Source organism: Lactobacillus sp. ESL0246 (assembly GCF_003692965.1).
Lineage (GTDB): Bacteria > Bacillota > Bacilli > Lactobacillales > Lactobacillaceae > Lactobacillus.
The window spans coordinates 170,553-228,223 of sequence record NZ_REHC01000008.1 but is presented as its reverse complement, the minus strand read 5'-3'; the positions used below and the strand labels follow the sequence as shown (position 1 = coordinate 228,223).

Genomic DNA, 57,671 nt, shown 5'->3' with positions numbered 1-57,671 from the left:
TTCTGTAATTCCAGTCGAAGAAGAAGCTAAGTAAGTTAGTTCTTAATAAGAAGACGAAAAGCATGTGCTTCTCGTCTTTTTTATGCGTTTAAAGATTTATTATAAAAATACTTAAATAGTAGTTTTTAACAAAACCTTAGCGGTAAAATAAACTCAGGTATTTACTAATTAGGGGAGTTTATGATGGATCAAACAGATAAATTATTGACACTTTTAGGTCGACGTATTTCAGAAGTGACTAAGTTGATTAAAGACCGTGGAGCTGATAGTCTTCTTATTTTTAATCAAGCAAATTATCGCTACTTGACAAATTTTACCGGTGAAGAGGCGCAACTCATTTTAACTGCACGAGGAGACAGAATCCTATTGTCTGACTCGCGCTTTAAAGACCAAATTAAGGCTCAAGCGCCAGGCAAATTAAAAGTGGTTATGAAGCGAAATGATCAAATTCAAGAGATTAGTAATCAGCTCAAAGCAGCCGGTTTAACAAAGGTTTTGGTTGAGGGAGAAGCTATTTCAGCTGTTGAATTTGCTAATTTACAAAAATTTAACCCACAAATTGACTTTGAACTCTGTGAAGAGCTAGTTGAACAAGTTCGAAATATTAAAGATGAAATTGAACTTGCAGCCTTAAAGCAAGCGATCGAAATTTCAATGATTAGTTTCAAAGAAATTCTACCGATGATTAAACCTGGGGTAAGTGAACGTGAAATTGGTGCTAAATTAGATTATTTATTTAAGATTCATGGCGGAGACGGACCAAGTTTTGAAACCATTATTGCTTCAGGCGTTCGTTCTGCTTGGGCTCATGGTGTTGCCAGCGATAAAAAAATCGCAAAAGGTGATTTGGTTGTAATTGATTTCGGTGCCTTTTACCATGGTTATGCAGCCGATATTACGCGCACCGTTGCAGTTGGTCAGGTTGATTCTGAGTTACAAAAAATTTACGGTATCGTTCATGAAGCCCAAAAACGGGGAATTGCAGCTGCAGTTGTCGGTAATTGCGGTAGTGATGTTGATAAAGCAGCTCGTGACTACATTAAAGAGCAAGGCTATGGTCAGTATTTTGGTCATGGTATCGGTCATGGTATTGGTTTAGAAATTCACGAATTATGCCAACCTGCACTACCTTTTGGTAAGCAAAAATTAATTAATAAGATGGTTCACACGGTTGAACCAGGCATTTATTTGCCGAATAAAGGTGGGGTTAGAATTGAGGATGACATTTTGATTAATGATCAATCGCCGCAATTATTGTCAACTTTGCCTAAGGATGAATTAATTTCTTTATAAAAGTTAAAGATTATTTATAGTAAAATCACGTATGAATTGGTAAGATATTATTATGGAGATGAGGTAGTTAATATGACAATGATTTCAGTTAACGAGTTTAAGAATGGTTTGACCATTAAATACAACAATGATTTATGGCGAATCGTTGAATTTCAGCATGTTAAGCCCGGAAAAGGAAGTGCCTTTGTTCGTTCAAAGCTTAAGAGCTTAAATACTGGTGCTGTTCAAGAATATACTTTCCGTTCAACAGCAAAAGTTGAGACCGCCGAAATTGAAACTAAGAGTATGCAATATTTATACAATGATGGTTCAAACTATGTTTTCATGGATACAACCACTTATGATCAATTGGCAATCCCGGATACTCAAGTTGAAGAAGAGGCCAAATTTTTGAAAGAAAATATGGACGTAAGTGTTATTATGCATGAAGGAAAGACTTTGGGAATCCAATTGCCTAACACTGTTGAATTAACAGTTGCTAAAACTGAGCCAAATATTAAAGGTGATACTTCCTCTGGCGGTGGTAAACCTGCAACAATGGAAACAGGCTTGGTTGTTAACGTACCTTTCTTTATTAACGAAGGCGATGCATTAATAATTAATACTGTCGACGGGACATACGTATCTCGCGCAAATAAGTAGTTTTTCGAGGTAAATAAAATGGCAGATAGTTCAAAAATTGTCTTAGATGATAAAAATAACGGCGAAGAAATCGAAATAGATTCAAGTGTTCTTGAAGTTATCATGGGCATTGCTGCCGAAAAAGTTGAAGGAATTGCTGGGCTTCATGGCAGTGTAAAATCAGGCATTAATCGTGTTTTGGGACGTGAAAATCATGGTAAGGGAATTACGGTTAAGCTTGATGATGAACATAACTTGATTGCTGATGTTTATGTTAGCGTTGTTGCCGGTAGTTATGTTCCCAAAGTTGCTATGGATTTGCAAAATTCACTGAGACAGCAAGTGTTGCAAATGACTGACTTAAATCTTAAAGAAATTAATGTTCATGTTGTAGGCTTGGTATTTCCAGATGAAGAGCATGATGAAAGCGGAACGTCCCAGTTGTTCTCTGACATTGATGAAAAGAGTAAAAATGAATCAACACCAGAGTCGTAGAATTGCAATGCAGGCAGTATACTTGGCGAATCAAGATCTTGAGTCTACTCCTGCTGAAGTTGAAATTAAAACTGTTAAGATGCTTAATCTGAAAGAACTTTCTGCTTATTCAAAAACTATTATTGAAGGCGTGATTGAAAAGCGGGATGAATTAAAGGGATCGTTAGCCATTTATCTTAAACAGAACTGGCGAATTGATCGAATTAATCAAATATTGCTTGCAATTTTGGAAGTTGCTTTGTTTGAAATTAAGTATAGCACTGAAATTGAACCCAAAGCAGCGGTCAACGAAGCACTAAATTTATGCGATGAATTTGCAGATCCAAAAGATAAACCTTTTATCAATGGTATGTTGGCAAACTTTATCCCAAAATAACTAATAGTCGGCCGTAGAGCCGACTATTTTTGTAGAAAAGGAATTAGTTATAAGCTATGGGGCAAATCCTAGACGGGAAAGCATTAGCAGACCTGCGTAGTATCAAGCTTAAAGAAAAAGTTGCTATTTTAAAACAAAATGGAATAAATCCGCTATTTTGCGTAATTAATATTGGTAATGATTTAAGTAGTAAAATATACTTGCGCTCAAAGAAAAAGCGTGCAACTGAGATTGGTATTAAGCAAAATATCTATCAACTATCTGAAAATGTAACACAAGAAAACTTATTGGCATTAATTGATCGTTTAAATTTAGATGATCGCGTTAATGGGATAATGATTCAATTACCTGTTCCCGATCAGATTAACTTGAATGAAGCACTTGCAAAGATTAGTCCATCAAAAGATGTTGATTGTCTAACTCCTGCCAATATTGGCAGGTTATGGCGAGGGGATCATTTTGTAGAGCCCGCAACAGCACATGGCATTTTAGCCCTATTAAATTATTATCGAATTGAGTTAAGGGGCAAGAATGTAGTTATTATTGGTAGAAGCAGTATTGTCGGCAAACCGCTAGCGGCTTTAATGCTTGAACAAGATGCAACTGTATCAATATTGCATCAGAAAACTAAAAATCTTGAGCAATATACCAAGAGAGCAGATATTCTTGTATCAGCAGCTGGTCAAGCAAACTTAGTTACAGCCGAAATGGTAAAAAAGGGTGCTGTTGTAATTGATGTTGGGATTAATCAAGTTAATGGTAAAACTGTTGGGGATGTTGATTTTGACAATGTAGCACCTAAAACCAGTTTTATCACCCCAGTTCCGGGCGGAATCGGTCCTTTAACAGTCGAATCGCTAATGGAACAAGTCGTTAGATTAACAAGGAGGGAAAATGTCAGATAATAAATATTTAACTGTTACAGATTTAAACTACTATATTACCCAAAAGTTTAAAAATGACCCGTATCTACATAAGGTTTTTCTTCAAGGTGAACTCTCTAATTTTCGCTATCGTCGAAATTCGCATCAGTATTTTTCATTAAAAGATGAAAAGTCAAAAATAAATGTTGTGATGTTTCGCTCACATTTTGATAAGGTTAAATTTAAACCTGAGGAGGGAATGAAGGTTTATATAACTGGATATGTCAATGTTTATGGTCCACAAGGCTCGTATCAATTTTATGCTGAATCGATGGAACCTGCCGGTTTGGGAGCTTTATATGAGCAACTTAGACAGTTACAACAAAAATTAGCTGATGAGGGTTTATTTGATCAAAGTCATAAGCGCCCCATTCCTCATTTTCCGGATCGAATTGCGGTAATTACTAGCGCATCTGGAGCAGTAATTCATGATATATTAGTTACTGTCAATCGACGTTTTCCTCATGCACAAGTTGATCTTTTCCCAGCACAGGTTCAAGGAGAGCGAGCAGCAGATTCACTTGTTGATGCAATGAATCAAATTAACTCTAGCGGTGATAAGTATGATGTTTTAATTATTGGACGTGGGGGCGGTTCGCTTGAGGACTTATGGCCTTTTAATGAAGAAAAAGTCGTTCGTCAAGTTTATGCAATGGCAATGCCCGTCATTTCTTCAGTAGGTCATGAAACCGATACTACACTCTGTGATTTAGTAGCTGATGTTCGGGCAGCTACACCAACTGCCGCAGCAGAATACGCTACGCCAAATTTACCAACTGAGCTAGCAAATATTCATCAAATGCAGAGCAGTCTATTAGCAAGTATTCAGAATATGATTCGGCTTAGGCGAGAAGCATTAACTCGAATCACTAATTCTGTAGTTATGCGTGAACCAACTAGGCTTTATGATGAGCAAGTTCAAACTTTAGACCTTTTGCGTAGCAGACTTCATAGCAGTATGACACATCATTTAGAACATGATCGACAAGAATATGAGTTGTTACAACAACGGTTATTGACTAATAAACCAGATCAAAAAGCAGAAAAATTACTTCAACAGGAAACTTTCTATTATCAAAAATTAATAGCAAATATGCAAAATCTTTTGCAAGAAAAACATCATCAGCTTGCTCAAACTGGACAACAGCTAGATGACTATAGTCCGCTTAAAACATTGGATCGTGGTTATGCTTATGTAGTTAATAATCAAAAACAAGCAGTTAGTTCAATTGAACAACTCAAGAAAAACGATGAGGTTAAACTGCACCTAAAAAATGGAGTCGCAACTGCAATTATTAAATCGACTAGGAGAATAAAAAATGCCAACAAAGAAGAATAATTTTGAAGAAGAATTACAACAATTGCAAGAAATTGTTAGTAATTTGGAAAATGGAAACGTCGCATTAGAAGATGCGCTTAAAGAATTTCAGACAGGAGTGAAGCTAAGTCAAGATTTAAACCAAAGATTAACTGATGCTGAAGAAACTGTGGCAAAGTTAATTGAAAGTGATGGTACAGAACATAAGTTGGATCCAAATAATGCAGCAGCACCGGAAGAATAAAATGATATTTAAGGAATTTAGAACAAAATGGACTCCAGAGATAGATAATTTTCTAAAAAAACATTTGGAGCAGGAAATTAACAATAAAACAATGAGTCAAATTATGTCTTATTCAGTAATGGCTGGGGGTAAGCGCCTGCGTCCCTTGTTATTTTTGGCAACTGTAGATGCCTTGGATAAACGGATTAGCGAAAAAGAGATTCGATTAGCTTGTGGAATAGAATTGATTCATACCTATTCGTTAATTCACGATGACCTGCCAGCAATGGATAATGATGATTATCGGCGTGGCAAGTTAACCAGTCATAAAAAGTGGGGTGAGGCAGAAGCAGTTTTAGCAGGTGATGCTTTATTGCCGTTAGGCATACAATGGATTGCTCAAGCAAGTAATTCAGCTGAAATAGTTGAAATTATTACAAAAGCAGTCGGAGTAAATGGAATGGTTGGTGGTCAATATTTAGATATTGATTCAACAAATAATGCAAGCGTTGCAGATGATACCGATTTGATTAATGAAATGGAATGGCTGAAAACGGGGTGCCTTATAAAAGCCTGCGTTGAAATGGCAATTGTTTATTCTAATGTTGATGATTTACGAAAAGATGCCCTGCTTAAATTTGCACAAGATTTTGGTCGTTCATATCAGATATATGATGATTTGGTTGATATTGTTGAAACACCTGAAGAAGCTGGGAAAATGACACATAAAGATCAGAAAAATGGCAAAAATAATACATTAACCATGCTAGGAGTTAAGCACAGCAAGCAAAAATTACGACAACTGATGGAGCATGCACAAAAGAGCTTAAAAATTTTAGATAGTTCGGTTTTATCCGGTTTTCTCAACTTATATCAAAAGGTATTATAATGGATAAAGAAAGAGCAGATGTTTTATTAACAAAACAAGGCTTGTTTAATTCCCGTACGCAAGCACAACGAGCAATTATGGCCGGACTTGTTTGCGATCATAACCATCAAAGAATTGATAAGAGTGGTACAAGTTTTCCTATCAATGAACAATTTTTTATTAAAGATTTAGGAAAAAAGTATGTTTCTAGAGGCGGATTTAAACTTGAAAAAGCTTTAGAATCATTTGAAATTAATTTGTCTGATAAAATTTGCCTTGATATTGGCGCTTCTACTGGTGGTTTTACTGATGTTGCCTTACAAAATAAAGCTAAATTGGTTTATGCTTTGGATGTTGGTTATAATCAACTCGCATGGCAGTTGCGGGATGATCCACGTGTTGTTGTCATGGAAAAACAAAATTTTCGTTACAGTATGCCGAAAGATTTTACAAAAGGGTTACCTGATTTTGCTATGACTGATGTTTCATTCATTTCACTTGATTTAATCATGCCACCAATGTACGAAATTTTAAAAGATCATTGTGATGCCGTATGTTTGATTAAGCCCCAGTTTGAAGCAGGTCCTGAAAAAGTTGGTAAACACGGAATTGTGACAGATCATCAAGTTCATTGTGCTGTGATTGAACATACAATTAAACAGGCTTTAGAAATTGGTTTTAATGTCCTTGATGTTGATTATTCGCCAATTAAAGGTGGTAAAGGCAACATTGAGTTTTTAATTCATTTACAAAAAGATTTGGCAACTGGTGGGAGACTGCTTTGGTCGCAAACTCCAGCAGAAATCGTTGAAAAAGCAGTTGCAGGGCTATAGGAGAAAGCTATGTTGGTTGAACTGGATATTAAGAACTTTGCAATTATCAAGGCATTGAAGGTTCGCTTTCAAGAAAACATGACCGTTTTAATTGGTGAAACTGGCGCAGGCAAGTCGATCATCATTGATGCAGTTTCATTATTAATGGGTGGTCGTGGTCAAAAAGAAATGGTGCGAAGTGGTGAAAAGAAAGCTGTAATAACTGGGTTGTTTGAAGTTGATGAACAAGCACCCAAAATTGCTGAAATTTGTGAACAATATGGTTTACCTGAAGCAGATAATCAGTTAATTATTAGTCGCGAATTAGCAGTTAAAGGTCGCAGTGTTGTTCGAATTAATGGTCAGTTGACTACGATTAATGTTCTTCGTGAATTAGGAAATTATCTGGTTGATATTCATGGCCAAAATGATCAACAAGTTTTAATGGATCAAGAACGACAAATTGACTTAGTTGATAATTATGCTCCAGCTGAATTCAAGAAGAAGTTAGGGGAATATCAATCTGATTTTAGAACATGGCATGACCTGTCGGATAGGTTAACTCATTTACGTAATGATGCGCAAGAGCTTGCCCAAAAGCAGGATATTTTAACTTTTCAAAACGATGAATTAATGGCTGCCAACTTAACAGATCCAGATGAAGATGAACAACTTGAAGAAGAATATAATGAGCTAAATAATTATCAAAAGATTGTTGATACGGCGTCGTATTTAATGCAACTTTATGATGATGAAGATCATGGGATTGAATCTCTTGTGGGGAACGCACAAACTGCAGCAAATGAACTCTCTGAATACGGGACAAAGTTTAAAGATATTGCTAAAACTATTGATGATGGTGTTTTTGCATTAAGTGATGCACGAGGCGAATTATCTAATGTGATGGATGAATTAGATTTTGATGAAGAGCGATTTCAATATGTTTCTAGTAGACTTGATTTACTTAATTCACTTAAGAAAAAATATGGACCAACCTTAAACGATGTTTTTGTGTTTTATGAAAAAGTTCAAAAAGAACTAAGTCAATTTGAAACTGGGGGACTAGATGAAGAAAAATTGCGAAAACGGCTTAAAGATGTAGAGACACGGTTAACACATGAAGCTGGTTACTTACATCAAGTCAGAAAAGAGATAGCACAGAAACTAGAAGCAAAAATCAAATTAGAATTGTCTGATTTATACATGGCTAAGTCACGGTTTGTGATTGTTTTATCGCCAACCACTACTTTTACCAAAAAAGGAACTGATCGAGTAATTTTCTTGATTTCTCCTAATCCTGGTGAAAATTTGATGCCATTAGTCAAAGTTGTTTCAGGTGGTGAACAATCACGTTTGATTTTAGCCTTAAAAACGATTTTCAGTAGAGTTGAACCAGTTGGTACAATGATTTTTGATGAAATTGATACAGGGGTTTCTGGACGTGTTTCCGCAGCAATTGGCAAAAAATTACATTCAATTGGTAAAAATAAGCAAGTAATTGCAATTACACATTCTCCTCAAGTGGCTGCAGCAAGTGATCAGAAATATCTTGTTGCTAAAAAAGTTGAAGATGGTGCTACTTATACGCAGATTGGACCACTTACTCAAGAAGAAACAGTTACCGCGATTGCAGAAATGATGGCAGGAAGCGACGTAACACAGGCAGCAAAACAAAATGCTGAAGACTTAATGAGAAGTTTTAAAGAGGAGTAATCAAAGTGCAGATTACGGAAAAGATAACATTAAATTCACAAGAATTGGTAAACTGTCAAAAACTGATTGAAAAGGTTCATCGATTTGATCAGACATATTCTGATCCGTATTTAAGTAATGCTTATAATTATTTTGAGCAAATGCCGACTTTTGTTTTAGCATATGTTGGTCAAAAATTAGTTGGCTTAGTAATGTTATATGCTGATGAAAAGCCTAATGATTTGGTTGATGTGTATGTATTAGTGGATCCGGACTTTCGAAGACAACAAATTGCTAGCAAAATGATTGATGATGCCCAAAAAATTTTAAATAAATATGGCTATACTAATTTTTGTTTTCCATGTGAAGAAAATTTTCTCAACCGAAATCCTCAATTTTTGGCTAAAACCCATTTAAACTTAATCAATGATGCTGAATATAATATGGCAACAAAACAGCCAACTAAAATTAAGCAAACAGACCATTTGAATCAAGTATTAACAATTGCCAATCTTAGAAAACGGGACATTGAGCAAGTTGCTCAATTGCAGAGTAGAGCATTTGGTGAGAGTTTATCTTCTTCAACTAAATATATTGCGCAAAGTTTAGCTAATGATCAAATCAAAAGTTTCATTTTACTTTTTAATGATGAAATTGTAGGTTATTGTGCTGTAGATAGAGGAAAAGTTGATTATCTCTTTGGTTTTTTTATTGCTGATAAGTGGCAGAAACAAGGTTTTGGTAGCTACTTTATCAAAAAAATAATGGAGCTTTTACAAGAACAAGGCTCACAAAAGTTTGTACTTGATGTTGAAGTAGATAATCATTGTGCAATCCAAGCCTATAAAAATGCTGGATTTAAGATAAGAAGTAAAAATATTTATTTAAAACAGTAACAACCCTTTTCTAAGTACGGAAAAAATAAAAATGCGGAAATATTTTCGCATTTTTAGTTAACAGTAAAGTTAAATTTAATTCAAGCTAAATCGACTCTAAAAATAGTGTCAAGATCTATTATTCTAAGCAGTTTTTTATTCATTGAAGATAAAACGAATTTTCCAGGTGAAATTTGTTTAGTAATTTGACCAATTTCACTTGATCCGTCTTGGTAACTTAATAAGACAAAAGCATGGTGAAGTAAAGCAAATTCAAGTGTTGAAAGAATCTCACTGTAATATTGATTATAGATGCTTAGTTTGTCGTTGTCATATTCAAATAGGTAATGATAAACTTTTTTAAATGAATTCTTCATTAATTCCGCCTCAATTTTCGAACGCATGTTTGTTTAAAGTTATTATACGAACATTTGTTCAAGAAAACAAGTTTTTTGTTAAAAAACTTCTTAACTTGAAAATATCTTTCTTTTAGTGCAAACTAGATGTAATAGCTTTTTATAGGGGAGTATGGCATGACAGAAAAAGGTTTGTTACTTGTCCTTTCGGGTCCTTCTGGAGTAGGAAAAGGAACCGTTAAAAGTGCAATCGTTGAGAATCAGGTTTTTCCATTTGAGTATTCAGTTTCAATGACAACTAGAAAACCTAGACCTGGCGAAGTTGATGGCGAAGATTATTTTTTTGTGAGTAAAGAACGATTTAAGCAAGCTATTAATCAGGGAGAGCTTTTAGAATATAATCGTTATGTCAATAATTATTATGGCACACCCCTTGCTCCAGTGAGAAAAATGTTGGATGAGGGTAAGGATGTTTTACTAGAAATTGATGTCAATGGTGCGCAAAAAGTACGTAAGCAAATGCCTGACGGCGTGTTTATTTTTCTAACACCACCTGATTTACATACTTTACATCTACGGCTGGAAAATCGCGGTACAGAGTCAGAGGATGTGATCATGGGTCGCATTAAACAAGCACGTCAAGAAATTCTAGTAATGCAAGACTATGATTATGCAGTTGTTAATGATACTGTTGCTAATGCTGTTGATCACATTAAGGCAATTGTCGATGCCGAACATGTTAGTGTTAACCGTGTAATTGACACATATCGTAAAATGGTCAGAGAGGATTAAAAATGAGAGTTACATATCCATCAATTGATAAATTGTTAGATCGCGTTGATTCGCGTTATTCGTTGTCGGTACTTGCTGCTAAAAGAGCACATGAACTAGAAGCGGGTGAGCCTGAAGCATTGAAAAAGTATAAGGCACTTAAACCTGTTGGAAGAGCTTTAGAGGAAATTGAGGCTGGTAAGGTTACAGTTGATTCAAATCACTCAGCCCAATAATAATTGTCCAAAGTTATGACCTTCATCCGAAAAGATGAAGGTTATTTTTTAAGGGTGAGTAATATGATAGCGCAAATTATTGTTGACATTGCAGCTAAACAGACAGATCGCATTTTTGAATACCATGTTCCCGATGAATTAATCGATGTGGCAATTGGGTCACGAGTTTTTGTTCCATTTGGTTCTCGAAAATTACAGGGCTTTGTTATAGGACTCAGTAAGACAAGTAATTTTCAAGGAAAACTTAAGGACTTATTACTAGTGGTTGATGAGTTGCCTCCTTTAACACCAGAATTAGTTTCATTATCGAAAACACTAGCTAATGAAATTTTTTCTTATCGGATTTCAATTTTAAAAACAATGCTCCCTAGAGTCATGCGTGCCAATTATCGTAAAATTCTAATTCCAATTTCGGATCAGGCGAAAAAAGATCCTTTTTTTAAAGGAAAAATAGTTGACTTAAATCAAATTAAGTCTAGTCATGAGGTTGCCTATATACACCAGTTAATAAAAAAGCAAGATGCCAAAATTGAATACATTGTTGAAAATCAAGCAAAAACTAAAAAGGAAAATTTATATTCCTTAGAATTAACTAAAGATAAATATTTACAAGTTTATGAATCGCTTAGGCAAAATGCGGTAAAACAAAAGCAGTTACTGCAATATTTAATTACAAATTATTCCGCTTTTCCTAAGATGCAATCAGTTATTGAAAAAGATACGGGAATTAAGACTGCCACACTGACTAGTGCTGTTGCCAAAGGGTGGTTAAAAAAAGAAACAACTGAAATTTATCGTGATCCATTAGTTGACTATAAACAATCTGCTCATTCTTCTAAAATTATTTTAAATGATGAACAAGCAGCTGCTTTGAATCAAATTTCTAATGCAATTCAAAATTGTACTCCACAAACGTTTTTGCTTGAAGGCGTTACTGGTAGTGGAAAAACAGAGGTCTATTTACAAGCGATTAGTCAAACTTTGTTAATTGATAAAAATGCATTGATGTTAGTGCCTGAAATTTCTTTAACTCCTCAAATGGTCGCGCAAGTTAAGTCTCGCTTTGGTCAGCAAGTTGCAGTTTTACATAGTGGATTATCAGAAGGTGAATTATATGATGAATGGCGTAGAATTCGTCGTGGGGAGGTTCGCGTAGTAGTTGGTGCCCGCAGTGCTGTTTTTGCACCCTTAACAAATATCGGACTGATTGTAATCGATGAAGAGCATGAAGCATCATATAAGCAGGAAGATAATCCTCGTTATCATGCACGCGATGTGGCCAGGTGGCGTAGTCAATATAATTCTTGTCCGCTGATATTAGGAAGTGCAACACCATCGTTAATGAGTCGCGCAAGAGCACAAAAGGGAGTTTACCAACTGCTTAAGCTCTCTCAAAGAGCTAATAAGCAAAAGTTGCCTGAAGTTAAATTAATTGATTTAAAAGATGCAAATTTTGCTGGAAACCAATTTGATGTAAGTGAACAATTATTGTTAGCTATTAAAGAGCGCTTAGCCAAAAAAGAACAAGTAATTTTAATGCTCAATAGGCGTGGCTATGCAAATTTCATGTTATGTCGTGAATGTGGTTATGTGATGGAATGTCCTAACTGTGATCTTTCTTTAACCATGCATAAAGATGTCCAACAAATGCAGTGCCATTACTGTGGATTCACAACCACAATACCGAAGAGATGTCCTAAGTGTCAGAGCCAGCAAATTCGTTTTCTAGGAACAGGGACACAAAAAGTAATGCAAGAATTGCAGGATTTGATACCCAATATTCGAATCTTACGGATGGACGTCGATACAACTAGACGTAAAGGTGAATTTAAGAGGATCCTTGACGATTTTGCAAATTATCAAGCCGATGTATTATTAGGAACACAAATGATTGCCAAGGGGTTAGACTTTCCTAATGTAACGCTTGTAGGTGTGGTGAACGCTGATACTGGTTTGTGGCTTCCAGATTATAATGCTTCTGAACGAACATTTGAATTGCTAACTCAAGTTTCTGGTAGAGCAGGTAGAGCCAAGAAAAAGGGTGAGGTAATTATTCAAACTTTTAATCCTGATCATTATGCGATAAAATTTGCTCAAACACAGGATTATGAACGCTTTTATGTTTATGAAATGCGTGTTCGTCATGCTGGAAATTATCCACCATATTTTTATACTGTTTTAATTTCAGTAGCTGCAAAAAAAGAGCAGAATGCAGCTCGTGCAGCATTTAAAATTAAGAATTATCTTCAACAACAATTAAAACAAACGACAATTATTTTGGGCCCGACACCAAGTGCAATTTCTCGTTTAAAAAACAAATTTTATTATCAAATACTGGTAAAATATAAAAAAGAAGAGAATCTAAATCAATTATTGCATCAAATTCAAGATTCTGCACAGAAGGCAAAGAAATATGGCTTGAGTATTTATATTGATAATGAGCCAGAACGAATTATGTAAAGGGGATATGTTTAATGACATCAGTAATATTTATGGGAACACCTAACTTTGCAGTACCAATTTTAAAGGGACTAGTCGAATCCAATTATGAAATTAAAGCAGTAGTGACTCAGCCAGATAAAAAAGTTGGCAGAAAACAGAAGATTACTAAGACGCCTGTCAAAATAGCAGCAGAAAAGCTGAACTTGCCGATTGTCCAACCAGTAAAGTTGTCTGTATCTTCTGAATTACTCGAATTAATTGATTTGCATGCAGATTTAATTGTAACTGCCGCATATGGTCAATTTCTACCAACTAAGTTTTTAAAATCTGTCAAAATAGCAGCAGTAAATGTACACGGATCACTACTACCGAAGTATCGTGGTGGGGCTCCAATTCAATATTCACTGATTAACGGAGAAGCCGAAACCGGCATTACTATTATGGAAATGGTAAAGCAAATGGATGCCGGAGATATTTATGCCCAAAAAGCGATTAATATTGAACCTGATGATACTACGGGAAGTCTATTTGATAAATTAGCAATTATTGGTCGTGACTTACTATTAGAAACTTTGCCCAAAATAATTGCAGATCCACAGGCTAAAGTCGCACAAGATCAATCTAAAGTTGTGTTTTCACCTAACATTAGTAAAACTCAGGAACAAATTAGATTAAAAATGACTGCAAAAGAGGCAAATAATTTAATTAGAGCCTTAAACCCTGCTCCTGGTGCTTATTTATTGGTAAAGGGAAAGCGAATTAAGGTATGGCGCGCAAAAGTTAGCTCAGAAAAGACCACATTACCGGCAGGTAGTTTAGTTGCCAGTGCAGATCGTTTTGCGATTAGTTTTGCTCAAGGCACTGTTTTAGATTTATTAGAGGTGCAACCAGCAGGCAAAAAAACATTAGAAATAAAAAATTTTCTTAATGGTCAAGGCAGTAAATTTAAAGTGGGAGAAAAAATTGTTGACAATTAAAAGTGCTCGTGCTGTTGCTTTAGATACACTGATGCGTGTTTTTCGCAATAATTCTTATTCTAATCTTAGTTTAAATAATGCTTTAAAAAGAGCAGATTTATCACAAACTGATTGTAAATTTGCTACAAGGTTGGTTTATGGAACAATTCAATACAAAATTTACTTAAAGTTTCAGCTTCAAGACTTAATTAAAACCAAATTAAAGGAAGGGTATATTGAGCCCTTGCTGTTGATGTCGGCATATCAAATCTTGTTTTTGGATAAAGTACCTAATAGGGCTGTTTTGAATGAAGCAAATATTTTAGCGAAAGAATTTGGTCGTTTGCATTCTACAGGTTTTAAAGTTGTTAACGGCGTTTTACGTTCACTTATTCGTCGTGGACCGATTTTACCTAAAACCACTGATAAAGTAACTTATCTGAGTATAAAAGAGAGCACGCCAGAATGGTTAGTTCAATATTTAATTGATCATTGGGGGAGCAAAAGAGTATCAAAAGTGCTTGCAAGTATTAATGAACCAGCTAAAAATACTGTTCGTATTTCACGCTTAGCAAATGTAAACGATGTAAAAAAAGAATTAATTAATTTAGGTTTTTCTTATCAGGAATCTGAATTAACTAGTGATGAATTGATTTTAAATCATGGTGGAATTAGTTCAACGAAACTTTTTCAAAATGGTTTATTGACAATTCAAGATGAAGCTGCTAGCTTGGCGGTAAATGCCTTTGATTTTGATGGAAATGAACAGGTTTTAGATGCTTGTAGTGCCCCAGGTGGTAAAACGGAACAGATTGCTGAGCAAATTCCTTTAGGAAATGTAATGGCATTAGATATACATCAAAAAAAACTAAACTTAGTTGAACAAAACTGTTCTAGGATGGGCGTTAAAAAGCTCATTAATACAAAAGCACTGGATGCGCGCCAAGCTGACCATTTATTTGAAAAAGGTCAATTTGATAAAATTTTAGTAGATGCGCCATGTTCAGGTTTGGGTCTTCTTAGGCGTAAACCTGAGATTCGCTACAACAAGAGTTTATCTGATTTAACTAATTTACAAAAAATCCAATTAGCGATTCTTGAGCATGTTAGTTCATTACTGCGGGTAAATGGAGAACTGATTTATTCTACATGCTCAATTGCTCAAGAAGAAGATGAAGATGTGGTCAATATTTTTTTAGAAAAGCATCCTGAATTTGAATTGAAGCCATTTAAAACTGGTAAAATCACTGTACCAACAGGGATGCTTAAAATTATGCCAGATAGTTATCATAGTGACGGATTCTTTATTTCTAAATTTGTAGTACGAGGTTAAGGTTTTGATAAAAACAGCTTTTGCTTCAAGTATCGGTAGGATACGAGAAAGCAATCAAGATTTTGTCCAGGTTTATAAAAATAAAAATGGAGTAACAATGGCAACAGTATGCGACGGAATGGGTGGCCATCAAGGTGGTGACGTTGCGTCAACAATGGCTGTTAGTCATTTGGGCCATAATTTTAGTATGACTGATTTTACTGATTGTGAAAGTGCACATAAATGGCTAGACGTTCAATTAAGTGTTGAAAATGAAACAATTTTAAAAACTGCTGACCGTTTTCCTGATTTAAATGGAATGGGCACAACCATAGTTTTAGCAATTGTATTTGCTCAAGAAGCTCTGATTGCACATTTAGGTGATTCACGTGCATATGAGTATACTGAGGGAAAATTCATTCAACTAGTAGAAGACCATTCTTTAGTTAATGAGCTTATTAAAATGGGGCAAATTACTAAGCAACAAGCTCAAAATCATCCCCAAAAGAATATTATTACTCAGTCATTAGGTGTCTCCAGCACCATTGATCCTGAATTTCGGCAAATTGAGCTGAAGGAAAATGATCTTATTCTGCTATGTACTGACGGATTAACTAATTCACTAAGTGACCCACAAATACAACAAATTTTGGCGACACGTGGTTTATCTCTTAAACAACGTTGTCATAAATTGATTAATGAAGCTAATCGCTTGGGTGGTGGTGACAATATTACGGTCTGCTTGATTCTAAAAGAAGGTGGTGATGAGCGGTGATTGATAGGGGCTATTTATTAGGCGATCGCTATCGCATTATAGATACACTAGGTGAAGGTGGTATGGCCAATGTTTATCTAGCTGAAGATATTATCTTGCAACGTAAAGTTGCCGTTAAAATCTTACGGCTTGATTTACAAAAAGAACCGCAAACATTAGCCCGATTTCAACGTGAAGCATTAGCAACCAGTGAACTTAGCCATCCTAATATAGTGATGGTATTAGATGTTGGTACTGATCAAGGGTTGCCGTATATGGTTATGGAATATGTTGATGGCCCAGATTTAAAAGACTATATTAGACTTAATGCCCCGTTAGATTTACATGATGTTATCCGTATAATGGACCAAATATTAAGTGCAATGGAGTTAGCACATAAGCACAATGTGATTCATCGTGATTTAAAGCCACAAAATATTTTGATGGATAAGCGTGGCAATATTAAAATTGCTGATTTTGGTATTGCAGTAGCATTAAATCAGAATTCAGTTACACAAACTAATTCCGCAGTTGGTTCGGTTCATTATATGTCACCAGAACAAACTCGGGGTGGACTTGTTACTAAACAGTCAGATATTTATTCACTTGGTATAATTTTATATGAATTAATCACAGGTTCTGTTCCATTCAATGGTGATTCAGCAGTTGCGATTGCGCTTAAGCATGCCCAAGAAGCAATCCCGTCTATTAAAGAGAAGGATGATCAGGTTCCTCAGTCTTTAGAAAATGTTGTCTTAAAAGCAACAGCCAAGGATCCAAGAAATCGGTATGCTTCAGTACATGAAATGCAGAGTGACTTGGATACAAGCTTAAATCCTGAACGTGCTAATGAGCCGGCATATGCAGATGGACGAGGAATTAATAATGATGAAACCATTGTTTTACCCAATTTCAAGCCGGCAAAAATACCTAAGGATAGTTCAGAAAAAAAGGTGAATGCAATTTCACATTCTGGAAATGATGATCAAGTTAAAAGAACAGCTTTTTTTCAAAATTTACGTAAATATAAATGGTGGTGGCTGTTTGTTGGTGTTGCCGCTATCTTAGTCATTTTTTTGATGGCTTTTGTTCTATCTGGTAGAAATAATCATGAAGTTCGCATTCCAGATGTCACTAATTTAACTGAACAAAGTGCGCGTGATAAGTTAGAAAATGTTGGTCTCAAAGTTGGTCGAATTAAGCATAAGAGTTCGGATAATATTGCTCAAGGAAAGGTAATTAAAAGCTCTCCTGGAGCAGGACGCAATATTAAACGGGGACGATTTATTGACCTTTATATTTCTGACGGAGCAGGAATGGTTAAAGTTCCCGATGTAACGGGTGAAGATTACCAGAGTGCAGTAGTTAAATTGGAAAAATTAGGATTTGAGGTTATTCGCGAAAATCAGTATTCTTCTAATGTCCCATTTGGAGCAGTTATCTCTCAAAGCATTGCTGCGGATGTCGAAGTCAAGCCAGCACAAACAACAATTACGCTGAGTGTTTCTAAAGGAAATGATGATCGCTTTAAAAATGATTCTGTCAAATTACCAGACTTACGTAATAAGTCACTTAAAACTGCTCAGAAATTTGCACATCGCCATGGCTTGACCTTGCAAGTAAATCCAACTTACTCTAGCAAAGTTAAAAAAGGAATGGTCATATCAATGAGTCCTGCATCCGATACTGAAGTTTCTCATGGTAGTACGATTACGGTAAGTGTTTCTGAAGGACCAAAAAAGGAAAAAGATTCTACTGCAATTAAAACGTTTACCGTTACGTATGAAAAAAATGATGAGGATACAGAAAGTCGTGGTAATCATATTCAAATATATATTTCTGATGACAATCATTCTCTGAATAATATTTATCGTGATTTGTACATTAAGCGCGACGTAAACTTTTCAATTCCATTTTTGCTTAAGCAAGGTGCTGGTGCTTTAAGAGTCGTTCGTGATGGACAAATAATATTAAATGAGAAGGTCAAGCAATGATAAAGCAAACTGAGGGAATTGTAATTGGCTTAATTGCTGGATTTTATGATGTCAAAACCGTTAGTGGCGTTGTTAGAACTAGGGCTCGCGGGGTTTTTCGAAAGAACAAATTAAAGCCTACAGTTGGGGATCATGTTCGCATTCAACTCGATGAACAAGGAACTAACTATTTAGTGGAAGTCTTACCAAGATCTAATTTAATTGGGAGACCGGCAGTAGCAAATGTTGACCACGTTTTATTAGTTATTTCGGCGGTTGAACCGGACTTTTCATTGCAGTTGTTAGATCGTTTCTTAACCTTTTTTTCTTGGCAAAATGTAGCTGTAAGTATCTATTTATCGAAAACTGATATCGCTTCAAACGTTCAATTAGAAAAAATAAGGCAAGATTTAGTATATTACGAAAAAATTGGGTATCCAATTTTTGATAACTGGCAAAAATTAGCTAATGAATTATCAACAATGATTGCTAATGGTCAGGTTTGGACTTTAGCAGGACAATCAGGAGCTGGTAAATCAACCCTGATTAATCATTTAAGACAAGATTTGAATCAAGCGACCCAAGCTATTTCCACTAGCTTAAATCGAGGTAAACACACGACTAGAACTGTGCAGTTATTTCAATTAGGTCAAGGTTTTTTGGCCGACACTCCTGGCTTTTCTGCTATTGATCTTACTCCAATTAAAATAAATGAGTTGTGTGAATATTTAGTTGAATTCAAAAAAGCTAGTGTACATTGCAAATTTCGTGGTTGCCAGCATCTTAAAGAACCACAGTGTGCGGTCAAGTGTTTAGTTGAAAATGAAAAAATCAAACGGAGTCGGTATGATGATTATCTCCTTATGAGAGCAGAAATTGCTAATGGCCGTCTTCCTGAGTATTTGAAGTGAGGAAAGATATGTTAATTGCACCTTCAATTTTAAATATTGATAATTTGAAATTAAGTGAAAGTATTAAAATAGCTGCGGAAGCTGGAATTACCCGTTTTCATATTGATATTATGGATGGTCATTTTGTACCTAATCTGTCTTTTGGCCCGCAATTGGTAGCAGATTTCAAACGTGACTTCCCACAACTTGAAGCAGAAGTACATTTGATGAGTAATAATCCAGATGATATGGTACCAGCATTTGTTAAAGAGGGAGCGGATGTGATGCTTCTTCATTATGAATCTATGCCTGAGGATAAGCTCAATTACTGGTTAGATTACTTGAAACACCACCAAGTTAAGACTGGAATGGTACTCAATCCAGATACTCCAATTGAAGTTCTGACTAAGTATATGTCTATGCTTGATCAGGTATTGTTAATGACGGTTTATCCTGGTTTTGGAGGACAAAAGTTTATCCCGGAATCAACTCAAAGAATTAATCAAGCAGTTAATTTGTTGCAAAATAAAATTCCAGTTGAAGTTGATGGTGGAATCAATGCTGAAACAGCCAAGATTGCTCGAAAAGCTGGTGCAAGTATTTTTGTTGCTGGTTCGTATATCTTTTGTCAAAATAATATTGCTGGACAAATTAATGAACTAAATGGTGTTTTACGATGAAAGGACTTGCACTTTTAGGGGCTCCAAAAGCTCAATGGCCCTGCGATATTAAAAAACAAATTGTAGCTGTTCAACAAATGGCTGGATTATTAATTGGGGTTGATCGTGGTAGCTTGTTATTGGAAGAGCTGGGGTTTGTTCCTGATTTAGCAGTTGGTGATTTTGATTCGTTACAAAAATTTGAATTAGCCAAGATTCAAAAAAATGTAGCTGACATTCGTTATTCAGTCCCGGAAAAAGATTTGACCGATACCGAGTTAATGCTTAGATATGCGTTTGAAAATTATCATCTTGACCATTTAACTGCAATTGGGGCAACAGGTGGTCGACTTGACCATTTTTTGACTAATTTATTTATGCTGTTGAAGCCGGAATTTAACGGGTACGCGGAAAAAATTGAGTTTTTGGATTTACAAAATTCTTTTAAATTTTATAATTCTGGTACACATATAATCCGAAAAAAGAAAGATTATACATATTTTGGAGTAGTTCCACTAACCGTAGTGCAGGATTTAAGCATTGTTGGAGCTAAATACGATTTGCAAAGTTATTCTACAAAAATACCAGTTTCACTAAGTTCTAATGAATTTTTATCAGAAAAAGATTATTTCAAATTATCATTTACAACGGGTACGGTAGCAGTTATACAGTCAAAAGATGTTGATCGCTATCAAAATTTTGATTTTAGATAAAACAAAAAGCTGACAGAAAAAATTCTGTCAGCTTTTTGTTTGCAATTAGGCACGGGTAACTTTACCAGATTTTAAAGTCTTAGTTGAAACCCATACACGTTTTGGTTTACCATCAACAAGAATACGAACTTTTTGAAGGTTTGGCTTCCACGCACGACGTGATGAATTCAAAGCGTGTGAACGTGTATTACCAAAAGTGGTCTTTTTACCAGTTATATAATCTTTTGCCATTTGCTAAACCTCCTTTATTGTGTTTTCATACTAAATAAAGATAGCATAATTTAAAAATCATTGCAACCGCAAAACTATTTTTTGTAAATGGAATTTTGACTTAATATTTGATTACTATGATAAAATAGATTCATAATATCGAGAACAATGATATGGAGGATAAAGATGGCTGTTAAAATCAAAACAAAAAATGGTTTGATTGATATTTCAAACGGGGTAATTGCTATTGTCGTTGGTAGCGCAGCTACATCCAATTACGGCGTTGTTGGAATGGCATCAAAGAATGCTATTCGTGATGGATTCGATGGAATTCTGAATCGCGCAAATTATAAGCGTGGTGTTGTAGTCAAATCAGATGATAATAAGATTACAATTGATGTCTATATTATCGTAGGTTACGGTTTAAAGATTTCAGAAGTTAGCCGTAATGTACAGGATAGTGTTAAATTTAATTTGAAAAATCAACTGGGGATTGACACACAAGCTGTCAATGTCATCGTTCAGAGTGTTAAATTGCTTGACGAATAGCTCAAGCGGAGGTTTAGAATATTGGTTTTAAAGGAAATAGATAGCAAAAAATTTAGAGATATGGTTCGAGTGGCCACTCATCGTTTAGGTCGAAATGCGGAGTTTATCAACTCTTTGAACGTCTTTCCCGTTCCAGATGGTGATACCGGAACAAATATGAATTTGACTATTGAAAGTGGCGCCAGGGCAGTTAGTGAGAATCCTAGCTCAAAGGTTGGAGATTTAACTGAAAGTCTTGCAAAGGGAATGCTAATGGGTGCACGTGGTAATAGTGGTGTTATTTCTTCACAATTATTTAGAGGCGTGTATAAAGCCACACAGGGCATGAATACTCTAAATGCCCAAGAACTAGCAAATGCTTTTTCAAATGGAGTTGCAACAGCATATAAGGCAGTGATGAAACCGGTTGAAGGTACTATTCTGACAGTTGCTAGAATTGCTGCTCAAGAAGGTGCAAATAAAGCTAATGAAACTGATGATATCGAAGAAGTGATGAAGGCCATAGTTGAAGGGGCAAAAAGAGCCCTTAAAACAACCCCAGATTTATTGCCAGTGCTTAAACAAGTGGGTGTGGTTGACTCGGGTGGACAAGGATTATTATTTATCTATGAAGGCTTTTTAGAAGGACTATTAGGAGAAAGCTTTGCTGATCGCTATCAACCAGATGAAGGCGAAATGGATGAAATGATTAATGCCATGCATCATCAATCAGTACAAAGTCAGTTATCAACTCAAGACATTGATCATGGATATTGTACAGAGATAATGGTAGATTTAACTGCCGATATTCCTGATAAAAAGACCTTCAATCTTGAAGAATTTCGGGCTCATCTTTCTGAACTAGGCGACTCCTTATTAGCTGTTTCAGATAATGAAGTTGCCAAGGTTCATATTCATACTGAACATCCAGGTGAAATTTTCACTTATGGTAGCCAATTTGGTCAACTAGGTAAGATAAAAATAGATAATATGCGGATTCAGCATGAAACAATTGTTAATAACAATGAAGAAAATCAAGAAAGTGTTGATTTTGCTGTGATTGCAGTTGCTTCTGGAAATGGTATTCGCAAATTATTCGAAAGTGAAGGCGTGAATAGGATTATCTCTGGCGGTCAAACGATGAATCCGTCAACTCAAGATATCATTGATGCCATTAAGAAATCAGGAGCTAAGCAAGCGATTGTGTTACCTAATAACGGTAACATTGTAATGGCCGCTAAACAGGCTGGTGAAGTTAGTGATATTCCAGTTGGTATTGTTCCATCGAAAACAATATCACAAGGGTTAACGGCAATGTTATCATTTGATCCCGATGATAGTCTTGAAGCCAATATCCAAAATATGTCTAATGCGCTTGAAACAGTGGTTTCAGGTGAAGTTACGCAAGCCAATCGTGACACATCAATTAATGATATTGATATTCATAAGGATGACTATCTTGGCATTATTGATGGTGAGATTCAAGTTGCTACAACTGATTTAATTAAGTCAACTACGACAATGATTGAAAAAATGCTAGATGAAGATTCAGAAATTATCACAATTATGTTCGGTCGTGATTCTAATCAGCAACAAGCTCAACAGATTGTCAGTGCACTAGAAGAAAAGCATGATGACCTTGAGTTCGAAGTTCATAATGGCGGTCAACCAGTTTATAATTTCTTGATTTCTGTTGAATAGAAAATGAATACGGAAAAGGTATTTGCCCCTGTAACAAATTTAAAGGGAGTAGGAATAAAAACTGCCGCAGCATTAGGAAGTCTCGGCATTTACAGCATTTATGATTTACTTTTCTATTTTCCTTTTCGCTACGATGAGCTTCAGACGATTCCTCTTGATCAGATCATGGATGGTCAAAAGGTAATGTTGAAAGGAATTGTTGCAACTGAAGCCTTTATTAGCCGTTTTGGTTCCAAAAAAAATCGTCTCAGCTTTAAGATGCAAATTGACCATGAAGTTATCATGGTCAATTTTTTTAATCAGCCCTGGTTAAAAGATAGAATTGTGATTGGCAAGGAAATTGCTGTTTATGGTAAGTATAATGCTGCTAGACAAAGTCTTTCGGGTTTTAAATTTGTAGCTGCTAAAGAAAATGATAGTGGGATGGCCCCGATTTATTCAGTTAACCGAAATATAAGACAAAAAAAGTTAGTTGAATTAATTAATCTGGCTTTAAATGATTACTTATCAGACATAGAAGATATTGTACCTCAAGAAATACGGCAGAAATATCGCTTGCTCACTGAGCAAGAAATCATTATACAAATGCACCATCCTCATAATTCTTATGAAGCTGAATTGGCCAAAAGAAGTGCGATTTTTAGAGAGTTTTTCTTGTTTCAGACGGAACTTGCTCAGTTAAGTGAATACGGTAATCAAACTAAGGGTATTGCCAAACAATATGATTTGGTTGAAATTGCTAAGTTGACTAAGGAGTTGCCCTTTGAATTATCGGATGATCAAAAGAAAGTTATCAATGAAATCTACGCTGATATTCATTCTGAAAAGCAAATGAATAGACTTTTACAAGGGGATGTTGGATCCGGAAAAACAATTGTGGCAATTTATGTGCTTTTTGCTGCAGTAACAGCTGGCTTTCAAGCTGCGCTAATGGTTCCTACAGAGATTTTGGCTACGCAACATTTTAAAAAGGTTGAGGAACTATTGAACCCGTTAGGCGTTAGAGTAGCACTTCTGACTGGATCAACCAAAGCTTTAGAAAGACGTGAAATTTATCGAGAGTTAATTGACGGTACCATTAATGTGGTTATTGGTACTCACGCATTGATTCAGCCCAAGGTAATCTTTAAAAATTTGGGAATTGTAATTATTGATGAACAGCACCGTTTTGGTGTAAGTCAAAGGCAGGCATTAAGCAATAAAGGGTGTGTGCCCGACATTTTGACGATGACTGCAACACCAATCCCCCGAACTCTAGCTTTGACTGTTTATGGAGAAACAACAATCTCGGAAATTCATCACTTACCAGCTGGACGCAAGCAAATTATTTCTACTTGGAAAACAACTGGTCAAATGGCTCAAGTTTATCAATTAATGCAGCAACAACTGGCACAAGGATATCAAATCTATGCTGTAACTCCTTTAATTACCGAATCTGAGGCTCTTGATTTAAAAAACGCTGAAGAACTTTGGGTGAAATTATGTCATGATTTTCCTAAACAAAAAGTTGTTTTACTTCATGGACAGATGTCGGGAGCCAAAAAAGATGAGATAATGACGGATTTTGCAGATGGTCAAATTGATATTCTGGTTGCAACAAGTGTTATTGAAGTGGGTGTTGATGTAGCTAATGCCAACATGATGATTATTTATAATGCTGACCGTTTTGGTATTAGTCAGCTGCATCAATTGCGTGGTAGAATTGGGCGAGGCAACACCCAAAGCTATTGTGTGTTTTTAGCTGATCCTAAAACTGAAGCTGGGAAAGCAAGAATGAGAGCGGTCGCTGGAACAACTGATGGCTTCAAGCTAGCTAAAGAAGATCTGAAATTACGTGGTGAAGGTGATTTGTTTGGTAAGGCACAGTCTGGGCTGCCAGAATTTCAGGTTGGAAATGTAATAAATAATTATGAAACACTAGCAGTTGCACACCAGGTAGCATTTGACTTAATAAAAGAAGATCCCAAACTAAAAGAGCCGGCACATAAGACTTTAAAGCAAGTGCTAAAATATAAAGAAATACAGCATGAACGAACATAGGAAAGATTGTGGTAATAAATGAGAACAATTGCAATAGATGCAATGGGCGGCGAAAATGCTCCGAAGGCAATTGTCCAAGCCGTTTTGCAAGCAAAAGCCGAATTAACGCAAACCAAATTTATTTTATTTGGTGATCTAAACAAAATAAAGAACTTAGTCGGTAATGATACCGATCGAGTTGAAATTGTTGCGACAACACAAGTCATTAATGATGAAGATGAGCCTGTTAAGGCAATTCGAGCCAAAAAAGATTCTTCACTAGTTGTTGCAGCGCAATACGTGAAGCAGGGTAAAGCAGACGCTTTGCTTTCATTAAGCAATACAGGCGCGATTTTAGCATGTGGTATTTTTATTATTGGTCGAATTAGTGGCGTAGCTCGGCCAGGATTGATGCCTACTTTACCTGTTAAAAATTCAGATAATGGCTTCAATATGATTGATGTTGGCGCTAATGCTAAATCCAAGCCTGAATATATATTGGATTGGGCTAAAATGGCTTCATATTATGCAGAAAAGGTCAGGGGAATTAAAAATCCTAAAGTGGCATTGTTAAATAATGGAGCTGAAAGCGATAAAGGAGACGAACTACATCAAAAAGCCTATAAATTGTTACTTGATAGTCAACTCAATTTTATTGGTAATATTGAAGGAAATGAGTTACTTGATGGTAAGGCTGATATTGTCGCCACAGATGGTTTTACTGGTAATGCTGTATTAAAAAACATTGAGGGGACAGCAAGTGTTTTAATACATTTATTGAAGGATAGCTTACTTAATAACGGCTTTTTTGTTAAGCTGGGAGCTGGATTAATTAAAGGTGCACTTAAAAAGTTAGTGTCAAAATTTGATGTCGATAAGTACGGTGGTGCAGTTTTGTTAGGAGTAAATGCCCCAATAGTTAAAACACATGGTCGTTCAGGCAAAAGGGCAATCTATTATACAATTAAGCAAGTTGACAAAATCTTGTCTGAAAAAATCATTGCTGATTTTAAGGCAGAATTTACTCATCATAAATAACTTATAAAGGAGAACTATAATGACTGAAAATGAAATTTTTTCAAAAATACGTGATATTTTAGCAGATAATTTTGAGGTAAATAAGGATGAAATAACCAAAAACACTAATTTTACTAGTGATTTGGACGCTGATTCCATTGATTTAGTTGAATTTATTTTGCAACTAGAAGATGAATTTGGCGCCGAGATTCCTGATGAAGATGCCGAAAAAATCAAAACGGTTGGTGATGCAGTGAGTTATATCTTAGCGCATCAAAAATAATTTATAGAAAATCGCTATGAAATTTGCATCTAAGCGATTTAATGTATATAATTAGAAATTAAATAAATTTATTAATTATCTTTAATAAATTCGTTGAAGATTGAGAGGGGAAATGACCTTTGGAAAAACAAAGTGATCTCTTGCTAGATATCCAGCATTTGCATACTGCATACCGTTTACAAGGAAAATTTTATGATGCTGCGGATGATATCAATATCACATTGAAGCGTGATGAAATTTTATCAGTTGTTGGTGAGTCTGGGTGTGGTAAGAGTACAATTGCTGCAAGTATTATTGGTCTTTATGATCACAAAAATACGAAAGTAACCGGTGATATTTTATACAATGAATTAAATCTAGTAGGGTTAAATGAGGCCTTATTCGATAAGATTCGTGGTAATAAGATTGGGATGATTTTTCAAGATCCACTTGCAAGTTTAAATCCATTAATGCGCGTGGGTGATCAAGTTGCGGAAACACTTTATTACCATACTGATATGAATGAAAAAGAGCGTCATTCCCGTGTAATTGAATTATTTAATCAGGTTGGGATGCCTAAACCTGAAGAAACATATGCCATGTATCCGTTTGAACTTTCAGGTGGGTTACGCCAAAGAATCGTGATTGCGATGGCTATTGCCTGCAAACCTGAAATAATTATTGCTGATGAACCAACTACTGCTTTGGATGTTACCATTCAAGCTCAAATTTTAGATTTACTTGAAGATATTCAGAGACAATCACATTCGGGAATTATATTAATTACTCATGACTTGGGGGTTGTTGCTGAAACCGCTGATCAAGTTGCTGTAATGTATGCAGGTCAAATCGTTGAAAAAGCTGATGTAAAAACGATTTTTGAGCATCCACTTCACCCGTATACTCGTTCGCTTTTGAATTCAATGCCACAATCTGAAGATGAAGAAGAGGATTTGCATGTTATTCAAGGAACGGTTCCATCATTGCAAAATATGCCACATGAAGGTGATCGCTTTGCTGCAAGAATTCCGTGGATTCCTGAAAGTGCTCATGAAAAAGAGCCTGTAATGCATGAAGTTGAACCTAATCATTGGGTAAGATGTACTTGCTGGAAGACGTTCCACTTTCAAGATAAGGTAAGTGGGGATTAAATTATGGCTAAAGAAATTATTCAAGTAAAAAATTTAAAGGTCCACTATCCAATTAGATCCGGTTTTTGGAATCGGATTACGGATTATGTGCGGGCTGTTGATGATGTTAGCATTACAATTAATGAAGGTGAAACATACGGCTTAATTGGCGAATCAGGTTCAGGAAAATCCACAACCGGTAAAGCAATTGTTGGTGTTGAGCAAGTTACCAGTGGGCAAATTATTTATAAGGGCGTTGATATTACTAAGGCTAAAAATAGACGCAGACTAAATTATAATAAAGATGTCCAAATGATTTTTCAAGATTCAATGTCTAGTTTGAATCCACGAAAGAGAATAGAAGATATTATCGCTGAACCAATTCGCAATTTTGAGAATCTAACTACTGATCAAGAACGTGATCGAGTTCAAGAATTGCTTGATATTGTGGGGATGCCTAGTGATGCAATATATAAGTTTCCACATGAATTTTCAGGAGGTCAAAGGCAGAGAATTGGTGTTGCTCGTGCAGTTGCTACAAAGCCAAGATTAATTGTTGCAGATGAGCCAACTAGTGCTTTGGATTTATCTGTTCAAGCTCAAGTTTTGAATTTCATGAAGCATATTCAGCAACAGTATAATATAGCTTATTTATTTATTTCTCATGATCTAGGTGTTGTCAAGCATATGTCAGAAAATCTAGCAATCATGCACAGAGGTCGTTTGGTTGAAATTGGAAGTCGAAAAGATATTTATAAGCATCCAATGCATATTTATACTAAACGGCTATTGTCTGCTATTCCTGTTGTTGATGTTGAACATCGAGAAGAAAATAAAAAGCATCGTCAGGAAGTCGAACAGGAATTTCGAAATGATCAGGGCAAATGGTATGACAAGTCTGGAAGAGTATTTCCGCTACAACAAGTTTCAGGTGATCATTGGGTAGCACTTCCAAAGGATGAGGTTGAACAAGAAGAGCTTAAGGAAAAGGGGCGCGACTAATAATGTGGAAAACAGTCTTAAGACGTATATTAATCATGATCCCACAATTAATTATTTTGAGTATTTTGGTTTTCTTCTTAGCTAAAATGATGCCTGGAGATCCATTTAGTGGGCAAATTAATCCAAATACGGATCCTAAGCAAATAGCCGCTTTGAAGCAAGCAGCTGGATTGAATGATCCAGCACCGGTCCAATATGCTCGTTGGGTGGGCAATGTCTTTAAAGGTGATTTAGGTACTAGTTATATCCAGCATGTTCCTGTAACTTCTTTGATTGCTGATCGTGCTATAAATACATTTTGGTTATCTCTATTAACGACAATTATTACTTATGCTATCTCGATACCTTTAGGTGTTGTTGCTGGACGTCATCAAGATGAGTGGCAAGACCAAGCAGTTCAAATTTTTAATTATGTTACCTTTGCTGTTCCAGCATTTGTTTTCTTTATTTTAGGAATTTGGTTATTTGCTTTTACACTTGGGTGGTTCCCAATTAGTGGATCTGTTTCCCCTAATGCATCTGGATTCTGGGGCACATTAGGAAGTCAAATTTATCATATTTTATTACCAGCTATTTTAACTGCTGTAATAACTACAACTACAATTGTGCAATATTTAAGAACCGGAATTGTTGATAATAAAGTCGAAGACTATGTTCGTACAGCCCATAGTAAAGGGGTACCGGAAAATGTGGTATTTAACAAGCATATTTTACGTAATTCATTACTGCCAATTGCATCTTCATTTGGTACGGTAATTACTGGGTTACTCAGTGGTTCAATGGTTGTTGAAATGGTCTTTAGTTATCCAGGCATGGGTAAATTATTCTTAGACTCAATTGGTCAACGTGATTACACTACGCTAACGGCACTGATTTTAATCTTTGGGACTTTAACTTTACTAGGTAATTTATTATCAGATATTATTATGAGTATTGTTGACCCAAGAATCAGAATTAAGTAAGGAGGAAGAGAAATGTCTGAAAAAAAAGGAACTACTTCAACAACAGAAGCCAAAAAGTCTAAAGTATCTTCTCCTGAATCAACCTTTAAAGTAGTTGTACGAGAAATTGTAAGAGATAAAGTTGCTTTAACTGCTTTTATCATAATTGTTTTGATTTTACTATTTACCTTTGGAGGATCATTATTCTTAAATGCAGGTAAGGTTACAGAAGCAAATATTATTGATGCCTATTATGGTTGGGGCGTCAATGGTCATATTTTAGGTACCGATGATGGTGGACGTGATATTTTTAACCTCTTAATCATGGGTGGGCGAAACTCAATTTTAATTGGTTTAGGTGTTACAGCAATTTGTGAAATAGTCGGACTAATTGTTGGGCTAGTATCTGGCTACTATGGTGGCTATATCGATGCAATCATCATGAGAATTGTTGACTTTATCCAAGTCTTACCAAGAATGCCAATTGAGATTGTGTTGGTTACTGTTATTCCAAATTACAGTCCTTTAAGTTTAGTTTGGATAATTTCGATGTTTGGTTGGACAAGTACTGCTAGATATTTCCGGGCATTTGTTCTATCACAGCGTGATCGAGACTATGTTTTAGCTTCCAAAACTTCAGGTTCATCAGATTTGAAAATTATGTTTCGAGAAGTCTTACCAAATATTACTTCAATGTTAATTATCGATGTTGTATTAACAATTGCTGGCAATATTGGTATTGAAACAACTCTTTCTTTCATTGGTTACGGTTTGCCACCAACAGTACCTTCTCTAGGTACATTGATTGGTTTTGCTAATGATCCCGTTAACGTTGTTAGTCGGCCATGGCTATGGTTACCAGCGACGATCTTATTACTCGCAATTTCATTAAGTATTAATTATGTTGGTCGAGCTTTGCAACGTGCAGGTGATGCTAGACAACGTGAAAATTAATTTTAAAACAGTTTTGCAAAAGCAAAGCTGTTTTTATTTACTAAAAATAATTGCTAAGTCATAAAATGAAATCATTTTACTTACTAAATAAATCATTAAAAAATTTAAATAAATTTAACAAATTGTATAATAATTGAAAATCAAACAATTTGAAAGCTAAATTAAGGTAATAAATAAAAATGTTGAATGTGCCAATCATTGAAGTGCATTAATTAACTAAGAAATATAAAGTAATTAATCGAAAAAGTAATATCCGCTCATTAGTAAGTTCAATCTTTAATCCAAAAAATATTTCAGTTAAAGCTGTATATCATATAAATGAAAGGGTATTCAATTGTTCGGTAAAAATAATTTCAAAAATTTTACATATAAAAGCTAAATTAGGTATACAACCTCATAAGCTTTCTCTTGGTGAACGAATGAAAATTTAATTTTTATCAGTAGTTTCAATTAAACACCAAGCTATTTTTAGATGAACTTACCATTGGACTTGGTGTGATTGCAAAACGAGATATTCGCAAGTTTTTAATTAATTTAAATGGTAAATTGTAAAAAAATTTTGAGATTTAACTTTTGCTAACTGGTAAAATTATATATGATCTATATAAGGGATTTACTTAGCGTTATTGACATAATGGACTATAGAACTATCCTTCTTTAAATCATTTTGTTTCTTAGTTATTTTTAAATCTATATTTATATATTATATAAATATTAATTTAAACTTGTTAAAATATTGATTTTTAATTAAATCGTGTTATTATAAAATTATTAACTTGTTTTAAAAAACTTTAATTGCTACATTTAATCACTTTATATAGTAAGGAGACAATTATAACATGAAGAAAACAAAATTATTGAGTTCACTCGGTTTGGTGAGTACTGCGGCTCTTGCCTTAGTAGCTTGTGGTAAAAACAATACAGCTAATACTAATGAAGCTAAAAAGGCTAGTAAGTTTCCGCAGGAAATGCCAGTTAAAGATGTTAAGCAGGGAGGAACGGTCAAATATGCAATTGAAGCAGATTCGCCGTTTACTGGTATTTTTTCAAATGAACTAGAAACTACTGCTATAGATTCTAATGTGATGGCACCAGGTAATGAATCCTTATTTGATACTGATGATAATTATCGTATTAATGATAAAGGACCAGCTAGTTTAAAGATTGATCTTAAAACTAAGACTGTCACCATTAACGTGAAAAAAGGAGTTAAGTGGTCTGATGGTAAGCAAGTAACTGCAAAGGATATCGAATATCCGTACGAAATTATTGCTAATAAAGCAACTAAGTCACAGAGATATTCGAGTAAATTTGAATTTATCAAAGGATTTAAGGAGTATCATGAGGGTAAATCTAAGTCAATTTCTGGAATTGAAATGCCAGATGGTGAAAATGGTAGAACAGTTATTCTGCATTATACTGAATTAAAACCAGGGATGTATAATAGTGGTAACGGATACATCTGGGAGTGCGCAGCACCTTATCATTATTTAAAGGATATTCCATTCAGCAAGTTAGAATCTTCTGATAAAATAAGAAAAAATCCAATGTTTTTTGGTCCGTATCAGGTGCAAAAGGTCATTCGTGGTCAATCAGTTACTTGGGTACCTAATAAATATTATTGGCGTGGCAAGCCAAAATTAGATAAGATTGTTGCTCAAGTTGTTTCAACTAATTCTACTTCCCAAGCAATTAAGAGTCACAAGTTTGATATAGCAGATGTAATTAATACCCAATGGAAAGAAATTAAAGATACTAAAGATGTAAAATTTATAGCTAAGGTGCCACTATCTTATAGTTATTTAGGCTTTAAAGTTGGTAAGTGGGACGCAAAGACTAGTAAAAATGTTATGAATCCAAAGAGCAAAATGAATAACAAAGCTTTGCGGCAAGCAATTGGTTATGCCATGAACATTGAGGCTGTTAATAAGCGCTATACAAGTGGTTTAACATTTCAAATTCCAACAGTAATTCCGGAACAATTTGGTGACTACTTTAATAAAGATGTTAAGGGCTTTTCCTATAACTTAAAGAAAGCGAATGAAATTCTTGATAAAGCCGGTTATAAAAAGGAAGGTAAGTGGCGTGTTCAACCAAATGGTAAGCCATTGAAAATTCAACTATTGGCCGCTCAAGGTGATTCATCTAGAGAACCGATTATTCAAAACTATATTCAACAGTGGCATAAAATTGGCTTAAATGTAAGCTTAGTTGGTGGACGTCTAGCTGAAGCAAACTCATTTTTTGACAAGATTCAAAATGATGATCCAGCAATTGACATGTACATGGCTGGTTGGTCACTTGCAAGTGAGCCATCTCCAGCAAATTTATATGCCGAGGGATCACCACTAAACTACGAACGATTTGTTACGCCTGAAAACACCAAGTTCTTAAAGGAAATTGACTCGGAAAAGTCATTTGATCGTAAGTATCGAGTTCAAAAATTCCATGAATGGCAAAAATACATGTTTGATCAAGCATATGTCATTCCAACTAATAACTCTTATGCTATTACTGCAGTTAATAGTAAATTGACAGGTTATTCATTAAAGCCCTCAAAAGGAAATTCAGTTTGGTATGATCTAGGTTATGCAAAATAAGTAATTATAATAAAATTTTGAATTGATGCCTCGTCACAAAATTATGATTTTTATGAAAATAGTTATTAGTAAGAAGTAGTTTAAAACAGTTTTGCAAAAGCAAAGCTGTTTTTTCTATGCAATACGCCGCTAATGAATCTTATTTTTTTCTATGCTAGAATATAATTATTAGCTTATTCCGAAAACTTAATAATGATTACTCATTAAATAGATTGGAGTATTTTTATATATGAAAAAAACTAGAATTCTTCGTTCTGTAGGAATTGTAACCGCTGCGGCACTAACTTTGGTTGCTTGCGGTAAAAGTAGTAACAATTCGGCAAATAACGAGAATGCGAAGACGGCAAGTAAATTTCCACAAGCTGTCCCTGTTAAAAAGGCTAAACAGGGGGGAGCAATAAAATATGCGGTAAAAACTGACACGCCGTTTACTGGTATTTTTTCGGATGAACTATCTACGACTGCTATTGATAGTAATGTCGCTGCACCTGGTGAAGAAGAATTATTTGATACCGACGATAATTACAAGATAACCAATAAAGGTCCAGCTACTATGAAGCTTGATCAAAAAGCAAAAACGATTACGATTACAGTTAAAGATGGCGTTAAGTGGTCCGATGGTAAACAAGTAACTGCTAAAGATATCGAATATCCATATGAAATTTTGGCTAACAAAAAGACAAAGGCACAGCGCTATAGTAGTCAGCTTGAAGAAATTGTTGGTATGAAAGAATACCATGAGGGTAAAGCTAAAACCATCTCTGGGATTGAATTACCAGATGGTGAAAACGGCCGCACGGTTATTTTGCATTTTAAAGAAATGAAGCCGGGGATGTTATACAGTGGTAATGGTTATTTTTGGGAGTATGCATCCCCGTATCATTATTTAAAGGATGTACCATTTGAAAAATTACAATCTTCTGATCAAATTAGAAAGAAGCCAATCTTTTTTGGTCCGTTTAAAGTCAAGAGTATTGTGCGTGGTCAATCTGTAACTTGGGTTCCCAACAAGTATTACTGGCGTGGTAGACCAAAATTAGACAAGATTACTGCGCAAGTAATTTCACCAAATTCGACTTCACAGGCGATTAAGAGTCATAAATTTGATATAGCAGAAGTAGTTAATGATCAATGGAATCAAGTTAAAAATACTAATGGAGTCAACTTTATAGCTCAAATTCCATTATCTTATAATTATCTTGGCTTTAAAGTTGGTAAATGGGATGCCAAACAAGGCAAGAATGTGATGGATTCAAAGTCAAAGATGAATAATAAGGCATTGCGGCAGGCAATGGGTTACGCAATGAACGTTGATGCGGTTGATAAGCGTTATACTTCGGGGTTAAGTTTTAAGATACCAACTTTAATACCCGCTCAGTTTGGGGATTACTATGATAAAACTGCTAAGGGCTATGATTATAATCTCAAGAAAGCTAATGAACTTTTAGATAAAGCTGGCTACAAGAAAAAAGGCAAATGGCGCGTTCAACCTAATGGTAAACCGTTAACAATTAATTTTATGGCAAAAACTGGTAGTTCAGTTCAAGAACCAACTATTCAAAATTACATCCAACAATGGAATAAGATTGGCTTAAACGTTAAATTAGTTGGTGGGCGTTTGACAGAATACAATTCATTTTTAGATAAAATTCAAAATGACGATCCAACAGTAGATGTCTTTCTAGCTGGTTGGAGCTTAGCCAGTGAACCATCACCGGCCTCTCTTTATGGTGAAGGCGCACCAATGAACTATACTAGATTTGTAACCTCGGAAAACACTCGGCTTTTAAATGAAATCGATTCACCAAAATCTTTCGACCATTCATACCGACTACAAAAATTCCATGAATGGCAAAAGTATATGAATGAGGAAGCTTATGTTATTCCTACGGATAATTCATATAAGGTTACAGCAGTTAATAAGAAGCTGACTGGTTATTCGACAAAGCCATCAGATAATTCAAATGGTCACCAGTTATGGGGCGAAGTTGGCTTCGCTAAATAAGTAGTATTAATAATCAGAAAATCTCGAGTAAGCTCGAGGTTTTTTTATAAGCAAAAAAGCATAAATTAAAAGATGATAATACAAATTTAACAAATTATGTTGCAAAATTAAATTTTAGTGATAATATTTAATTATTAACTTATTCCAAAACAGCTATAAACATTATAAAGAAGGAGAAATCCATTTATGAAGAAAAATAAATTAATTGGCTCAATTGGAGTTGTAACTGCTGCGGCATTAACTTTAGTTGCCTGTGGCAAAAGTAATAATGCTGGCGGTAATGAGGGCGCTAAAACTGCCAGCAAATTTCCGATGCAGACAGCCGTCAAACCCGCTAAACAGGGCGGAACTTTAAAAGTTGCTGAAGAAACCGATACCCCATTTACTGGAATTTTCAATGAAGAATTATATATGGGCGTACCTGATGGCGATGTCATGAGTCCGGGACAAGAATCACTGTTTGATACCGATGATCATTATAAAATTACTGACAAAGGACCAGCTACCTTAAAACTTGATCGCAAGGCCAAGACTGTTACTATTACCGTGAAAAAGGGGGTTAAATGGTCTGATGGCAAGCAGGTAACGGCTAAGGATATTGAATATGCCTATGAAATTATTGCCAATAAGGCTACCAAATCACAGCGTTATGCAGATCAGTTTAACATTATTAACGGCATGGCTGAATACCATGAAGGCAAAGCCAAAACCATTTCTGGGATCGAAATGCCTGATGGTGAAAATGGTCGCGTGGTAGTTATCCACTGCAAAGAACTAAAGCCTGGTATGACCAATAGTGGTAACGGTTATATTTCGGAAAATGCGGCTCCCTACCACTATTTAAAAAATATTCCGTTTGCTAAATTAGAAGCTTCTGATCAAATCAGAAAGAAACCGCTTTTCTTTGGCCCGTATCAATTGCAAAAACTTGTGCGGGGACAATCAGTAACTTGGGTACCAAATAAGTACTACTGGCGTGGTAAACCAAAACTAGATAAGATTGTTTATCAAGTAGTTTCACCAAATTCAGCTTCACAGGCAATTAAGAGTCATAAATTTGATGTTGCTAGGGTTGTAAATAGCCAATGGAAACAGGTCAAAGACACTAAAGATACAACTTTTGTGGCACAGATTCCATTAGCATACTACTATATTGCCTTTAAGGTCGGTAAATGGGATGCTAAAAAATCAAAGAACGTAATGGATCCACATGCCAAGATGGGTGATAAGAATTTGCGCCAAGCCATGGCCTATGCAATGAATACCGACGCTGTCTATAAACATTATACTGATGGCTTAAGTTTCCAAATTCCAACCTTGATCCCGGCACAGTTTGGTGATTACTTTGACAAGAGTAATAAAGGCTATACGTATAACTTAAAGAAAGCTAATGAAATTTTGGATAAGGCTGGCTATAAGAAGAAAGGGAAATGGCGCACTACTCCGGATGGCAAGCCATTGACGATTAACTTCATGGCTATGTCTGGAAATAGCATTCAGGAACCAATTGTCCAAAATTATATTCAGCAATGGAACAAGATTGGTTTGAATGTTAAGTTGTTCGGAGGACGTTTAACCGAATTTAATTCTTTCTATGATAAAGTACAACATGATGCTCCGGGCGTAGACATGTTCATGGCCGGTTGGAGCATGTCTAGTGAACCGTCCCAAACTCAATTATACAGTGAAGGGACAATGTCCAATTATTCACGGTTTGTGACCCCAGAAAATAATAAGTTAATTGATGAAATGGATTCACAAAAGGCCTTTGATCATAATTACCGGGTACAAAAATTCCATGAATGGCAAAAGTATATGAATGATGAAGCTTATGTAATTCCGACTTATAATTTATATCAAATAGATGCGGTTAATAGTAAATTAACTGGCTATTCATTGAAGCCATCACAAACTAATAATGGTCATCAACTTTGGTACAAAGTTGCGTATGCTAAATAGTTATGTTGACTAGATTTCCGTATAGAAATTTTGATTTACCTGCTTTAATAAATAAAATCATAAAATAATTTTTAGAAAAACTATTGCAGTTTATTATGCAATAGTTTTCTTTTTTCAGTTTTGCTCCTAAAAACTGGTATAATTTTAGGGAAAGAAAGGAACTGATAAAATGGTTAGTTCAAAATTTATTAATCAATTAGAAACAAAATATCACATTAAATTCAATAATTTAAAATTACTTGAAGAGGCATTCACTCATTCCTCATATGCTAATGAGCATCCTGAAAGTGGAATTAGGAACTATGAAAAGTTGGAATTTTTGGGAGATGCAGTGCTTGAATTGGCAATTTCCAATTATTTATATTGCAACTTTACCGAATTAAATGAAGGTGAATTGACGCGAATGCGCTCCAATATTGTTGATACGGAAGGTTTTGCTGAGTTTTCACAAAAATTTGGTTTTCCAGCAGAAATAAATCTGGGTCATGGTGAAGAAAAAGCGGGTGCGCGTTCACGCAAAACATTGTTAGAAGATGTTTTTGAAGCTTTTAATGGTGCGCTTTTTCTTGATCAAGGCATGGATGCAGTAGAACACTTTTTAAGCTTAACTGTTTATCCGATCATTGATGCTGGTAAATTTGATGCGTCCAGAGATTATAAAACTGACTTACAAGAGCTATTACAAAAAGACGGTCCTGTAAAGATTGAATATACGGTTTTAAAAGAGGAACAAACGCCGTTAAGGTTTACAGTTCAACTAGTTGTCGACGGTAAGGTTTTGTCACAAGGTAAGGGGCACAATAAAAAAGCTGCTGAACAAGAAGCGGCTAAAGTAGCTTTGACAAAACTTAATTAGGAGGATAAGTTTGTGCCATTAACTGAACTAATTATTGATGGTTTTAAATCATTTGCAGATAAAACAAAAATTGAATTTAATAACGGAATTACTGGTATTGTTGGACCCAATGGTAGTGGTAAAAGTAACATTACTGAAGCTATTCGCTGGGTAATGGGAGAAGCCAGTGCGAAATCGTTACGTGGGTCTAACATGAAAGACGTAATTTTTGCTGGTAGTGAATTTAGGCAACCAACAAATCATGCCGAAGTGTCAATGATCTTTGATAACCATAATCATGAATTGAATTTAGATGCAGAAATGGTTACTATTACGCGACGTATATTACGCTCAGGTGAAAACGAATATCTTATTAATAAGCAAAGCGTTCGTCAGCGCGATGTTAAATCATTATTTCTTGATTCGGGAATTTCACAAAATAGCTTGTCTATTATCTCGCAAGGACGTGTTGATCAAATTTTGAATTCTCGTCCTGAAGAGCGTCGTAGTCTGTTTGAAGAAGCGGCAGGAGTTCTTTCGTTTAAAAAGCAAAAGGAAGAGGCAAATGCCCAACTTGAACAGACTACTGATAATTTGGTTCGTATTAATGATTTGGTTAAAGAGTTGCAGCAGCGTCTTGAACCACTGCATGAACAAAGCTCATTGGCTAAAGAGTATCAATTTCAGAAAAAAGGGCTTGATCAGGATTTAAAAACTTTGCTAGCATTTGAAATTGAAACAATTGATGGGCAAAAAAAAGCAGTCCAAGAAAAGGCAGAGCAAAATCAAGTTCTTTTGTCAAAGCTTGATCGCGAAGTGAAGGAATCACAAAATGCCGTTGCTTCTAAAAGAGCAGAATATAAAAAAATCAGTACGCAACGCGAACAAATTCAGCAGGATTTACTAGCTTTGACAAAGAAACTTTCAGAAATTAATACTGATTTACAGGTAGCTGAGCAAAGTAAACAATACAATGAAGCGACTAAAAACGAATATCAAACAGAATTAACAGACTTAAATGGTCAGGTAAAAGAATTAGAACATGAATGTGCTGAACTCACTTTTAAAGAGCAAAAGTTAAAGGCGGAGAAGCAGCAGTTAAAAGGTCAAAGAGAAAAGTTGACTGTGCAACTTGATGCAAATCCTGACCAATTAAATCAAAATTTGGATGATTTGCGAGCAGAATATATCCAATTATTACAGGACCAAACATCAAATAATAATGAGATCGTCTATTTAAATTCAGAATTAAAAAGAACTGTCGATGATCATTCTAATCAAAATAATGACGTAACAATGCAGTTAGACCATGGCTCAGTGGAATTGAAACGATTGGGTGAACAGGGCAAGATTTTAAGGCAAAAATCCCAAAATGAACAAGTTACGCTAACGAAATTAATTAATCAAAAAAATGATAATCAAAGTAAGTTATCTAATGTTCAGCAAATATTATCAGACAACAGCCAGCGCTACCGGGAAATAAAGGCACGTTTTGAAGCACTTGAAAATATTCGTAAACGGCATGAAGGATATTATTATGGTGTAAAAACTGTTTTAAATAACTTAGATAATTATCCAGGAGTGATTGGAGTTGTAGGTGAACTTATTTCATTTCCAATCGAATTGGAAGCCGCAATGACAACAGCGCTTGGTGGTGGTGTTCAAGATTTAGTTACTAGTTCTAAATTAAGTGCACGCGATGCAATAAATCGGTTAAAGAGTAACCATGCTGGTCGGGCAACTTTTTTGCCACTTGATGGGTTGAATGAATATACAATCCCAACTTCGACCAAAAAGATCCTTGATTCTTATACAGGTTACCAGGGAGTAGCTAGTGAATTAGTTAAAACCACTGTTGTACAAGATATTAGGCCTGCAATTAATTATTTGCTTGGCAGTACAATTATCGTTGATACCATTGATAACGCATTAAAAATGCATCAACGAATTGTTCGCTATCGAATTGTAACACTTGACGGAGATGTGGTTTCTCCTGGTGGCTCAATGACAGGGGGTGCTCGTAATCAAAAAAATAATTCTCCTTTGCAGACTGTTGCTGAGCTCAATCAATTAAAAGCAACGCTTAGTAAACTGGAAAGACAGTTAAAAAAAGATCAAGTTAGCTATAAAGAGTTGGCTTCTGTTGACCAAAAGCTAAACCGAGAAATTACTGAAGTTCAAGAAAAATACCAAAATTACAAACAAGAATTAACTGAAGTTACGCTATCTTATCAAAACCAAGAAAAAGAGGTTAAAAGATTAGAGAAAGCAAATAAGTTGTTTAAAATAACTCAAAAACAGCATCAACAACAATTAAAAGAGCTTCAAGAAAAAATCCACATTACGAAAAAGAAAAAAGAAACTTTTGTTGAACAAATTGAACAACAAAAAATAAAAATTGATTCTCTACAAGAAAAAATCAAAAACTTTACGTCTCTTAATCAACATATACAAGATCAATTAGCAGAGCTTGATCCCAAGATTGCTGTTTACACAAATAAGCTAGAAAATATTGCTAAGCAGCAAGTTGAAAAGCAGCAGCACTTAACGCAACTACAAACTCAAATTAAGAATTTGACTAATAAGTTAGAGGCTATTAGCCATAATCGTGATCTTGATCAGCAGAAAAAGCAAATCTTAGAAGCACAAACTAAAGAGGATACTATTAAAAAAGTAAAACTGCAACAACAAGTGACCAAGCTCAGTGCCCAACTGGGACAATTTGATGCTAAAATTAGTCAGCTTGATCAAGTTGCAAGTCGTAATTATGATTTACGCAAAAATGCTGCAAATGAGCAAGAAAATTTTTCAGTTAAAATAGCACAATTAAATAGTAAAATAGATCAAAGACTTGAACAATTACGCAAGAATTACTCTTTAACTTATGAGGCAGCACTTGCGCAGTCTGATTTAGAAAATGATGAACAAACCAGGATGAAGCTACAAAAGAGTGTTAAACTGCATCAAATGTCGCTTGAAGATATTGGTCCGGTAAATCTGAAATCTATTGCAGAATATGAAGATGTAAAGAAAAGATTTGATTTTCTAAATAATCAACAAAATGATTTATTGAGCGGACGTGACAATTTACGAAAATCAATGGCTGAATTGGATCAAGAGGTTTGTGTCAGATTTAATAAAACTTTTAGTGAAGTTGCTAAAAACTTTATGGAACTATTTCCAATTGTTTTTGGTGGAGGAAAAGCCAAACTTGTTTTAACTGCTCCAGATGATTTACTTAATACGGGAATAGAAATTATTGCCCAACCTCCAGGTAAAAAGCAACAAAGTCTTAGCCTTTTATCAGGTGGAGAACGAGCTTTAACGGCAATTACTTTGTTATTTGCAATGCTTAAGGTCAAACCTGTTCCATTTTGTGTGCTTGATGAAGTTGAGGCAGCTCTTGATGATGCTAATGTGACACGTTTTGCTCAATTTTTAGAAAAATATGATTTGCACACACAATTTATTGTCATTACACACCGAAGAGGTACAATGGAACAAGCAGATCAGCTTTATGGTGTTGTGATGCAAGAATCTGGGGTTTCACAAGTATTGTCAGTGTCGTTAAGAGAAATAAAAAATGAGGTAAATTAAAATTGGGTTTATTTGATAAAATAAAAAAGTCTTTATTCGGTAACAATGATGACGAAACAGCTATTAAAAAGACGGCAACAGACCAAAAAGAAAATACCGAGGAAATTGACCAAGATGTAAAAACTGTATCAAGCGATGAAAAAAGTGGGAAAAATCACCTTTTAAAACAAACTGAAACAGATAAAGAATCGTCTTCACTGCAAGATCACCAACCAAATGGTGACAATAAGTTTTCTGAAAAGACAACAGCAAATAATACATCTCAAGAAACAATTGTCGACGAAAAAAAATCAGATAAAAATAATTCTCAAGTTCAAGAAACAGCTAGTGCAGAGTTGTACGAAAAAGGATTAGAGAAAACTAATAAGGGTTTTGGTTCACGACTGAATCAATTTTTTGCTAAGTTTAGAACTGTTGATGAGGATTTTTTTGATGATTTAGAAGAATTACTGATTGAATCTGATGTTGGCTATGAAACAGCTGAAACTTTAACAGATGAACTTAGAGATGAAGCTAAGTTACAAAATGCCAAGTCACGTGATGATTTGAAAAAAGTAATTGTGGAAAAGTTGGTTGATTTATATGATCAAAATGGAGATGCAGCTAGCGAAAAATTGCGCTTTCATGCTGATGATCAGCCCACTATCTATCTCTTTGTTGGCGTAAATGGTGCGGGTAAGACAACCACAATTGGCAAATTAGCTAAACGATTTAAGGATCAAGGTAAATCGGTTATTTTAGCGGCAGCAGATACTTTTAGAGCCGGTGCTGTCGAGCAACTTGTAGAATGGGGTAAACGGGTCAATGTTCCGGTTGTTACAGGAAAAGAGCAGGCTGATCCCGCATCGGTGGTTTATGATGCAACAAGTAAAGCCCTAGCTGAACATGTTGATTATTTATTGGTTGATACAGCTGGCCGTTTACAGAATAAAAAAAATCTAATGAATGAATTGGAAAAGATTGAGCGTACAATAAAAAAGCTGGCACCAAATGAGCCAACCGAAACTTTACTAGTTTTGGATGGTTCGACTGGGCAAAACGCTTTATTGCAAGCAAAAGATTTTGATAAATCCACAAAGTTAACTGGTTTAGTTTTGACTAAACTGGATGGTTCTTCTAAAGGTGGTGTTGTCTTAGCAATACGTAATGAGATGAAATTACCAGTTAAACTAGTTGGATTAGGTGAAAAGGCTAGCGATTTGGCTGACTTTGATGCTGCAAATTATGCTGTTGGTCTTTTTCATGATTTAATATAATAAGAATAAAGGAGATTTTTTATGAAAGAATACAGTGCATGTACAACAATTTTAGTTGGAAAAAAAGCATCAGTTGATGGTTCAACAATGATTGCGCGAAATGATGATACTTTTAGACCAATTACTCCACAAAAGTTTATCATTGAGCCAGCAGTCAAAGGCGAAAAGGGCCGTAAAATTAAATCTTGGCTTAATAATTTCAGAATGGACTTACCGGAAAATGCTCAGGCGGTTCCAGCTGTTCCGAATGTTGATTACAAAAATCGAGGATATTACGATGAAAGCGGCATTAATCAAGAAAATGTTGCTATGTCATGTACCGAATCAACTTATGGTAATGAACGTGCCTTAGCTTATGACCCACTAGTAAGGGATGGTTTGGATGAAGACTGTATGCAAACGGTGGTTTTACCATATATTCATTCAGCTAGAAATGGTGTTGAGTATTTAGGTAAGCTGATTAAGAAGTATGGGTCACCAGCCGGTAATTCTGTTTTGTTTAGTGATAAAAATGAAATTTGGTATATGGAAATTGTTACCGGTCATCATTGGGTTGCACAACGAATTCCTGATGATGCATATGCAGTTGCAGCTAATCGGGTTTCAATTGAGCAAGTTGATTTTGATGATCCAGACAACTTTATGTGGAGCGATGGAATTCAGGACTTTGTTTCTAAAAACAATCTAAATGTTGATCATAAAGGATGGAATTTCCGTCATATTTTTGGTACTTATAGTCAACAGGATCGTTTTTATAACACTAACCGTGTTTGGTATGGTCAAAAATATTTCAATCCTGAAATTGAACAGGATCCAACTGACGGTGATCTGCCATTTATTCGGCGAGCAGCAAAGAAAATTACTCGTGAGGATATTGAATTTGTATTGGGCAGTCACTATCAAAATACACCGTATGATCCTTTTGGTAAAGGAACTGAACAAGAAAAGCATCGTTTTCGTCCTATTGGATTAAATCGAACACAAAATGCTCATATTCTTCAAATTAGAAGTGATGTTCCAGAAGATAAAGCAGCAGTTATGTGGTTGTGTATTGGTGGTCCTACTTTTACGCCATTTGTGCCGTTTTTTGCTAATATGAATGATACTGATCCATCATATAGCAATACTTCAATGGATTATAATATGAATGATGCATGGTGGTATTATAAGTCACTTGCGGTGCTTGTAGAAAGCCACTACCCACAATTTGTACAGCTAGATACAGATTATTTGAAAGAATTAAATCAATATTATCGTAGTAGAGTTAGTGAAGTGATTGCTAAAGCTGGAAATAAAACCGGTGCTGAATTGACGGAATACTTAACTAAGGCTAACCAAGAAACGGTAGCATATACGCGCAAGCGTTCAGAGCAACTATGGGGACAAATGATGATTGAGTCCATCAAGATGTCCAAGTTGACATTTAATATGGATGCCAACTTATAATGGATAAATTGGAAAGCTAGTTAAAATACATATTTATAATTTATTAAGCATTAAGCATCTAAGTATCTAGATGATTAGTGCTTTTTATTTATCATTGTACTTTCGCTAGTCGCATATAAATGACTTTAATTTGTTACTGCAAACGCAACAAGCAGAATCATTGGATTTTATAAAAGCGTTGCTTAAAGTTTTTTGGTACAAAAAATGTCAAGCTAGTTATTAGCATGACACTTTTACTATATAAGAATCGCTATCGTTAATTTGTTATTTTCTTTCGGTAATATTAGAATGATGAATTCCGTATAGAAAATAAATTAACATTCCCGCTATTGTCCAAAACAGCATATATTTTTTAGCCTGATTATCTAGACCCCAAAAAACAGCGAAAGAACCTAGAAAAGCTAAACAAGGTAAGAGGGGATATAGTGGCATCTTAAAAGCTGGGTCAGCAATATCCTGACCTTCACGAGGTCTTAATTTATAAATCCCAATTGAAACGAACATGAACGCAATTAAGGTTCCTGCAGAAACAAGTTGAGTTAGAAATGAGAAGGGAATAAAAGCTGAAATAATAATAGCAACAATTGCAACTGCCCAAAGAGAATTTTCTGGGCGGTGGTCTTTATTTAGGTTACCTAGTTTTTGTGGTAGCATCCCGTCACGACCAAAGGAATAAACTAGACGGGAACTGGCCATACATAATCCAATTAAAGCAGTAAACATTCCTAAAACGGCAATTGATTGAACAATAATTGCAATTGATCCATGACCTGTTTGTCTTAAAGCATAACCAACTGGTTCAGCTGAATTTAGGTATTGCTGATATGGCACCATTCCGACCAAAACCAAACTCACGGCGACAAATAAGATAACTGCAATTAGCAATGAACCGATGATTCCGCGCGGCATTGTTTTTTGGGGATTGACAGCTTCGGCAGAATTAGATGCGATAGCATCAAATCCCAGAAACGAAATGTAAATCATTGATACACCGGCGTAAATTCCTTGCCAGCCGCCAAAAGCCCCATGACTAGTAACACGATATTGGGGGATAAATGGTAAAAAATTGGCTTTTTTAACAGCTGTTAATCCAACAATTACGAACAATAAAATTGCCATTACTTTGATTATGACTAAAATGTTTTCAACCTTTGATGCTTTGGAAACACCAAAACTAACCAGAAATGCTGCAATTAAAATTGCAATTAGAGCAACTAAATCAAAAATACCACCATTAATACCCAATGGATTTGCTAAAGTATTAGGTAATTTCCAACCAAGTGGTGCAATCAGTGCACGTAAATTAGCCGATAGTCCGGAACTGATAAAGGCCATGCCGATTAAGTATTCTGCTAGTAGCGCCCATCCGGAAATCCAACCCCAAAATTCGCCAAAAATCACATTAATCCATGAGTAAACTGAGCCTGCAAACGGCATGGCAGCTGCCATCTCGGCATATGCGAAAGCAACTAAACCTGCTACAATTGATGCAACTATACATGAAATCGCAACGGCGGGACCAGTGTGAAGTGCGGCTACTTCTCCTGGTAATGTAAAAATGGATGTTGAAACAATCGTTCCAACTCCTAATGCTAAAAAATCCCGAACCTTTAAAGTTCGATTCAATTGACCATCTTTTTGCTGGTAAATAGTGGGATCTTCTTTCCGATTCATTGTTTTCCATAAATTCAATATATATATTCTCCTCGCGACTTTGAATTTTATACTTGTAGAAAGTAAAGCAACATATCCAGTAGGTACTGTGCAAGTTCTGACAGATTATCTAAAGTAAAAAACGGTACCAAAGTTATAATCCCCCAAGTACCGCCACTGATTTGTATTAGCTTTATGATTGTTTTTACTAGTTTTATAATAAGTTTACTAAGTAAAATAACCAGTGGTAATGATACCGATATTTTAGCTGAAAAGCAAGTTTTATTATAAGTAGATTTACTAATTAATAATGTTCTAAATCGTCAAGTAGGCACTTTTTTGCTATACTAATTCAAGGTGAGCGTAATGGATGAACTCGAAAAAAATGAAATTATAGGCGATCTTTATGCATATTATGGCAAGCTTTTGACGAAAAACCAACAAAATTATTTTGAAGACTACTATTACAATGATCTTTCTTTAAGTGAAATTGCAGATAATCATCAAGTTTCACGTCAAGCAGTTTATGACAATTTACGTCGGTGTCGCAAACTTTTACAAAATTATGAAGATAAATTGCACATGCAAAAAGATTATCGCGATATTGAGCAAGGCCTGCTTACTTTGATAGAATTAGTCAAGCAAGGTAATCGGGACCAAGCTTTAACAGTGCTAAATGAACTAATACAGAAAATGAGGGAAGAGTAATCGATGGCTTTTGAAAATTTAAGTGAGAGAATTCAAAAAGCACTTCGGAATTTAACTGGAAAAGGCAAAATTTCAGAAGAAGATATTAATAATGCTAGTCGTGAAATTAGGCTGGCATTATTAGAAGCGGATGTTAATTTTAAGGTCGTTAAAGACTTTATTAAAACGATTAAGCAAGAGGCTTTAGGTAAAGAAGTACAAGAAAGTTTAAACCCCGGTCAACAAGTTATCAAGATCGTTAATGATGAATTAACTAAGATAATGGGGTCAAGTGCTACTAAACTGATTAAATCAAAGCATATTCCGACAATCATTATGATGGTTGGTTTGCAGGGTACGGGTAAAACTACTACTGTTGGCAAATTAGCAAAACGCCTAATGAATCAAGAAAAAGCACGACCGTTATTAATTGCCGGTGATATTTACCGTCCAGCTGCTATTGAACAGTTGCAACAAATTGGTAATAATCTCCAAGTCCCAGTTTATAGTGAAAAAGATCAAACTAATGTTGCTCAAATAGTTCAAAATGGATTAGAGCTGGCCAATCAAAATAAAAACGATTATGTTATCATCGATACTGCTGGTCGTTTAGAGATTGATGAACCATTAATGAAAGAACTGGAAGAAGTCAAGAAGGTTGCCCAACCTGACAACATTCTTTTAGTTGTTGATGCAATGACTGGACAAGCTGCAACAGATGTTGCCAAAGGCTTTGATACTCGCCTTGATATCACTGGCGTTATTTTAACTAAGCTTGATGGTGATACACGTGGTGGTGCAGCTTTGTCAATTAGAGCGGTGACTGGTAAGCCAATTATTTTTACTGGGCAAGGGGAAAAATTAGAAGATTTAGAACCATTTTATCCGGATCGAATGGCCTCAAGAATTTTAGGCATGGGCGATGTATTAACCTTAATTGAAAAAGCTCAGCAAGATTATGATGCTCAGAAAGCTGAAGCAGTTGCCGAGAAGATGAAGGAAAATACGTTTGATTTTAACGATTTTGTCGATCAACTGGAACAGGTCGAAAAGATGGGCCCTCTTGATCAAATAATCAAAATGATTCCAGGAATGGCTAATAATCCGCAGCTTAAGAATATGAACTTTGATAAGAAGCAAATTGTTTATGTTAAAGCAATAATTTCATCAATGACTCAAGCCGAGAGAGAGGATCCTGATTTGCTTAATCCGAGTCGGCGTAGAAGAATTGCCTCAGGTTCTGGACGACCAATCGTGGAAGTTAATCGCATGATTAAGCAGTTTAAGCAGGCCCGTGATATGATGAGCAAAATTACCAAGGGCAATTTTAAAGGAATGGATAAACTTCCTGGAATGAATTCACCAATGGGTAGAATGGCAATGCGTCATATGGGCAAAAAATTCAAGAAAAATAAGAAAAAACGTATGAAGGTTAAACGCTATCGTTCATAACAAAATCTTCTGTTAAGCAAAAACACTTTACACCATAAAACAAAAGTGCTATATTATATTTCGTAACTTTTAGGAGGATATTAAACTTATGTCAGTAAAAATTCGTATGCGCCGTATGGGTGCCAAAAGAAAACCATTTTATAGAATCGTTGTTGCCGATTCAAGAATGCCACGTGATGGTCGTTTCATTGAAGAAGTTGGCTACTACAATCCAGTTTCTGAACCAAAAGAATTGAAACTTGATGAAGATAAGATTTTTGAATGGCTGAAGAAAGGTGCTCAACCTTCTGACACAGTCCGTTCACTTCTTTCTGGTGCTGGATTAATGAAGAAGTTGCATGATTCAAAATTCAACAAGTAATATTTGTTAGTTAAAAGTTTGGAGCCAACTGCTTCAAGCTTTTTTCTTTTGAGTTAGGAGAAAAAATGCAATTTTACGATGTTGCCCATATTTTAACGACGCATGGATTAAAGGGAGAATTAAAAGTTGATGTGATTACTGACTTTCCGGAGCAGCGTTTTGCTAAAGGACAGCAATTATATTTAAAAAATCAACTTGAGCAAGTTTTAACTGTAGCAAGTAGTAGACCTTTCAAACAATTTTGGCTAGTTCAATTTACCGAAATAAGTTCACTTGAGGCTGCCGAAAAATTGAAAGGTAAAACTCTAGTGGTTAGTAAGGAAGATCAACATGATTTGCCACAAGGTGTTTACTACTATCGAGATATTATTGGTTGTCAGGTAGTTGATAATTTAACGGGTAGTAATTTAGGTATAGTTACTGGAATAGAGTCTCCTGGAGCTAATGATGTTTGGGAAATTACAGAAACTTCAGGTAATGAATATTTAATTCCATATATTGATGAAGTTGTTAAAAAAGTCGACATTGACTCTAAAAAAGTCTATGTTGAACTGTTGGAGGGTTTACGCGATGAAGATTAATGTGCTTACTCTTTTCCCAGATATGTTTACGCCGTTACAAACTTCAATGCTAGGTCGCGGTCTTGAGGATAATAAATGGCAATTAAACTTAGTCAATTTTCGTGATTTTACGTCTGATGTCCACCATCATGTTGATGATTCTCCTTATGGTGGTGGTGCCGGGATGGTTTTGCAGATTATGCCAATAAAAAAAGCACTTGCTTCTTTAAAAAACAAAGGGAAAGTGATCATCACGGCACCTCAAGGAAAAATTTTTAATCAAAAAGTTGCTCAAAATTGGTCGCATGAAGAAAATTTAACTTTTATTTGTGGACATTATGAAGGCTTTGATCAACGAGTTTATGATATGGCTGATGAAGTTGTTTCAATTGGTGATTACGTTTTAACTGGTGGTGAATTACCCACGATGAGTATGATAGACGCTACTGTGAGATTAATACCGGGCATTTTAGGAAATGCTGCGTCACCGGTTGATGAAAGCTTTGCTCAAGGATTATTAGAATACCCACAATATACTAGACCGGAAGAATTTGAAGGAATGAAAGTACCTGAAGTATTGGTGTCGGGTAATCACCAAAAAATTGCTGAATGGCGCCGAAAAGAAGCATTGCGGGTCACATACTTGAAAAGACCAGATTTATTGCAAAATTACGAATTTACTGACCGAGAAAAAAAGATATTGGCGGAAATTAAACAAGAAGAAGACCGGACTTGATTTTAAACCGTTAATTTGCTAAGATAATGCAGGTGCGAATTACAAGCATTAATAATTAGGGGTGTTCCGCTGGCGTAAATAGCGTTTATGAATGCCGAAGAAGGAGAATAATAATGGATCCATTAATTCAAGAATTGACTAAAGACCAATTACGTGATGATATTCCTAAATTCCGCGCTGGTGACACTATTCGTGTTCACGTCCGTGTTGTTGAAGGTACTCATGAACGTATTCAGATGTTTGAAGGCGTTGTAATCAAGCGTAAGGGTACAGGTATAGCTGCTGCTTACACTGTACGTAAGATTGCTTCTGGTGTTGGTGTTGAACGTACTTTCCCAGTTAATGATCCACGTGTAGCCAAGGTTGAAGTATTGCGTCACGGTCGTGTACGTCGTTCTAAGCTTTACTACTTGCGTGAACGTCATGGTAAGTCTGCAAGAATCGCAGAGAGACGTCGTTAATCAAATAAAAAGAACTATCTTTTTGATAAGGATAGTTCTTTTTTTATGCTAAAATACCAGTAATCTTATTTTAGCTAGGAGGTTTTAAAGTGCAACAGCCATTTTTATTAGATTTTGACGCAAATCGAAACGCAGTACTAGAGCCAGACCATGAAAGAAGTAAAGTGAATTATCACTTTCACCGAAAATTGTTATTTGCATTTATTACAAAGGACGCAATAAAACAATTTTTAATAGTATATCCGCATCGTTTAATAGGACAATTTGATTGCTTTGAAGGTAAAACCTCCATTTATGAAGTTGAAATTGGTCAAGAGAAAATCACATTTTGTCAAGCCAAACTGGGTGCTGCAGCTGCCACGGAATTACTTGATTGGCTAATTAGTTATGGGGTTAATCAAATATTAACGATTGGTTCGGCTGGAACATTGGTTGACCTTCCAGAAGGTTATTTTTTATTACCAACTAAAGCAATTAGAGATGAAGGTACTTCATTTCATTATATGGAAGCCAGCAACTTTGTTGACTTAAACTCAGCTTATTTAAGCCGAATTGAATTTTTAATGAAACAAAATGGTTTAAAAGCTAAGAAAGTTTTAACCTGGACAACTGATGGTTTTTTCAGAGAAACGGCTCAAAAAGTTCAACAATTTAGAAAACTTGGTGCTGCTTGTGTTGAAATGGAGTGTGCAGCCATGGCTGCATGTGCTCAATTTCGCCGAGTTGATTTTGCTCAAATCTTATTTACTGCAGATTCATTAAGTAGTATTGAATGTCACAAAGATAGGGGCTGGGGACTGGATGCTCATGAAACTGCTCTCACTTTAGCGGCTAAAATAATTGCTGATGTTTAAGTAAACTTTGTGAAAAATATGGTTGTGAAACCTATATGAAACAGCAGAAAATTTCACAATCCAAAGAAAAAATATTGTTATAGCAAGGTTAAGCATGCAAAAAGCTCCAAAAATTTGTGAATTCATGATATTTAATTAATGTGGAAAAATATAAAATGTCGACTATTAAAAAACCGTAACAGTGTTGTTACGGTTTTCATAAAGCTATTATCAGTTGGGTTACTTTAAATAATACTGTTGCGATACAAGCCAATAACTTTTCCAAGAATATGAACACTTGATAAAATAATTGGTGACATTGAATCGTTCTCTGGTTGAAGACGGTAATGGTTCTTTTCTTTATAGAAACGTTTAACAGTTGCTTCGTTTTCATCTGTCATGGCAACGACAATTTCACCGTTAGTAGCAGAACTTTGTTTACGCACAATTACATTATCACCGTTTAATATGCCAGCATTGATCATGCTTTCGCCGTGTACCCTAAGCATAAACAGGTCACCCGCGTCATTTGCTAAGTCTGGAGGTAGAGGAAAGTAGTCTTCAATATCTTCTACGGCAAGAATCGGTTGCCCTGCCGTAACAACACCTACAATTGGAATTTCTGATGGCTTTACACCAAGCGCATTCTTTCCAGCTTCTGTTATTTCAAGGGCACGTGGTTTGGTTGCATCTTTAATTAGTAACCCTTTTCGCTGCAAGCGCGCTAAGTGACCATGAACCGTCGAAGTTGAAGATAGATCAACTTCATGGCAGATTTCACGGACAGTCGGTGGGAATCCACGTTTTTGAACCGTGTCATATATGTATTGAAGTATTTGTAATTGTTTAGAGCTTTGTTTGGTAGTCATAGATTTCTCCCATGTAGCGGACTTAATTTTAATGTTATTTTACCAGATATAACTATCAAGTACAAACAAACGTTCTAATTATTAAACCTTTTTTTATTTGTAAAAATAGGTTAGACTTTTAAACCAAGAGGTGTAACATGACGAAAGATAATGAAAAAAAATTAACAAATAGAATTAATGAATTGTACCACAAGAAAAAATCTGTCGGACTAACCGATGAGGAAGAAAGAGAGCGTCGGGAACTGCATAAGAAATTTATTGCGAATTTTCGGGCTGGATTTAAACAAGATGTTGAGAATTTAGTCATAATTGACAAAAACGGTAACGAATTAACATCTGAAAAAGCAAAAGCAGTTCAACGTAAAAAAGGTTTAAGAAAAGATTAAGTTAGACCTTTAAATTTATGTGATTTTTAGGTAAGATATACCTATTGGACAAATTGAGGTGATTATTTTATGAAATTGGGATTAGCGATCTTTTTAATAGTTATTGCACTCTTAATAGGTCTAGTTGGAGGCTTTTATGGTGCTAGAGCGTATATGAAGAAATATTTTAAGGATAATCCACCAATCAGTGAAGATATGATTGTTGCTATGATGTCACAAATGGGACAAAAGCCTTCGGCAAAGAAGGTTAACCAAGTAATGAACATGATGAAGCATCAAAAATAAAAGGTCTTACTAGATTGAAATTAAAGACGAGGATTTATTCTCGTCTTTTTATTTAGGCAAGATAGGTGAAAAATGGGTATATTTTTTAAATTAAAATGGTTTTTTAAACAAGAAAAAAGGAGATATATAATTGGAGTTGCATTTTTAGCTTTAACTTCTGTGGTCAATTTAGTTCCACCAAGAATTTTAGGGTTAATGGCAGACCAATTAAATCAAGGGTACATTAGTTGGCAAGAATATGCTGTATTAATTTTTGCAATTCTTATTGCTGCATTATTATTATATGGTTTTCGTTATTTTTGGCGTAAACAAATATGGGGTGGAGCCGCTAAGCTTGAACTTAAACTACGTTCAAAATTATTTCGTCACTTTATGGAAATGGATCGAACCTTTTATCAACGGCATAGAACAGGTGATTTAATGGCACATGCAACTAATGATGTCTCAGCTGTTCAATCAGTCGCTGGTGAAGGCGTTTTGACACTAGTTGATTCTTTAATTATGGGAATATCAACAATGGTGGCAATGATAATATTTGTTAATTGGCGTTTGACAATTGTTGCCTTAATCCCATTGCCATTCTTAGCGTGGGGCGCACGTAAACTTGGTGATCAACTGCATGATTCCTTTGATAAATCACAGGCTGCTTTTTCTAGGTTAAACAATAAAACTCAAGAATCAGTTTCTGGCATAAAAGTTTTAAAGACCTTTGGTCAAGGAAAGCAGGATACTGAAGCATTTACACAAATGGTCAATGATACGATCAAAATAAACAAAAAAGTTTTTAAATGGGATGCAATGTTTGATCCGTTAGGAACACTGCTAATTGGCTTGACATATACTATTACCATTATTTATGGTGGAATCATGGTTGCTAAGCACACTCTTTCTATTGGACAATTAGTATCTTTTATTGCGTATATTGGCAATATGGTTTGGCCAATGTTTGCGATTGGCTATTTGTTTAATATTTTAGAACGTGGTAGTGCAAGCTACGATAGAATTGAAAAACTATTAGCAGAAAAGCCGGCCATCACAGATGATGGAGCAGATCAAACAATTACTTCGGAAGACTTGACTGGAGACTTAAGGTTTTCAATTAAATCATTTGCTTATCCAGATGAACCTACAATTCCTGTTTTAGAAAATATCAAATTCAACTTAAAACCAGGTCAGACATTGGGTATAGTAGGAAAAGTTGGCTCTGGGAAGTCGACGATTATTGAATTACTTTTGCGTGAATTTGATCGTTATGATGGACAAATAACAATTAATGGATATGATATTCGTGAAATTCCCCTTAATGTGTTGCTGCGAGAAATATCATATGTGCCTCAAAATAATTATCTATTTTCAACAAGTATTCAGAACAATATTTCATTTTCCAAAGTAAATGCAGATGAGGCAGATGTTATTGCAGCAGCTAAAAAAAGTGATTTACATAATGATATTTTACAAATGCCCGGAGGCTATAATACTTTAATTGGTGAAAATGGAGTTTCACTTTCTGGGGGCCAAAAACAACGGATGTCAATTGCACGTGCCTTGTTAAAGCAGAGTCAGATTTTAATTCTAGATGATGCATTGTCAGCGGTTGATGCCAAAACTGAAATGACAATTTTAAAAGCATTGAATAAGGAACGACAAGGAAAAACAACGTTGATTGCTACACATAGATTAACTTCTGTCATGAATGCCGATTTAATTTTAGTTTTAAAGAACGGTAGAATTATCGAGCAAGGAACTCATAATCAGTTAGTGTCTGCAAACGGTTGGTATAAAGATACATGGAGTCGTCAGGAACTAGAAGAGAAAGTAGGTGAATAAGGTGGATAATCAAAATTCGAATCAATCAGTATGGTCTCAGGAAATACCTGTTAAGGAGCAACTAAGTATTTTAAAGAGGCTGTTGCATTATGTATTGTATTTTAAAAATGAAATGATTATTTCAGGTGTTGGTGCTTTTCTAGTTAGTGTAATCAACATGCTTTTGCCATATGGATTACAGTATTTTCTTGATAATTTTCTAGTAAAAGTAAATGTCACGACTCAAATAATTTTATTTGGTGGCTTATTATATGCCTTGGGTTCAGTTATAAAAGGCTGTTTACAATTTACATATGAATATTTCTTTTCGTTAGGTTCAGAAAAATCATTAGAATTTCTAAGAGTTAAGCTCTATCAAAAATTGCATCAATTGGGAATGCGTTATTTTGATCAAACTCCAGCTGGTTCAATTGTCTCACGTGTGACTAATGATACGATGACACTAAGCAATTTTTTAACAGTATTAGCTAGTGTTGTTATTTCAATTTTTTCGGTTATTTCTGCCCTTGTTGCAATGTTTTCTACCAATGTTGTTGCTGGCTGCATTGTTCTAGCATTTTTACCAATACTGTTAATAATAATCTGGTTATATTCAAGAAAAAGTTCAAAGTTATATCGCAACTACCGTGAAAATCTGAGTCGAATTAATACCAACTTAAATGAGTCAATTGAAGGAGTTTCTCTAATTCAGCAATTTAAGCAGGAAAAGAGAATGGGTCAATACTTTGAAAATGAAAACTTTGCATTAATGAAAACCCGGTTTAGTATGATTACGTTAAATTCAATCCTATTGTCACCGTTAACAAGTTTGTTATATTCGTTAGCATTGGCTTTGACATTAATGTATTTTGGTTATCCTTTACGACAAACTTTTGTTCCAGCTGGAGTAGTTTATGCATTCTCACAATATATTTCACAATTATTTAACCCTATATCAAATTTAATGGATCAAATGACTTTCTTTCAAGATGGGATAGTTGCCGGAAAAAGAATTTTTCGTATTCTCGATGATACTAATTACGAACCACAGCAAGATGAGCAACTTGGATTAACTATTACCAAAGGAAAGATCGAATTTAAGCATGTAAGTTTTTCTTATGATGGAAAAAACGAAATACTACATGATATATCGTTCACAGTAAATCCAGGGCAAACCCTAGGTATTGTTGGTCATACAGGATCTGGGAAAAGCTCAATCATTAATGTGATGATGCGTTTTTACGAATTTTATCAAGGTGAAATTTTGATAGATGGTGTGGATATCAAAAAATATCCTAAAGCCGAACTTCGTCAAAAACTTGGACTTGTTTTACAAGAACCGTTTATGTTTTATGGTGATATAAATTCGAATATTAGACTATATAACGCAACAATTTCGGATCAACAAATTAAAGATGCGGCTAAAACGGTTCAGGCTGATGAATTTATTGAAAAACTTCCTGGTAAATATAAAGCAAAAGTTGGCGAAGGTGGAGATGAATTCAGTCAGGGACAACGGCAGTTGATCTCATTTGCCCGAACTCTTGTGACTGATCCGAAGATTTTAGTTTTGGATGAGGCAACAGCAAATGTCGATACCGAAACGGAAACATTGATTCAAAATGGTCTAAAAAGATTACGTCAGGGTCGAACCACCTTGGCTATTGCGCATCGATTATCAACAATTGTTGATGCTGATCAAATAATTGTTTTAGATAGTGGAAAGATTGTAGAACGAGGCACACATCAGCAGTTGCTTGCCCAAAAAGGTTATTATTACAATCTTTATACTTTGCAAAATCAAAAGTAATTTTGATAGATAATTAAATAAGAGTCTGGAGAAACTATTCTCCTTGATCAACAAAAAAGCGTTGAACTTGCATGTTCAACGCTTTTTCTCGGTCTTGATATTATTAATTATAAAACCATAAGTGTTCGTAGACTAATAACAATGTATCAAAATTATACCACAGGCAATCACACATTTAAAATCTCGCTTTTTACCCTATAGCCATAAGATTGTCTAGACGCTTACCCAAAATCAGCCAATGCTGTATTTGGCTGACCAACAGACCATGTCCTATTACACAATTAATAATTTTCACGTCAGCAAAAATGTTAATCAAACAGTGTTTTTTTCTGTTTTAATAGCCTAAAGTAGAGTGTTTGTTGTATAATCATATTCTTTTTATTGATTGTACTAAAATTTAAGCTAATGCCACCAAGAAAAAAGAGACAAACAATGATGTGACCCACGAAATTAAGACAATCTCGGAGGTTATATTTTTATGTCTAAATTATCTAAACAAGATAAAATTAATTACTTAGTAATCATATAATTTCTTGTCATTGGCAGGTTTTCACCAGATGGTCCCTTGGTTATCAAATACTGTACAACATCAATATTGCCGGATTCAAAGGAAGCAGCACAAGCTTGCAAGTATAAATCCCACATTCTAGTAAAGCGTTCACCCATTTTCTTTTGGATTACATCACGTTGATCATTAAAATTGGCGTCCCAAATTTCTAATGTTCGCTGGTAATGACGTCTAAGCATTTCTAAGTCATCAATTTGTAAACCACTGGCGATAATATGTTCAATATTTTCACTTAATCCAGGAACATAACCACCTGGGAAAATATATTTATTAATCCAAGCGTTTTTAGCCCCGCCTTGCTGACGAGTAATTCCATGAATTAAAGCAATTCCGTCTTTTTTAAGATATTTAGATACATCTTGAAAATATTCGCCTAAGTTTTCTTGTCCAACATGTTCAAACATTCCAACTGATGTAATATAGTCCCATTGTTGGTTACCAAGTTCACGGTAATCTTTTAATTGAACTTCAGCCACATCTTGAAGATTTTGATCATAAATCTTTTTTTGGACTAACTTATATTGTTCTTCACTAAGGGTCACTCCAGTAACTTTTAGACCGTATTTTTGGGCAGCGGTTAACATTAAAGTTCCCCAGCCACATCCGATATCAAGCAATGTTTTACCTTTTTCTGGATGTAATTTTTCAAGAATATGATTAATCTTAGCAAGTTGTGCTTTTTCTAAATTATCATGATTATCTTCTTCAAAATAAGCGCAAGAATATGTCAATGTTGGATCTAACCATAATTCATAGAAATCATTTCCAATATCATAATGACTTTGAACATCTTTTTCACTTTGCTGTTCGGTATGTCTTTCTTGGGGTAAAAATTTGCGAAATTTTGAGGAGCGCAAAAAACTATCGGCGCTCTCATAAGCTCCCCAAATTAACTTTTGTAGACTGCCTTTGATTTCAATCTTTTTATCCATATAAGCTTCGCCTAGTGCAAGCGATGCGTTACGGGAAATGGCTGTTACCGGAATTTTTTCATTAAAAACAATTTCGATATTCGGGCTACCGTTTCCGTATATTTCGCTCTTACCATCCCAATAAGTGACTTTTATTGGAAACGGAAAGGACTTGCTCAGCATTGTCCTGTAAAATGTTTTTTCTAACAATTTTCGAATACCTCCATTTATATAATCATTATTATTAACATTTTAACACTTATAAAACATGTT

At 35.2% G+C, this 57,671-nt stretch carries 54 protein-coding genes (1 of these 54 only partly in view); 49 read left to right on the top strand and 5 right to left on the bottom strand.

Features of this window, described 5'->3' with window-relative positions; genetic code table 11:
- The 12 genes from rpmA to F5ESL0246_RS05085 form a co-directional block, all read left to right on the top strand.
- Nucleotides 1-34: the final stretch of a 50S ribosomal protein L27 gene (gene rpmA, locus F5ESL0246_RS05140; RefSeq protein ID WP_122018571.1), read on the top strand. It extends 260 nt beyond the left edge of the window; 34 of the gene's 294 nt are visible here — the last part of the coding sequence; the start codon falls outside the window, past its left edge; its stop codon occupies nucleotides 32-34.
- A gap of 149 nt (nucleotides 35-183) precedes the next feature.
- On the top strand, nucleotides 184-1,293 hold the full coding sequence (locus tag F5ESL0246_RS05135) for a Xaa-Pro peptidase family protein (RefSeq protein ID WP_122018449.1): 1,110 nt from the start codon (nucleotides 184-186) through the stop codon (nucleotides 1,291-1,293).
- A gap of 72 nt (nucleotides 1,294-1,365) precedes the next feature.
- Entirely contained in the window at nucleotides 1,366-1,935 is a 570-nt protein-coding gene (efp, locus tag F5ESL0246_RS05130) for an elongation factor P (RefSeq protein WP_122018448.1), read from the top strand.
- 18 nt (nucleotides 1,936-1,953) lie between these two features.
- Complete coding sequence (locus tag F5ESL0246_RS05125) at nucleotides 1,954-2,409, top strand: Asp23/Gls24 family envelope stress response protein (protein WP_122018447.1); 456 nt, start codon at nucleotides 1,954-1,956, stop codon at nucleotides 2,407-2,409.
- On the top strand, nucleotides 2,387-2,785 hold the full coding sequence (gene nusB, locus F5ESL0246_RS05120) for a transcription antitermination factor NusB (protein WP_122018446.1): 399 nt from the start codon (nucleotides 2,387-2,389) through the stop codon (nucleotides 2,783-2,785). Before F5ESL0246_RS05125 ends, nusB begins: the two co-directional genes overlap by 23 nt.
- A 56-nt stretch (nucleotides 2,786-2,841) precedes the next feature.
- Nucleotides 2,842-3,690, top strand: a complete 849-nt coding sequence (locus tag F5ESL0246_RS05115) for a tetrahydrofolate dehydrogenase/cyclohydrolase catalytic domain-containing protein (RefSeq protein ID WP_122018445.1) — start codon at nucleotides 2,842-2,844, stop codon at nucleotides 3,688-3,690.
- Nucleotides 3,680-5,047: an exodeoxyribonuclease VII large subunit gene (gene xseA / locus F5ESL0246_RS05110; protein ID WP_122018444.1), complete on the top strand. Its 1,368-nt coding sequence runs from the start codon at nucleotides 3,680-3,682 to the stop codon at nucleotides 5,045-5,047. The genes F5ESL0246_RS05115 and xseA overlap by 11 nt, the downstream gene beginning before the upstream one ends.
- Entirely contained in the window at nucleotides 5,028-5,270 is a 243-nt protein-coding gene (locus F5ESL0246_RS05105; RefSeq protein WP_122018443.1) for an exodeoxyribonuclease VII small subunit, read from the top strand. The genes xseA and F5ESL0246_RS05105 overlap by 20 nt, the downstream gene beginning before the upstream one ends.
- A gap of 1 nt (nucleotide 5,271) precedes the next feature.
- Nucleotides 5,272-6,138: a polyprenyl synthetase family protein gene (locus F5ESL0246_RS05100; protein WP_122018442.1), complete on the top strand. Its 867-nt coding sequence runs from the start codon at nucleotides 5,272-5,274 to the stop codon at nucleotides 6,136-6,138.
- Nucleotides 6,138-6,950 carry a TlyA family RNA methyltransferase gene (locus F5ESL0246_RS05095; RefSeq protein ID WP_122018441.1) on the top strand — a complete coding sequence of 271 codons (813 nt, stop codon included), beginning with the start codon at nucleotides 6,138-6,140 and terminating at the stop codon, nucleotides 6,948-6,950. The genes F5ESL0246_RS05100 and F5ESL0246_RS05095 overlap by 1 nt, the downstream gene beginning before the upstream one ends.
- Nucleotides 6,951-6,959: 9 nt before the next feature.
- Nucleotides 6,960-8,642 carry a DNA repair protein RecN gene (gene recN / locus F5ESL0246_RS05090; RefSeq protein WP_122018440.1) on the top strand — a complete coding sequence of 561 codons (1,683 nt, stop codon included), beginning with the start codon at nucleotides 6,960-6,962 and terminating at the stop codon, nucleotides 8,640-8,642.
- A 5-nt stretch (nucleotides 8,643-8,647) separates the two neighbouring features.
- Nucleotides 8,648-9,517: a GNAT family N-acetyltransferase gene (locus F5ESL0246_RS05085; protein ID WP_122018439.1), complete on the top strand. Its 870-nt coding sequence runs from the start codon at nucleotides 8,648-8,650 to the stop codon at nucleotides 9,515-9,517.
- Nucleotides 9,518-9,597: 80 nt separating this feature from the next.
- Here F5ESL0246_RS05085 and F5ESL0246_RS05080 read toward each other — a convergent pair whose 3' ends face one another.
- Nucleotides 9,598-9,873 (bottom strand): hypothetical protein, encoded by a 276-nt coding sequence (locus F5ESL0246_RS05080; RefSeq protein WP_122018438.1) that lies wholly within the window; start codon nucleotides 9,871-9,873, stop codon nucleotides 9,598-9,600.
- 156 nt (nucleotides 9,874-10,029) lie between these two features.
- On the opposite strand from F5ESL0246_RS05080, the gene gmk reads away from it, so the two are divergent.
- The 10 genes from gmk to F5ESL0246_RS05030 all read left to right on the top strand — a co-directional run bounded on the left by gmk (nucleotide 10,030) and on the right by F5ESL0246_RS05030 (nucleotide 20,558).
- Nucleotides 10,030-10,644: a guanylate kinase gene (gmk, locus tag F5ESL0246_RS05075; protein ID WP_122018437.1), complete on the top strand. Its 615-nt coding sequence runs from the start codon at nucleotides 10,030-10,032 to the stop codon at nucleotides 10,642-10,644.
- Nucleotides 10,645-10,646: 2 nt separating this feature from the next.
- The gene (rpoZ, locus tag F5ESL0246_RS05070; protein ID WP_122018436.1) at nucleotides 10,647-10,859 is read left to right on the top strand and encodes a DNA-directed RNA polymerase subunit omega; all 213 of its coding nucleotides are present in this window, start codon (nucleotides 10,647-10,649) and stop codon (nucleotides 10,857-10,859) included.
- Nucleotides 10,860-10,922: 63 nt separating this feature from the next.
- Entirely contained in the window at nucleotides 10,923-13,319 is a 2,397-nt protein-coding gene (gene priA, locus F5ESL0246_RS05065; RefSeq protein ID WP_122018435.1) for a primosomal protein N', read from the top strand.
- A gap of 14 nt (nucleotides 13,320-13,333) precedes the next feature.
- Nucleotides 13,334-14,278, top strand: coding sequence for a methionyl-tRNA formyltransferase (gene fmt, locus F5ESL0246_RS05060; protein ID WP_122018434.1), 945 nt, complete (start codon nucleotides 13,334-13,336; stop codon nucleotides 14,276-14,278).
- A complete protein-coding gene (gene rsmB, locus F5ESL0246_RS05055) occupies nucleotides 14,229-15,590 on the top strand; it encodes a 16S rRNA (cytosine(967)-C(5))-methyltransferase RsmB (protein ID WP_122018433.1) in 1,362 nt (453 codons plus the stop codon). Before fmt ends, rsmB begins: the two co-directional genes overlap by 50 nt.
- A gap of 4 nt (nucleotides 15,591-15,594) precedes the next feature.
- Entirely contained in the window at nucleotides 15,595-16,344 is a 750-nt protein-coding gene (locus F5ESL0246_RS05050; RefSeq protein WP_122018432.1) for a Stp1/IreP family PP2C-type Ser/Thr phosphatase, read from the top strand.
- Nucleotides 16,341-18,317, top strand: coding sequence for a Stk1 family PASTA domain-containing Ser/Thr kinase (gene pknB, locus F5ESL0246_RS05045; RefSeq protein WP_122018431.1), 1,977 nt, complete (start codon nucleotides 16,341-16,343; stop codon nucleotides 18,315-18,317). The genes F5ESL0246_RS05050 and pknB overlap by 4 nt, the downstream gene beginning before the upstream one ends.
- Nucleotides 18,314-19,207: a ribosome small subunit-dependent GTPase A gene (rsgA, locus tag F5ESL0246_RS05040; RefSeq protein WP_122018430.1), complete on the top strand. Its 894-nt coding sequence runs from the start codon at nucleotides 18,314-18,316 to the stop codon at nucleotides 19,205-19,207. Before pknB ends, rsgA begins: the two co-directional genes overlap by 4 nt.
- A gap of 8 nt (nucleotides 19,208-19,215) precedes the next feature.
- Nucleotides 19,216-19,866: a ribulose-phosphate 3-epimerase gene (gene rpe, locus F5ESL0246_RS05035; protein ID WP_122018429.1), complete on the top strand. Its 651-nt coding sequence runs from the start codon at nucleotides 19,216-19,218 to the stop codon at nucleotides 19,864-19,866.
- Nucleotides 19,863-20,558: a thiamine diphosphokinase gene (locus F5ESL0246_RS05030; RefSeq protein ID WP_122018428.1), complete on the top strand. Its 696-nt coding sequence runs from the start codon at nucleotides 19,863-19,865 to the stop codon at nucleotides 20,556-20,558. Before rpe ends, F5ESL0246_RS05030 begins: the two co-directional genes overlap by 4 nt.
- A 45-nt stretch (nucleotides 20,559-20,603) precedes the next feature.
- Here the strand turns inward: F5ESL0246_RS05030 and rpmB are convergent, their stop codons facing one another.
- A complete protein-coding gene (gene rpmB, locus F5ESL0246_RS05025) occupies nucleotides 20,604-20,789 on the bottom strand; it encodes a 50S ribosomal protein L28 (protein ID WP_034981532.1) in 186 nt (61 codons plus the stop codon).
- Between the two features lie 165 nt (nucleotides 20,790-20,954).
- On the opposite strand from rpmB, the gene F5ESL0246_RS05020 reads away from it, so the two are divergent.
- The 16 genes from F5ESL0246_RS05020 to F5ESL0246_RS04945 all read left to right on the top strand — a co-directional run bounded on the left by F5ESL0246_RS05020 (nucleotide 20,955) and on the right by F5ESL0246_RS04945 (nucleotide 44,020).
- On the top strand, nucleotides 20,955-21,317 hold the full coding sequence (locus F5ESL0246_RS05020; RefSeq protein ID WP_122018427.1) for an Asp23/Gls24 family envelope stress response protein: 363 nt from the start codon (nucleotides 20,955-20,957) through the stop codon (nucleotides 21,315-21,317).
- A 21-nt stretch (nucleotides 21,318-21,338) separates the two neighbouring features.
- A complete protein-coding gene (locus tag F5ESL0246_RS05015; protein ID WP_122018426.1) occupies nucleotides 21,339-22,997 on the top strand; it encodes a DAK2 domain-containing protein in 1,659 nt (552 codons plus the stop codon).
- Nucleotides 22,998-23,000: 3 nt separating this feature from the next.
- Nucleotides 23,001-25,037 carry an ATP-dependent DNA helicase RecG gene (gene recG, locus F5ESL0246_RS05010; RefSeq protein ID WP_122018425.1) on the top strand — a complete coding sequence of 679 codons (2,037 nt, stop codon included), beginning with the start codon at nucleotides 23,001-23,003 and terminating at the stop codon, nucleotides 25,035-25,037.
- A gap of 18 nt (nucleotides 25,038-25,055) precedes the next feature.
- Complete coding sequence (gene plsX / locus F5ESL0246_RS05005) at nucleotides 25,056-26,054, top strand: phosphate acyltransferase PlsX (protein ID WP_122018424.1); 999 nt, start codon at nucleotides 25,056-25,058, stop codon at nucleotides 26,052-26,054.
- A 19-nt stretch (nucleotides 26,055-26,073) separates the two neighbouring features.
- A complete protein-coding gene (acpP, locus tag F5ESL0246_RS05000; RefSeq protein ID WP_122018423.1) occupies nucleotides 26,074-26,316 on the top strand; it encodes an acyl carrier protein in 243 nt (80 codons plus the stop codon).
- A gap of 119 nt (nucleotides 26,317-26,435) precedes the next feature.
- Nucleotides 26,436-27,446 carry an ABC transporter ATP-binding protein gene (locus F5ESL0246_RS04995; RefSeq protein WP_122018422.1) on the top strand — a complete coding sequence of 337 codons (1,011 nt, stop codon included), beginning with the start codon at nucleotides 26,436-26,438 and terminating at the stop codon, nucleotides 27,444-27,446.
- A gap of 3 nt (nucleotides 27,447-27,449) precedes the next feature.
- Nucleotides 27,450-28,427: an ABC transporter ATP-binding protein gene (locus F5ESL0246_RS04990; RefSeq protein WP_122018421.1), complete on the top strand. Its 978-nt coding sequence runs from the start codon at nucleotides 27,450-27,452 to the stop codon at nucleotides 28,425-28,427.
- Nucleotides 28,428-28,429: 2 nt separating this feature from the next.
- Nucleotides 28,430-29,389: an oligopeptide ABC transporter permease gene (gene opp4B / locus F5ESL0246_RS04985; RefSeq protein WP_122018420.1), complete on the top strand. Its 960-nt coding sequence runs from the start codon at nucleotides 28,430-28,432 to the stop codon at nucleotides 29,387-29,389.
- Between the two features lie 12 nt (nucleotides 29,390-29,401).
- A complete protein-coding gene (locus tag F5ESL0246_RS04980) occupies nucleotides 29,402-30,322 on the top strand; it encodes an ABC transporter permease (RefSeq protein ID WP_122018419.1) in 921 nt (306 codons plus the stop codon).
- An 839-nt stretch (nucleotides 30,323-31,161) separates the two neighbouring features.
- Nucleotides 31,162-32,922: an oligopeptide ABC transporter substrate-binding protein gene (locus tag F5ESL0246_RS04975; RefSeq protein WP_122018418.1), complete on the top strand. Its 1,761-nt coding sequence runs from the start codon at nucleotides 31,162-31,164 to the stop codon at nucleotides 32,920-32,922.
- A gap of 229 nt (nucleotides 32,923-33,151) precedes the next feature.
- Nucleotides 33,152-34,927 (top strand): oligopeptide ABC transporter substrate-binding protein, encoded by a 1,776-nt coding sequence (locus F5ESL0246_RS04970; protein ID WP_122018417.1) that lies wholly within the window; start codon nucleotides 33,152-33,154, stop codon nucleotides 34,925-34,927.
- 186 nt (nucleotides 34,928-35,113) lie between these two features.
- Complete coding sequence (locus tag F5ESL0246_RS04965; protein WP_122018416.1) at nucleotides 35,114-36,886, top strand: oligopeptide ABC transporter substrate-binding protein; 1,773 nt, start codon at nucleotides 35,114-35,116, stop codon at nucleotides 36,884-36,886.
- Between the two features lie 169 nt (nucleotides 36,887-37,055).
- Nucleotides 37,056-37,742 (top strand): ribonuclease III, encoded by a 687-nt coding sequence (gene rnc, locus F5ESL0246_RS04960; protein ID WP_122018415.1) that lies wholly within the window; start codon nucleotides 37,056-37,058, stop codon nucleotides 37,740-37,742.
- 12 nt (nucleotides 37,743-37,754) lie between these two features.
- Nucleotides 37,755-41,318, top strand: a complete 3,564-nt coding sequence (gene smc, locus F5ESL0246_RS04955) for a chromosome segregation protein SMC (RefSeq protein ID WP_122018414.1) — start codon at nucleotides 37,755-37,757, stop codon at nucleotides 41,316-41,318.
- Between the two features lie 2 nt (nucleotides 41,319-41,320).
- The gene (gene ftsY / locus F5ESL0246_RS04950) at nucleotides 41,321-42,574 is read left to right on the top strand and encodes a signal recognition particle-docking protein FtsY (RefSeq protein WP_122018413.1); all 1,254 of its coding nucleotides are present in this window, start codon (nucleotides 41,321-41,323) and stop codon (nucleotides 42,572-42,574) included.
- Nucleotides 42,575-42,595: 21 nt separating this feature from the next.
- Entirely contained in the window at nucleotides 42,596-44,020 is a 1,425-nt protein-coding gene (locus tag F5ESL0246_RS04945) for a C69 family dipeptidase (RefSeq protein ID WP_122018412.1), read from the top strand.
- Nucleotides 44,021-44,284: 264 nt separating this feature from the next.
- Here F5ESL0246_RS04945 and F5ESL0246_RS04940 read toward each other — a convergent pair whose 3' ends face one another.
- The gene (locus tag F5ESL0246_RS04940; RefSeq protein ID WP_199688560.1) at nucleotides 44,285-45,712 is read right to left on the bottom strand and encodes an APC family permease; all 1,428 of its coding nucleotides are present in this window, start codon (nucleotides 45,710-45,712) and stop codon (nucleotides 44,285-44,287) included.
- A gap of 327 nt (nucleotides 45,713-46,039) precedes the next feature.
- Here F5ESL0246_RS04940 and ylxM point away from each other — a divergent pair, with 327 nt between their 5' ends.
- The 7 genes from ylxM (at nucleotide 46,040) to F5ESL0246_RS04905 (ending at nucleotide 50,784) form a co-directional block, all read left to right on the top strand.
- Nucleotides 46,040-46,381, top strand: a complete 342-nt coding sequence (gene ylxM, locus F5ESL0246_RS04935) for a YlxM family DNA-binding protein (protein ID WP_122018411.1) — start codon at nucleotides 46,040-46,042, stop codon at nucleotides 46,379-46,381.
- Nucleotides 46,382-46,384: 3 nt separating this feature from the next.
- Entirely contained in the window at nucleotides 46,385-47,812 is a 1,428-nt protein-coding gene (gene ffh, locus F5ESL0246_RS04930) for a signal recognition particle protein (RefSeq protein ID WP_122018410.1), read from the top strand.
- A gap of 88 nt (nucleotides 47,813-47,900) precedes the next feature.
- Nucleotides 47,901-48,173: a 30S ribosomal protein S16 gene (gene rpsP / locus F5ESL0246_RS04925; RefSeq protein ID WP_122018409.1), complete on the top strand. Its 273-nt coding sequence runs from the start codon at nucleotides 47,901-47,903 to the stop codon at nucleotides 48,171-48,173.
- Nucleotides 48,174-48,238: 65 nt separating this feature from the next.
- On the top strand, nucleotides 48,239-48,754 hold the full coding sequence (gene rimM, locus F5ESL0246_RS04920) for a ribosome maturation factor RimM (RefSeq protein WP_122018408.1): 516 nt from the start codon (nucleotides 48,239-48,241) through the stop codon (nucleotides 48,752-48,754).
- The gene (gene trmD / locus F5ESL0246_RS04915) at nucleotides 48,744-49,469 is read left to right on the top strand and encodes a tRNA (guanosine(37)-N1)-methyltransferase TrmD (RefSeq protein ID WP_122018407.1); all 726 of its coding nucleotides are present in this window, start codon (nucleotides 48,744-48,746) and stop codon (nucleotides 49,467-49,469) included. Before rimM ends, trmD begins: the two co-directional genes overlap by 11 nt.
- A gap of 113 nt (nucleotides 49,470-49,582) precedes the next feature.
- Nucleotides 49,583-49,930 (top strand): 50S ribosomal protein L19, encoded by a 348-nt coding sequence (gene rplS, locus F5ESL0246_RS04910; protein WP_122018406.1) that lies wholly within the window; start codon nucleotides 49,583-49,585, stop codon nucleotides 49,928-49,930.
- Between the two features lie 89 nt (nucleotides 49,931-50,019).
- Complete coding sequence (locus F5ESL0246_RS04905; RefSeq protein ID WP_122018405.1) at nucleotides 50,020-50,784, top strand: nucleoside phosphorylase; 765 nt, start codon at nucleotides 50,020-50,022, stop codon at nucleotides 50,782-50,784.
- A gap of 224 nt (nucleotides 50,785-51,008) precedes the next feature.
- Here the strand turns inward: F5ESL0246_RS04905 and lexA are convergent, their stop codons facing one another.
- A complete protein-coding gene (gene lexA / locus F5ESL0246_RS04900; RefSeq protein WP_122018404.1) occupies nucleotides 51,009-51,632 on the bottom strand; it encodes a transcriptional repressor LexA in 624 nt (207 codons plus the stop codon).
- 137 nt (nucleotides 51,633-51,769) lie between these two features.
- On the opposite strand from lexA, the gene F5ESL0246_RS04895 reads away from it, so the two are divergent.
- From F5ESL0246_RS04895 to F5ESL0246_RS04880, 4 genes are all read left to right on the top strand, one after another.
- A complete protein-coding gene (locus F5ESL0246_RS04895) occupies nucleotides 51,770-52,018 on the top strand; it encodes a DUF896 domain-containing protein (protein WP_122018403.1) in 249 nt (82 codons plus the stop codon).
- A gap of 69 nt (nucleotides 52,019-52,087) precedes the next feature.
- On the top strand, nucleotides 52,088-52,303 hold the full coding sequence (locus F5ESL0246_RS04890; RefSeq protein ID WP_122018402.1) for a YneF family protein: 216 nt from the start codon (nucleotides 52,088-52,090) through the stop codon (nucleotides 52,301-52,303).
- A gap of 72 nt (nucleotides 52,304-52,375) precedes the next feature.
- Nucleotides 52,376-54,130 (top strand): ABC transporter ATP-binding protein, encoded by a 1,755-nt coding sequence (locus tag F5ESL0246_RS04885; protein ID WP_122018401.1) that lies wholly within the window; start codon nucleotides 52,376-52,378, stop codon nucleotides 54,128-54,130.
- A 1-nt stretch (nucleotide 54,131) separates the two neighbouring features.
- Complete coding sequence (locus F5ESL0246_RS04880) at nucleotides 54,132-55,919, top strand: ABC transporter ATP-binding protein (RefSeq protein ID WP_122018569.1); 1,788 nt, start codon at nucleotides 54,132-54,134, stop codon at nucleotides 55,917-55,919.
- Nucleotides 55,920-56,429: 510 nt separating this feature from the next.
- Here F5ESL0246_RS04880 and F5ESL0246_RS04875 read toward each other — a convergent pair.
- Entirely contained in the window at nucleotides 56,430-57,608 is a 1,179-nt protein-coding gene (locus F5ESL0246_RS04875) for a cyclopropane-fatty-acyl-phospholipid synthase family protein (protein ID WP_122018400.1), read from the bottom strand.
- Nucleotides 57,609-57,671: the final 63 nt, after the last annotated feature.

What these genes read in the sequence shown, in the direction of transcription:
- rimM (WP_122018408.1), top strand. Translation starts at nt 48,239, where the DNA reads ATGCAATTTTACGATGTTGCCCATATTTTAACGACGCATGGATTAAAG.
- trmD (WP_122018407.1), top strand. Translation starts at nt 48,744, where the DNA reads ATGAAGATTAATGTGCTTACTCTTTTCCCAGATATGTTTACGCCGTTA.
- F5ESL0246_RS05095 (WP_122018441.1), top strand. Translation starts at nt 6,138, where the DNA reads ATGGATAAAGAAAGAGCAGATGTTTTATTAACAAAACAAGGCTTGTTT.
- F5ESL0246_RS04885 (WP_122018401.1), top strand. Translation starts at nt 52,376, where the DNA reads ATGGGTATATTTTTTAAATTAAAATGGTTTTTTAAACAAGAAAAAAGG.
- gmk (WP_122018437.1), top strand. Translation starts at nt 10,030, where the DNA reads ATGACAGAAAAAGGTTTGTTACTTGTCCTTTCGGGTCCTTCTGGAGTA.
- rsgA (WP_122018430.1), top strand. Translation starts at nt 18,314, where the DNA reads ATGATAAAGCAAACTGAGGGAATTGTAATTGGCTTAATTGCTGGATTT.
- F5ESL0246_RS04980 (WP_122018419.1), top strand. Translation starts at nt 29,402, where the DNA reads ATGTCTGAAAAAAAAGGAACTACTTCAACAACAGAAGCCAAAAAGTCT.
- nusB (WP_122018446.1), top strand. Translation starts at nt 2,387, where the DNA reads ATGAATCAACACCAGAGTCGTAGAATTGCAATGCAGGCAGTATACTTG.
- F5ESL0246_RS05020 (WP_122018427.1), top strand. Translation starts at nt 20,955, where the DNA reads ATGGCTGTTAAAATCAAAACAAAAAATGGTTTGATTGATATTTCAAAC.
- recG (WP_122018425.1), top strand. Translation starts at nt 23,001, where the DNA reads ATGAATACGGAAAAGGTATTTGCCCCTGTAACAAATTTAAAGGGAGTA.
- rplS (WP_122018406.1), top strand. Translation starts at nt 49,583, where the DNA reads ATGGATCCATTAATTCAAGAATTGACTAAAGACCAATTACGTGATGAT.
- F5ESL0246_RS04975 (WP_122018418.1), top strand. Translation starts at nt 31,162, where the DNA reads ATGAAGAAAACAAAATTATTGAGTTCACTCGGTTTGGTGAGTACTGCG.
- recN (WP_122018440.1), top strand. Translation starts at nt 6,960, where the DNA reads ATGTTGGTTGAACTGGATATTAAGAACTTTGCAATTATCAAGGCATTG.
- ffh (WP_122018410.1), top strand. Translation starts at nt 46,385, where the DNA reads ATGGCTTTTGAAAATTTAAGTGAGAGAATTCAAAAAGCACTTCGGAAT.
- F5ESL0246_RS05125 (WP_122018447.1), top strand. Translation starts at nt 1,954, where the DNA reads ATGGCAGATAGTTCAAAAATTGTCTTAGATGATAAAAATAACGGCGAA.
- lexA (WP_122018404.1), bottom strand. Translation starts at nt 51,632, where the DNA reads ATGACTACCAAACAAAGCTCTAAACAATTACAAATACTTCAATACATA.
- rpoZ (WP_122018436.1), top strand. Translation starts at nt 10,647, where the DNA reads ATGAGAGTTACATATCCATCAATTGATAAATTGTTAGATCGCGTTGAT.
- F5ESL0246_RS05135 (WP_122018449.1), top strand. Translation starts at nt 184, where the DNA reads ATGGATCAAACAGATAAATTATTGACACTTTTAGGTCGACGTATTTCA.
- fmt (WP_122018434.1), top strand. Translation starts at nt 13,334, where the DNA reads ATGACATCAGTAATATTTATGGGAACACCTAACTTTGCAGTACCAATT.
- rsmB (WP_122018433.1), top strand. Translation starts at nt 14,229, where the DNA reads ATGGTCAAGGCAGTAAATTTAAAGTGGGAGAAAAAATTGTTGACAATT.
- F5ESL0246_RS05105 (WP_122018443.1), top strand. Translation starts at nt 5,028, where the DNA reads ATGCCAACAAAGAAGAATAATTTTGAAGAAGAATTACAACAATTGCAA.
- F5ESL0246_RS05030 (WP_122018428.1), top strand. Translation starts at nt 19,863, where the DNA reads ATGAAAGGACTTGCACTTTTAGGGGCTCCAAAAGCTCAATGGCCCTGC.
- ylxM (WP_122018411.1), top strand. Translation starts at nt 46,040, where the DNA reads ATGGATGAACTCGAAAAAAATGAAATTATAGGCGATCTTTATGCATAT.
- F5ESL0246_RS05080 (WP_122018438.1), bottom strand. Translation starts at nt 9,873, where the DNA reads ATGAAGAATTCATTTAAAAAAGTTTATCATTACCTATTTGAATATGAC.
- F5ESL0246_RS04970 (WP_122018417.1), top strand. Translation starts at nt 33,152, where the DNA reads ATGAAAAAAACTAGAATTCTTCGTTCTGTAGGAATTGTAACCGCTGCG.
- F5ESL0246_RS04945 (WP_122018412.1), top strand. Translation starts at nt 42,596, where the DNA reads ATGAAAGAATACAGTGCATGTACAACAATTTTAGTTGGAAAAAAAGCA.
- rnc (WP_122018415.1), top strand. Translation starts at nt 37,056, where the DNA reads ATGGTTAGTTCAAAATTTATTAATCAATTAGAAACAAAATATCACATT.
- F5ESL0246_RS04965 (WP_122018416.1), top strand. Translation starts at nt 35,114, where the DNA reads ATGAAGAAAAATAAATTAATTGGCTCAATTGGAGTTGTAACTGCTGCG.
- F5ESL0246_RS04895 (WP_122018403.1), top strand. Translation starts at nt 51,770, where the DNA reads ATGACGAAAGATAATGAAAAAAAATTAACAAATAGAATTAATGAATTG.
- rpmB (WP_034981532.1), bottom strand. Translation starts at nt 20,789, where the DNA reads ATGGCAAAAGATTATATAACTGGTAAAAAGACCACTTTTGGTAATACA.
- plsX (WP_122018424.1), top strand. Translation starts at nt 25,056, where the DNA reads ATGAGAACAATTGCAATAGATGCAATGGGCGGCGAAAATGCTCCGAAG.
- priA (WP_122018435.1), top strand. Translation starts at nt 10,923, where the DNA reads ATGATAGCGCAAATTATTGTTGACATTGCAGCTAAACAGACAGATCGC.
- xseA (WP_122018444.1), top strand. Translation starts at nt 3,680, where the DNA reads ATGTCAGATAATAAATATTTAACTGTTACAGATTTAAACTACTATATT.
- acpP (WP_122018423.1), top strand. Translation starts at nt 26,074, where the DNA reads ATGACTGAAAATGAAATTTTTTCAAAAATACGTGATATTTTAGCAGAT.
- efp (WP_122018448.1), top strand. Translation starts at nt 1,366, where the DNA reads ATGACAATGATTTCAGTTAACGAGTTTAAGAATGGTTTGACCATTAAA.
- F5ESL0246_RS04990 (WP_122018421.1), top strand. Translation starts at nt 27,450, where the DNA reads ATGGCTAAAGAAATTATTCAAGTAAAAAATTTAAAGGTCCACTATCCA.
- opp4B (WP_122018420.1), top strand. Translation starts at nt 28,430, where the DNA reads ATGTGGAAAACAGTCTTAAGACGTATATTAATCATGATCCCACAATTA.
- F5ESL0246_RS05115 (WP_122018445.1), top strand. Translation starts at nt 2,842, where the DNA reads ATGGGGCAAATCCTAGACGGGAAAGCATTAGCAGACCTGCGTAGTATC.
- rpe (WP_122018429.1), top strand. Translation starts at nt 19,216, where the DNA reads ATGTTAATTGCACCTTCAATTTTAAATATTGATAATTTGAAATTAAGT.
- F5ESL0246_RS05100 (WP_122018442.1), top strand. Translation starts at nt 5,272, where the DNA reads ATGATATTTAAGGAATTTAGAACAAAATGGACTCCAGAGATAGATAAT.
- F5ESL0246_RS04890 (WP_122018402.1), top strand. Translation starts at nt 52,088, where the DNA reads ATGAAATTGGGATTAGCGATCTTTTTAATAGTTATTGCACTCTTAATA.
- rpsP (WP_122018409.1), top strand. Translation starts at nt 47,901, where the DNA reads ATGTCAGTAAAAATTCGTATGCGCCGTATGGGTGCCAAAAGAAAACCA.